Below are 55,893 nucleotides of genomic sequence, written 5' to 3'. Positions count from 1 at the left end.
GGCCCTCCTGCGCCGCGAGCGCGAGGGCCGTCCGGTCCGCGTCGGCCTCATCGGCGTCGGCCAGATGGGCACCGACATCGTCGTACAAACCACCCAGATGCCCGGCATCGAGATCGTCGCCGCGGCCGATGCCATCGTGGAGCGGGTGAGCGAAGCCTGCGCCATCGCCGGCGGCAGCGTGCGGCAGCCGAAGACGGCGACAAGCCCTGGCGAGGTTGCGGCGACCATCAGCGAGGGCCGGCTCGCGGTTGCCCCCTCCTACGAGGCCGTCTGCGCGGCCGAGGGCGTTGACGTTGTCATCGACGCCACGGGCAACCCTAATGTCGGGGCCATGGTTGCGCTCGCCACCATCGCCGCCGGCAAGCACATCGTGATGATGAATGTCGAGGCGGACATCACCATCGGCAGCTACCTGGCGTCGAAGGCCGACGAGAAGGGCGTCGTCTACACACTGGCCGCCGGCGACGAGCCCTGCTGCACGATGGAGCTCATCAACTTTGTGCGCAGCCTCGGCTATCCCGTCGTCGCCGCCGGCAAGGGCAAGAACAACCCCCTGAAGGTCGACGCCACGCCCGACGCCTACGAGGAAGAGGCGCGCCGGCGCAACATGAACCCGCGCATGCTGGTGGAGTTCGTCGACGGCTCGAAGACGATGGTGGAGATGGTCGCCATCGCCAACGCCGCCGGGCTCGTGCCGGACGTGCCCGGCATGCACGGGCCGGCCGCGCCGCGCGAGGAGCTGCACAAGGTGCTGTGCCCGAAGGAGGACGGCGGCCTGCTGTCGCGCCGTGGCGTCGTCGACTTCTCGGTGGCGCGCGGCGTTGCACCGGGCGTCTTCGTCGTCGCTGAGATGCGCCACCCCCGCATCCGCGAGCGCATGCAGGACCTGCACCTCGGCGAGGGCCCCTACTACACCTTCTACCGGCCCTATCACCTAACCAGCATCGAGGTGCCGCTCTCGGCGGCGAATGCCGTCATCTACGGCCGCAGCCTGATGCGGCCGCTGCCGGTGCCGAGCGCGGAAGTCGGCGCCGTCGCCAAGCGCGACCTCGCCGTGGGTGAGACGCTCGATGCCATCGGTGAATACTGCTACCGCGGCATCGCTCTGTCCCGGCCCGACGCGGTCGCGCTCAAGGCGCTGCCGATCGGCCTCGCCCAGGGGGCGAAGGTTACCCGGCCCATCCGCAAGGGCGAGTACCTCACCTACGAGAACTGCGCCCCCGACGAGAGCCTGATGATTGCGAAGGTGCGCAAGGAGCACGACGCTTACATCGCCCGGCTCGAGGGCAAGTGAGAGTGCCGCCGGGCGCCCCCGCGCCCACATTGCGGCGAAAGGGTCATCGGTACGGGACGCCGACATGAGCTGCGAGTTGGAAACGCGATGAAAGCTGACACCGACACCACTGCACAGCGACCCAACCAGCGGCCGGAGCTGGCGGCCATCGACGACGAGACGATGCGGGGCGTGCTGCGCAAGATGCACCTCATCCGCAAGTTCGAGGAGGCGGCCGAGGCGAGCTACATGCGCGGCCTCATCCACGGCACCATGCACCTGTCCATCGGTCAGGAGGCGAGCGCCGTCGGCTCGACGCTGCCGCTCAAGGCGGAGGACTACATCCTCTCCACCCACCGCGGTCACGGCCACTGCATCGCCAAGGGGGCGGACCCGGCGCGCATGTTCGCCGAGTTCTTCGGCAAGGAGAACGGCTACTGCAAGGGCCGCGGCGGCTCCATGCACATCGCCGACGTCGAGGGCGGCAACCTCGGGGCCAACGGCATCGTCGGCGGCGGCCTGCCGATCGCCGTCGGCGTCGGCATGAGCATCAAGGCGCAGAAGCTCGACCGGGTGGCCGTCGTCTTCTTCGGCGACGGGGCGTCCAACGAAGGCGCCTTCCACGAGGCGCTCAACATGGCCTCGATCTGGAAGCTGCCGATCCTCTTCGTCTGCGAGAACAACAAGTACGGCATGTCGATGGACGTCAGCCGCGCCATGGCGGTGCCGAATGTCGCCGATCGTGCCGTGGCCTATGCCATGCCCGGCATCATCGTGGACGGCAACGACCTGCCGGCCGTGGCGGCCGTGGCCCGCGAGGCGGCCGAGCGGGCGCGCTCGGGCGGCGGGCCGACGCTCATCGAGTGCAAGACCTACCGCCTGCGCGGCCACTCCAAGAGCGACCGCAACCTCTACCGCACCAAGGAGGAGATCGAGGAGTGGCGCAACCGCTGCCCCATCCGCCGCCTCGAGGCCGAGCTGGTGGCACACGGGCGCTTCACGCCCGAGGAGCTGATGACCATCGAGGAGGCGGCGCAGGCGGAGATCGACGCCGCCCTCGAATTCGCCAAGGCGAGCCCTGATCCGGACCCGAAGGACCTGACCCGCGATGTCTACGCTGACTGAGGCCGCCGTGGAGAGCGCGGTGCGCGAACTCACCTATGCCGAGGCCATCCGCGAGGCGCTGGCCATCGCCATGGAGGCGGACGAGCGCGTCTTCCTCTTCGGCGAGGATGTCGGCGTCTACGGCGGCGCCTTCGGCGTCTCCGGCGATCTCGTGCACCGCTTCGGCCCCGACCGCGTTATCGACACGCCCATCAGTGAGCTCGGCATCGCGGGGGCGGCCGTCGGCGCGGCGATCACCGGCATGAGGCCGGTGCTGGAGATCCAGTTCTCGGATTTCGTCACGCTCGCCATGGAGCAGATCGTCAACCAGGCGGCCAAGATCCGCTTCATGTTCGGCGGCAAGGCCAAGGTGCCGATGGTTGTGCGCCTGCCCGGCGGCTCCGGCACCGGCGCAGCGGCCCAGCACAGCCAGAGCCTTGAGGCCTGGTTCGCCCACGTGCCGGGGCTCAAGGTCATCCAGCCGTCGACCCCGCACGACGCCAAGGGCATGCTGCTGGCGGCCATCGACGACCCCAATCCCGTCCTCATCTTCGAGCACAAGCTGCTCTACAAGACGAAGGGCCATGTGCCCGAGGGCGACTATCGCGTGCCGATCGGCAAGGCGGCCGTGCGTCGCGAGGGCCGTGACCTTACCATCGTCGGCTCGTCGATCATGGCTGTGCGCGCCGTGGCGGCCGCCGAGAAGCTGGCGCAGGAGGGCATCGACGCCGAGGTCATCGACCTGCGCAGCCTGCGCCCCATTGATTTCGACACGATCGCCGCCAGCGTGCGCAAGACGCACCGCCTCTTGGTGGTGTACGAGGGCGTGAAGACCATGGGCATCGGCGCCGAGATCTCGGCCATGATCGCCGAGAGCGATGTCTTCGACTTTCTCGACGCGCCCATCATCCGCCTCGGCGGCGCAGAGGTGCCCCTGCCCTACAACCCGGTGCTGGAGAAGGCCGCCGTGCCGCAGGAGGAGAATATCCTCGAGGCGGCGCGCCGACTTGCCAGGGGAGAAGCCTGATGCCCGTCGAGGTCATCCTCCCCAAGGTCGACATGGACATGGAGACCGGCTCCATCGAGGCCTGGAAGGTCTCCGAGGGCGATTTCGTCAAGCAGGGCGACATCCTCTTCGAGATCGGCACCAACAAGGCCGTCATGGAGGTGGAGGCACCGGCGAGCGGCATCATCCGCAACCTCGTGCCCGCCTCCGGCGAGCCAATCGCGGTGGGCACGCCCGTGGCGTGGATCTTTCTGGAGGGCGAGGACGCCAGCGACACGCCGCCGCCGCCAGCGGCGGAGACGGCAGCCGCCCCGCAGGCGCAGCAACCGCCAGCCTCCCCCTCCGGCGAGGCCGCCGCCTCCACCGCGCCGGCCTCGAACGGCCATCCTGCGCGGGCCCTCGACAGCGGCGTGCGCGCGACGCCGCTTGCCCGCCGCACGGCCCGCCTCCACGGCATCGCCATCGCCGAGGTGACGGGCTCTGGCCCGCGCGGGCGCATCACGGAGGAGGACGTGCTCGCCCATCTGGCGAAGCGGCCTGCCGAGCCGGCGCCCGTCGCGGCGCGGGCGCCCGCCGAGGCGCCCACCGAAGGGGAGCTCGTGCCCTTCGGTCCCGTGCGGCGCATCATCGCGAGCCGGCTTTCGGAGAGCATGCGGGTTGCGCCGCATTTCTACATGATGGCGCAGATCGACATGGGCGCCCTGCAAGCGCTTCTGAAGCGCGTCGGCCCACGCATCGAAAAGGCGGTGGGTGTCAGGCCGAGCCTGACGGTGCTCCTTGCGCGCGTCGTCGCCGGCATCCTGCCACGCCACCCCATGCTCAACGCCAGTGTCGAGGGGGATGCCGCCCGGCTGCACCCCACCGTCAACATCGGCATCGCCATGGAACGGGACGGCGACCTGGTGGTGCCCGTGCTGCGCGGCGCGGAGGGCAAGAACCTCGCGGAACTGACGCGCGAGTTCGGCCGCCTGCGCGAGGCAGTGGCAAACCGCACCATCCAGCCGGCGGACATGCGCGGCGGCACCTTCACGATCTCGAACCTCGGCATGTACGGGGTCGACAGCTTCACCGCCATCATCAACCAGCCTGAAAGCGCCATCCTCGCCGTCGGGCGCACCGTGGACACGCCGGTCGGCCGTGACGGACAGATCGTGCTGAGGCCGATGGCCACCTTCTCCCTGTCGTCGGACCATCGAATCGTAGACGGTGTGACGGCCGCGCGCTTCATGGCCGACCTCAGGGAAGCCATCGAGTGCCCGGAGGTGCTAATCTGATCTAACTGTCGGAAAAATCACAGGATCCATCGTCACAAAAGCAAAACCACCAGACGATAGGTATGCCAGCTCCGCGCATCGTGCGCAGCCTTGGCCCACAGTGGGAGGAAAACGATGAACACGCTGACCCGCCGTACCCTTGTCGCCGCCGGCGCGCTCGCCGCGGCCCTCGCCGCGGCGCCTGCCTTTGCCCAGGCCCCGTCCGGCAAACTCGTGCTCTACACCTCGCAGCCCGAGAAGGACGCCAGCATGACGACGGAGGCCTTCAAGAAGGCCTATCCGGGCGTCGAGGTGGAAATCTTCCGCTCCGGCACGACGGAGGTGATGGGCAAGCTCGCCGCCGAGTTCACGGCCGGCGACCCGCGCCCCGACGTCCTGTTCATCGCCGACGCCGCGAGCATGGAGATCCTGAAGAAGGACGGGCGCCTCCTGCCCTATCCCGAGGCGAAGGTCGACGGCTTCGACAAGGAGACCTACGACGCCGACAAGACCTATTTCGGCTCCAAGCTCATCACGACCGGCATCGCCTACAACACTGGCGCGGCCGAGAAGCCCACGTCCTGGAAGGATCTGACCAAACCCTCCTACAAGGGGCAGATCTCCATGCCGAGCCCGCTCTATTCCGGCGCGGCCGCCATCATGCTGAGCACGATGGTGGAGCATCCCGACCTCGGCTGGTCGTTCTACGAGGGGCTCAAGGCCAACGAGGCGGTGGCCGTGCGCGGCAACGGCGCGGTGCTGAAGTCCGTCGCCAGCGGCGAGAAGGCCTACGGCGTCCTCGTTGACTTCATGGCGCTCAACGCCAAGGCCAAGGGTTCGCCGGTCGATTTCGTCTTCCCGGCCGAGGGCGTGCCGGCCGTGACCGAGCCGGTCGCCATCCTCAAGACCACGAAGAACGAGGCGGCCGCCAAGGCGTTCGTCGACTTCATCCTCTCCGACGACGGCCAGAAGCTCGCAGCCTCCATGGGCTACGTGCCCGCCAAGGCCGGCGTCGCCAAGCCCGACTGGCTGCCGGAGGGCACCGAGATCAAGCTGATGGCGACGAACATCGCCAAGGTCGTCGAGTCGACCGAGGCGGACAAGAAGCGCTTCGCCGAGATGTTCGGCAACTGAGCCGGCCGGATAGCGAAACGTCATGAGCGGCAGCGCTGCCAAGGCCATGCGCGGCGGGGATCTTACGCTCCTGTGGGGGCTCGTGGTCCTCGTCGCCGTTCTCTCCATCCTGCCGCTTGCACGGCTCGTCCTCGAGGGCATCGCGCCAGGCGGCGCGCTCTCCTCCGGCGTGATCGGCGCGGTCCTGTCCGATCCGACCACCTGGACGGCGGTGCGCAACAGCTTGGTGACGACCTTCGGAGGCACCGTCCTCGCCGTCGTCATCGGCAGCATCGTCGCCTGTTTCGTCGCCCTCACCGACATGCGGGCGCGCAACGCCTTCGTGTTTTGTTTTGTGCTGCCGCTGATGATCGCGCCGCAGGTCACGGCGCTCGCCTGGCTGCAGGTGACGGGCCCGTCAAGCGCCCTGCTGAAGACGCTGGGCCTCGCCCCGCCACTGGGCACACGCAACCCGCTCTATTCGGCCGAGGGCATCATCCTGCTGCTCGGCATCCAGTATGCGCCGCTCGTCTTCCTCACGCTGCGCGCTGGCCTGCGCGCCCTGCCGAAGGAGCTGATCGAGGCCGGGCTAGCCGCCGGTGCCGGCAAGCTCACGGTGCTGCGCACCATCATCCTGCCGCTGATGACACCGCCGCTCGTCGCCGGCATCGCCCTGTGCTTCGTCTCGAGCCTCGGCAACTTCGGCATTCCGGCCTTTCTCGGCATTCCCGCGAACTACCTCGTGCTGCCGACGCTGATCTACCAGCGCCTGTCGGGGCTCGGGCCGAGTGCCCTCTCCGAGGTGGCCGTCCTCTCGACGCTCATCGGCGTCATTGCCATGGCGGGCATCGTCGTGCAGGACCTGATGCTGCGCCGTCGCGACTTCCGCATCACCACGACATCGACGGCGGCCAGGCCTTTCGAGCTGCGCGGCTGGCGGCTGCCGAGCGAGATCCTGCTGTGGGCGCTTGTGCTCGTCATCCTCGTGGTGCCGCTCGCCGGCCTCGTCGCCACCTCGCTGGTGCCGAGCTACGGCGTGCCGCTGACCGCCGCGTCGGCGACGCTGGAGAACTATGCCTACGTGATGTTCGACCACGCGGCCTCGCGGCGCGCCTTCGCCAACAGCTTCGGGCTGTCGGCTGCTGCCGCCGTCGTGATCGTCGTGGTGTCGGTACCGCTCGCCTACTTCCTCGTCTGGCGGCGCTCGCGCATGCTGCGGCTGCTCAACCTCGCCGCCGAGCTGCCCTATGCCTTGCCGGGCGTGGTGCTGGCCATCGCGGCCATCCTCATCTTCCTCAAGCCGCTGCCGGTGTTCGGCGTCTCGCTCTACAACACCATCTGGATCATCTTCTTCTGCTACGTGGCGCGCTTCCTCGTGCTCGGGCTGCGCCCCGTCGCCAGCGGCTACCACCAGCTCGACCGGACGCTCGAAGAGGCGGCCCAGGTTGCGGGGGCTGGGCTCCTGCGCCGGCTCGTCACCATCATCCTGCCGCTCGTTGCCCCGGCGGCGACGGCGGGCGCGCTTCTCGTCTTCCTCACGGCCTTCAACGAGCTCACGGTGTCGGCCCTCCTCTGGTCGTCCGGCAACGAGACGCTCGGCGTCGTCGTCTTCTCCTTCGAACAGGGCGGCGATTCCACCTATGCGGCGGCGCTCGCGGTGCTGACGGTCATCGTCACGCTGGCGCTGATGCTCGCCACCCTTCTCTTTGCTCGCAAGCTGCCCCAGGGAGTGCTGCCGTGGCGCGACTGACCATCGACAGGGTCTCCAAGACTTTCGGCAACTACCGCGCCCTGGACGCCGTCTCCATGGAGGTGCGGGACGGGGAGTTCCTCGCCGTGCTCGGCCCCTCCGGCTGCGGCAAGACGACCCTCCTGCGGCAGATCGCCGGCTTCGACCAGATCGACGATGGCGAGATCCGCATCGGCGACACGGTGGTGTCCGACGCGCGCCGCCATGTGCCGCCGGAGCACCGGCGCGTCGGCATCGTCTTCCAGTCCTATGCGCTGTGGCCGCACATGAGCGTGTTCGACAACGTCGCCTACGGCCTCAAGGTGGCGGGGGTGAAGGACCCGGAGCGGACGCGCCGCGTCAAGGAGGCGCTCGCGCTCGTGGGGCTCGAGGCCTTCGCCGAGCGCCGGCCGGGTCTTCTCTCCGGCGGCCAGCGCCAGCGCGTCGCGCTCGCGCGCTGCCTCGTCACCGAACCCTCGCTCGTGCTGCTCGACGAGCCGCTCGCCAACCTCGACGTGCACCTGCGCGCGGCGATGGAGGACGAGTTCGCCCGCTTCCACGAGCGCACGGCGACGACGATGATCTACATCACCCACGACCAGGCGGAGGCCATGGCGCTTGCCGACCGCATCGCGGTGATGGACCGCGGCCGCCTGCTGCAGATCGCGACGCCGTCGGACCTGTTCCGCCAGCCGGCGAACGAGACCGTGGCCCGCTTCATCGGCGAGGGCATGGTGCTGCCCGCCGAGGTCGGCGCCGCCGACAGCGAGGGCCGCTGCCACGGCCGCATCTACGGGCTCGAGGTGTCGCTGCGCGCCTCGCCGCTGCAGAAAGCCGGCCACGCCAAGGTATGCCTCCGCGCCCGCGACCTCGCCATCGCCGGGCCGGGCCAGACGGGCCTTTCTGCCCACATCGTGCGCACCGTCTACCAGGGCGGCTTCTTCCGGCTCGAAGCCAGTCTCGTGCGGGCGCCCGACGTCACCGTCCACCTCGCGGTGCCGGAGCCTTTCCACCACGGTCCCGGCGACGTCGTGGACATCGTCGTGAACGACGGCTGGGTGCTGCCGGCGACGACCGAAAGCTGAAGCAGATGCGAATTCACCTCCTCGGCGGCTTCGGAGAGAAGGGCCGCACGAGCCTCGCCATCGAGAGCAAGGGCTACCGCCTCATGCTCGATGCGGGCATCAACACGAGCGTGCCCATGGATCACGCGGACTACTACCCGCGTGTCTCTCCGGCCGCGCTCGCCGCCACCGATGCGCTCATCATCACCCATGCCCATGAAGACCATGTGACGGCGCTCGGCTGGGCCCTCGCACACGGCTTTGCCGGCCGCATCCTGATGGGCGCGGAAACCGCGCGCGACGCGGATCTCGCCTGGGCGGCCTATGCCGCGCCGGACGATCGCGCGCGGGCGAAGGCCGCCGCCGTCGAGCCCCTGCCGGCCCGCGGCACTGTGACGCTCGGCCCCTTCACCGTGACCACAGGCCGCTCGGGACACATCGTCGGCGGCTCCTGGTGCGTGATCGACGACGGCGAGCGGCGCTTCGCCTATTGCGGAGACGTGGTGCCGGACAGCCCTGTGTTCATGATGGACCCGCTGCCGCCCTGCGACGCCATCGCCATCGACGCCTCCTATGGCGACGATGACGTGCCGGCGCGCGAGCGCGCGCGTCAGGTGGCCGCCTTCGTGGCGGAGCACCCCGAGGGATGCGTGCTGCCGACGCCGCTCGCCGGCCGCTCGCTGGAGCTGCTCGCCATCCTGCCCGAGCCGATTGCCCTCGCCCCCGGCATGCGCGCCTCCCTCGAGGCGCAGCTCGCTGCCGACGAATGGCTGCGGCCCGGCGTCAGCGGGAGCCTCGCCGCACGCCTCGCCGCTGCGCGCGACTGGCGGGAGGGCGAGCCGCTGCCGCAGGCCGCCCTGCTCTGCCACGACGGCATGGGCATGTCAGGCCCCGCGGCTACGATTCTGCCCCTTGCCGAGCAGCGCGGCCATCCGGTGCTGTTCACCGGCCACCTGCCCAAGGACAGCCCCGGCGACAGGATGGTACGGGCCGGTCGGGCGGCCTGGAACCGCCTGCCGACCCACCCGACGCTCGGCGAGAACCGCGCCATCGTCGCCGCCAGCGGCGCGCGCGTCGTCCTCGGCCATTCCTGCGATCCGGCGACGCTGCGCGCCCTGGCGGCGCACATCCCCCTCTTGCGCGCCGACCTTTCGACCGGCGCGAGCCTCGACATCTGAAGGGCCTCCATGCGCGTTCTCATCTCCAACGACGACGGCATCACCTCTCCGGGCCTCGCACTGCTGGCCGAGGCGGCACGGGCGCGGGGGGACGAGGTGTGGATCGTCGCGCCGGAGCGGAAGTGGACGGCGGCGAGCCACCAGCTCTCCTTCGACAGGGACATCGTGCTGACCCGGCAGGACGAGCGGACCTATGCCTGCTCCGGCGCACCGGCTGACTGTGTCGTGGCCGCCCTGTCGGTGCTGATGGCCGAGGCACGGCCCGATCTCGTCCTCTCCGGCATCAATGACGGGCGCAACGTGGGGGAGGACATGGCCTATTCCGGCACCATGGCCATCGCCCGCGAGGCGGCCATGTGGGGGCTTCCGGCGCTCGCCTTCTCCCGCACCAAGGGTGGCGCCGCAGGCGGGCGCGAGCGGGACGCGGTGCGGGCTCTCATCGACCTCCTGTGGGCGGCGCGGGGCGACTGGCACAGCGAGGGAACGTGGCTGTCCGTCAACCTGCCGAAGGAACTGCCGGCCCCGCTCGCCGGCGCGCGCATCGGCCGCGACAAGATCGCCTCGGCGATGGATGTGACGGAGCGGGACGGGGACCGCATCACCTGCCGCATCCGTCGCGGGCGGCCGCACACCCTGCTGCCGGGCGACGAGAACACGGCCATCGACTGCGGCCATGTCACCATCGTGCGGCACTGCTGGTTCGCCCATGCGCCGCTCGACGATGCAACCATAGCGGGCTGGGCCGGCATGGTGAAATAACCGGCTTACAGTAAGATGCGACATCGGCGGGGAGACGAAACACCGAGCGAGGCAGACGGATACGGCCGCCAGGCGGCAAGGGAGCGGTGAATGTCGGCGAATCTGGTGCTGATCGACCTTCTGGGCGCCGGGGCCCTGCTGCTCTGGGGCCTGCGCATGGTCAAGACCGGGGTCACCCGCGCCTTCGGCTCCAGCCTCCGGCACTGGATCGCGCTCGGCACCACCAACCGTTTCAAGGCTTTTTTCGCCGGCCTGGCGGCAACCATCGCCGTGCAGAGCAGCACGGCCACGGCCCTCATCACCGCCTCCTTTGCCAGCCGCGAGCTGATGACCACGGCCATGGCGCAGGCGATCATGATCGGCGCCAACGTGGGCACGGCGCTGGTGACGCGGCTGCTGGCGCTCGACCTGCACTGGCTGTCCCCGGTGCTGATCCTGTGCGGCGTCGCCACCTTCATGGCGACCGACAGCTCCAAGCCCAAGGCCATCGGCCGCGCCATCATCGGCCTCGGCCTCATGCTCCTGTCGCTGCAGCTTATCGGCGGGGCGACGGAGCCGATGCGCGCCTCCCCCACGCTGCAGAGCCTGCTCGCCGCACTCGGCGCAGCGCCCGTCGTCGGCCTGCTGGTGGCGGCGGTGCTTGCCTTCGTTGCCGCCTCCAGCCTTGCCATCGTGCTGCTCGTTGCCTCGCTCGCCGCCTCGAGCAACATGGACCCGGGGCTTGTCGTCGCGCTCGTCCTCGGCGCCAATCTCGGCGGGGCCGTGCCGCCGGCGCTCGCCACCGCGGGCTACGGCCCGCTGGCGCGCCGCGTGACGCTGGGCAACCTCGCCGTCCGCGGCGCCGGCTGCCTGCTGGCCCTGCCATTCATCGGCCCGGCCGAGGGCTACCTCGCCCATGCTGCGGCGCTGACGAGCACTTTCGCCGTCGACGTGCACCTGGCCTTCAACATTGCGCTCGCCGTGATCTTCCTGCCGCTCGTCGGCGTCATCGCGCGCATCGCCGAGCGGCTGCTGCCACAGCTGCCCGACACACGCATGGGGCCGCGCTATCTCGACGAGGCGTCGCTCGACACGCCTGCCGTGGCGCTGAGCTGCGCCGCCCGCGAGACGCTGCGCATCGGCGACGTGATCGAGGTGATGCTGGTCAAGAGCCTGGAGGCGCTGCGCAACAACGACGCCAAGCTCAAGAGCGAGATCGCCAAGATGGACGACGAGGTGGACGCGCTGCAGCAGGCGGTGAAGCTCTACCTCTCGCGCCTGGGCCACGAGGGGCTCGACGACGAGGATGCGCGCAAGGCCACGGAGATTATCTCCTACGCCATCAACCTCGAGCATATCGGCGACATCATCGACAAGAGCCTGCTCGACATGATCGGCAAGAAGATCAAGTACGGGCTGCGCTTCTCGCGCGAGGGCATGGCGGAGATCGAGGAGCTGCACGCGCGCACGCTGGAGAACCTGCGCATCGCCCAGAGCATCTTCATCAGCCGGGACATGGACCTCGCCCGCAAGCTCGTGGAGGTGAAGGTGAACGTGCGCCACATGGAGCGCCAGTCCGCCGAGCGGCACCTGGAACGCCTGCGCGAGGGGCGCATCGAGAGCATCCAGTCGAGCACGCTGCACCTGGACGTGCTGCGCGACCTCAAGCAGATCAACGCCCACATCACCTCGGTCGCCTACCCCATCCTCGACGAGGCGGGCGCCCTGCGCGAGAGCCGCCTGCGCAGCGACGGCACGGCCGCCATGGCCTGAAGGCAAGGCCGCAACCGGCAAAGGAGAACGGCCCGCCCCTTCCGGAGCGGGCCGTTGCCGATCGGGCAGGGGCGATGCCCTGCGTTCCGGCGGTGCGTCAGGGCATCAGCTGGCCGCCGTTGACCTCGATCACCTGGCCGGTGATGTAGCCGCTCATCGCCGGGGAGGCGAGGAAGACGTAGGCGCCGACGCACTCCTGCGGCTCGCCGATGCGCCCCATGACGATGGTCTTGCGCATGGCCTCCAGCATCTCCGGCGTAGAGAAACGCTGGTGGAACGGCGTTATGATGACGCCGGGGGCGACCGCGTTCACGCGGATGTTGTCCGCCGCATATTCCTTGGCCATGTTGCGCGTCAGGTTCGACACGAAGGCCTTGGCGCTTGCATAGAGCCCCGCGCCGGGACCTCCGCCGTTGCGCGCGGCGATGGAGCTCGTGTTGATGATGGCGCCGCCGCCGGCCTTCCTGAGGTGCGGCACGGCGGCCTTCGAGGCCATGACGACCGAGCGCACGTTGAGGTCGATCACCCGGTCGAAGAGCTCGTCCGTGATGTCGGTTACCGGCGAGCGCTGCACGAGCGCACCGGCATTGTTGATGAGCACGTCGAGTCCGCCGAGGATGCCGGCTGCCTCGTTGACGACGCGGATCGCCTCGGCCGAGACGCTGACGTCGCCCTTGAGCAGGTCGGCCTTGCCACCGGCCTTGCGGATGGTGTCGACGACGGCCCTGGCGTCGTCCTCGCTGGAGTTGTAGTGCACGACGACATGGCTGCCGAGGCGCCCGAACTCGATGGCCGTGGCCGCGCCGATGCCGGTGCTCGCGCCGGTGATGAGGACGCGCTTGCCCTTGAGATCATCCAACATGTCGGTTTCGTCTCCCTAGACTGGACCGCCGGCACCACGGCCCGTCCGCGGACGGCCAGCGATCGTTTCCCCGTTGGTTCGGCGCGAGCCGCCCCCGAAGACCGCGCGTCTCCGGCCCCGCACCTCAGGCGGCCGGCGACCAGAGCCCGCCTGGCTCGGGAAAGCTCGGCCCGTCTGCCGGCGGCCGCGCAGACTCGTCTGTTAATCGATTTATTTCCTTCATATCCCCTATGCCGCCGCACGCCAACTCCCGTTCGTCGCCAGAGAGCCTCGCGAGCGGCAAAAGGCCGGCGGCTGATGCCCGGCCCCTCCTTCAACCATAGCCGCGCGCCCTGCGCCGGCTTGCCAGATCGCGCCGCTTAAATTATCAATATCGATATTGATATTGATATCGATAACCGTGGATGCGGAAAGGACTCTGGCCGTGCGTCCGCGCGAGGCAGCCTATTCGGCGGTCAAACGCCGTATCATCCTCAACGAACTGCAGCCCGGCATCACGCTGACCGAGCTCGGCCTTGCGCGTGAGCTCGGCTGCAGCCAGGGCACCGTGCGCGAGGCACTGCTGCGCCTGCAGGAGGACGGGCTCGTCATCCGCAGCGGCCATCGCGGCACCACGGTCACGCCGCTTGCCCCGGAAGAGGCCGACGAAATTCTCGCGCTGCGGCGCCGCATCGAGAAGCGCGGCGCCGTTCGTGCCGCCGCCGCGGTGACGGATGCGGCCCTCGCGCAGCTGCGCGCCCTGCAGGACGAGATGGAGCGCGCAGCCGGCGCAGGCGACCAGTACCAGCTCATCGAGCTCGACACCGAGTTTCACCTTTTCATCTTCCGCCTCGCGGGCCTGCAGGCGCTGGAGCAGATCCTCGTGCGCTGCATCCTGCATTCGCACCGGCAGAAACTGTGGGAGCCGCGCCACCGCCGCCCCCTGCTCGAGACGGCCCGCCGGCACCGGCCCATCTACGAGCGCCTCGCCGCGCGCGACGGCAGCGGCCTCGCCGAGGCGCTCGGCCATCACATCGACACCATCGTCGACATTTCCTCGGAGCGCCAGTCGGCATGACCCCGTCTCTCGACCCGCATTTCCGGCCCATCTACGAGCGCATGCGTACCGCGCCGGCCATCGACTATCGCGCCATGCCGATCGGCGAGGCACGCAAGACCTTCGAGGCGCTGGCGCAGCCCTGGAACGAGGGTGCGCCGGCGCTTGCGGCCGTGCGGGAGTTCACGGTGCGCACCGCCGCCGGCCAGATGCGGGCGCGGCTTTACGAGCCAGCGGCGGATGCGCTCGCGAACGGCCTCGTCGTCTACGTCCACGGCGGCGGCTGGACCTTCGGCTCCGTCGACACGCACGACGGCACCATGCGCAACCTGGCGCAGGCGTCGGGCTGCGCCGTCTTGGGCATGGACTACCGGCTGGCGCCGGAGCACCCCTTTCCCGCGCCGCTCGACGACGTTCTCGCCGCCCTCGCCTTTGCGGCCGACGGCGGGCTCGGACGCCCCGTCGACATGGGGCGGATCGCCCTCGCCGGCGATTCCGCCGGGGCAAACCTCGCGCTCGCCGCCCTCCTCGCCCGGCGCGACCGGAGGCAGACGCTGCCGCCGACAGCGGCCCTCTTCTACGGCTGCTATGCGCCGATCTTCGACACGGCGAGCCACGAGCGGCTGGGCGACGGCAGCTTCTTTTTCAGCACCGCGATCATGCAGTGGTACTGGGGCAACTTCCTTGGCCCCCTCCCGGCGGATACGGCCGCGCTCGCCGCCCCGCTGCGGGCGTCGCTCCAGGGTCTGCCGCCGCTCTATCTCAATGCCGCCGGGCTCGACCCGTTGCTCGACGACACGCTGCTGCTCGCCGAGAAGCTTGCACACGCCGGCATTCCCTTCCGCCTCGACGTGTTTCCCGGCGTCGTCCACGGCTTCCTGCGCATGACGCGCGAGCTGCCAGCGGCACAGGCGGCCATCGCGGCGGCTGCGACGCACATCAGGGAGGTGTTCGGCCGCTAGCGGACGGCCAGCCACACGACACAGACGGGGGTGAACCCCGCAAGACAAAACAAGAAAACCGGAGGAGAGGACATGACCAAGGAGAACACGACCCACCGGAAGGGCCTGGGCCGGCGCAGGTTCCTTCAGCTCGCCGGCGCGGGCGCCCTCGCAGCGCCTTTCGCGGGCAGCTTTCCCGCCCCCGCCATCGCTCAGGAGGTGACGGTGCGCTGGTGGTACCACTTCGACAACCCGCAGCACTCCCCTGCCGAGCTGGTGGCGAAGTTCGAGAAGGAGAACCCCGGCATCAAGATCGTCGCCGAGAGCATCCCGTGGGGCGGCGGCAACGACTATTACACCCGCCTCTTCGCCGCGCTCGTCGCGGGCAATGCGCCCGACTGTGCGATGGTAAAGCTCAACAACCAGGCCCGTCTCGTCGAGATGGGGGCGCTCGAGCCGCTCGACGACATGCTCAAGGGCTGGGAGGCCCGCTCCGACATCGCCGAGGACATCTGGCAGCTCAACAGGGCGAGCGACGGCAAGCAGTATTACCTGCCGCTGCAGTACGTGGTGCTCTACCTCTACTACCGGCAGGATCTCTTCGATCAGGCCGGCATCGCCCCGCCGCGCAGCTTCGACGACTTCCTCAAGGCGGCGAAGGCGCTCACCAAGGACGGCGTCTACGGTTTCGGCATGCGCGGTGGCGCCGGCGGCCACGACCACTGGGGACCCTTCGTGCTCGGCGGCGGCGCCACCTTCGAGAAGGGCGGCATGGTGAGCGAGAAGGCCCTTGCCGCCAACCGCTGGTTCGTGGAACTCGGCACCAAGGAGAAGGTCTTCCCGCCCTCGGCACCGACCGACGGCTTCCGCCAGATCATTGACGGCTTCAAGGCCGGCCGCACCGCCATGACCATCCACCACGTCGGCTCGTCCAACGAGATGGTCGAGGCGCTCGGCGACAAGGTCTCGGCGGTGCCGGTACCGCGCGCGCCCGACGGTCGCGGCTGGACCTCCTTCGGCGACGAGTCGAACGCCATCTTCTCGGCGAGCCCCAACAAGGAAGCCGCCTTCAGGTGGATCTCCTTCCTGTCCACGGCCGAGAACAACGTCGCCTTCAACGGCTTCACCGGCCAGCTCACCGTCACCACATCGGGCATGGCCGACTGGAAGCTGCATCCCAAGCGCTTCGTCACAGCGAGCGAACAGTCCCTCGCCATCGCCGGCGTGCTGCCGGACAGTCCAAAGACGGCGGATTTCGTGCGCACCGTCTGGCCCACCAACATGCAGCGTGCGCTGCTGGGCCAGATCAGCCCCGACGAGATGATGCATGCCTTCGAGAAGCACTTCCACGGTTGAGGGGCGGCGGGGGCGCGGCCCCCGCGCCCCACGGGCGGAGCGCGGCCCGTGCCGCCTCCCCTGCCTTTTCCGGAGTTCAGGCCCGTGACGAGCCTTGTGACGGCGGGAGCGCGCTCGCGCGCGTTCATGACACCCTATGCCTTCCTGCTGCCGGCCCTCGTGGTCACGGCGGCCGTCATCCTCTTTCCCGTCCTGCAGACGGCGTGGATGAGCCTGCACGACTTCGTGCTCTTCCGCCCGCGGGACGTGCCCTTCATCGGCCTCGGCAACTTCGAGCGCATGTGGAACGACGAGGTCTTCTGGATTTCGCTCGGCCACTCCTTCCTGTGGATCGCGCTCGTCGTGGGCTTCCAGTTCCTGCTGGGGCTCGGCGCCGCCCTGCTGCTCAACCAGAGCTTCTGGTGGCGGGGCCTGGCGCGCTCACTGGTCGTCGTGCCGTGGGCGCTGCCGAGCGTCATCATCGGCCTGATGTGGACGTGGATGTACGACTTCAACGTCGGCGTCATCAACGACGGGCTCATCCGGCTCGGCCTCATCTCGGAGCCGGTGGCCTGGCTGGCGCGGCCCGACACCGCCTTCTACGCTGTCATCGTCGCCCTCATCTGGCAGGGCTTTCCCTTCTTCGCCGTCGTCGTCCTCGCCGGCCTGCAGACGATCCCCGCCGAGCTCTACGAGGCGGCGGAGATCGACGGGGCAAGCCGCTTCCAGAAGCTCGTCTATGTCACGCTGCCCTCGATCTCGGAGGTGATCGCCACCGCGCTCCTCCTGCGCACGATCTGGGTGGCGAACTCGCTCGACGTCATCCTCGTCATGACCGGCGGCGGGCCGGGCTATGCCACGCACACGCTGCCGCTCTACGCCTTCCTCAAGGCCTACAGCGGCATGGAATTCGGCTATGGCGCGGCGCTGGCGCTGGTGCTCACGGCGCTGCTGCTCGTCGTCGTCTTCGTCTACGTGCGCCGCGTGGCGCGGGAGATCGGCCGATGATCGAGCGCTGCTCCCGCCTCGCCCGCATTCTGCAGGTGGAGATCCCCGTTCTCGTCATCGTGCTCTTCGCGCTGGCGCCCTATGCGTGGATGGTGATCACCTCCTTCAAGCCCAACGAGGAGATTGCGCAGTGGCCGGTGGCCTACTGGCCGAGCGAGGGCACGCTGAAGCACTACCGCGACCTTCTCGCGCGCACGACCTTTGCCGGCAACCTGCTCAACAGCTTCATCGTCGCCGTCGGGGCAGTCGCGGTGGGACTCCTCGTCAGCGTGCCGGCCGCCTATGCCTTCTCGCGCTTCCGCTTTCCCGGCCGACGCTGGCTGATGGTGCAGTTCCTGGTCGTGAACATGTTCCCGATCGTGCTCATCATCATCCCGCTCTTCGTCCTGATGCGCTCGCTCGGCCTGCTCGACACCTTCATCGGCGTCATCGCGGGACACTCGACCTTCGCCATCCCATTCTCGGTCTGGATGATGACGAGCTACATGAATGCGATCCCGACCGAGCTCGACGAGGCGGCCATCATGGACGGCGCGAGCCGGCTGCAGACCATCCGCCTCGTCATCCTTCCGCTCGTCATGCCCGGCATCGTGACGACCGGCATCTACATCTTCGTCACCTCCTGGAACGAATACCTCTTCGCGATGATGCTGTCGGGCCAGAACGTGCGCACCGTCACGGTAGCCCTGCAGCTCTTCATCGGCGAGTTCACGGTGCAGTGGGGCCTGCTCACGGCGGGCGGAACGCTCGTCGCCATTCCCGTCACCATCCTCTTCCTCCTCGTGCAACGGCGGCTCGTGAGCGGTCTCACGGCCGGTGCGGTGAAGTCATGACAGTGAAAACAAACCCGATCGGCGTCATCTCGATGTTCTATGCCCGGCCTTTTGGCCGCGAGCACTTCCCCACCCTCGCCCGGGCGAAGAAGGCCGGCTGCGACTTCATCGAGCTGCTGGTGCCGGAGCCCGGCGAGCTTGACCTCGCCGAGACGAAGGCGGCGCTCGCCGACAACGGCCTTGGCGTGGTGCTGGCCGCCCGCGTCAACCTGGCCCGCGACATCTCGAGCGCCGACGAGGCCGCCCAGCAGGCGGGCATCCGCTATCTCGAGACGTGCATCGAGACGGCCACCGCGCTCGGCGCCACCATAGTCGGCGGGCCGCTCTACGGGGCGCCGATGGTGTTTGCCGGGCGCGCCCCCGCCCCCGTCACGGAGGACGAGCGCAGGCGGCGAATCGACCGTGTCGTCTCCGGCCTGAAGAAGGCGTGCCGGCGCGCCGGGAATGCGGGCGTCACCCTCGGCCTCGAGCCGCTCAACCGCTTCGAGACGGACATCGCCAACACCACGCGCCACGGCCTCGCCATCGTCGAGGCGGTCGATTCACCGGCCCTCGGCGTGATGCTCGACACCTTCCACATGAACATGGAGGATCCCTCGATCCCTGATGCCATCCGCCGTGCCGGCAAGCGGCTGGTGCACTTCCAGGCCAACGAGAACAACCGCGGCTTCGTCGGCTCCGGCCACATCAACTGGCCGGCCGTGGCGCGGGCCCTCGCCGACATCGGCTATGCGGGCCCGATCACGCTCGAACCCTTCCGCCGAGACGACGAGCGGCCGGGGGTGCCGCTCGCCCAGTGGCGCGCCCCGCAACGCGACGAGGATGGCGAGCTCGCCCGCAGCATCGCCTATCTCAAGGCGGCGCTCGCCTTTGCCGCGAGGGCCTGAGCCATGCCCCTCCGCATCGGCTGGATCGGCTGCGGCACGCATGCCAACGAAATGCTGCTGCCGCAGCTCATCCGTCACGACGTCACCATAGCCGCTCTCTGCGACACCGACGCGACGCGCCTCGCCCGGACGGCGGCGCGCTACGGCATCGCGGCCGTGGACACGACGGGCGACTGGCAGGCGGTGCTGGCGCGGCAGGACATCGACGCCATCGGCGTCGCCACCGGCCCGGCCGCGCATTTCACGATCGGCATGGCTGCAATCGCGCGCAGGCTGCCCCTTTTCATCGAGAAGCCCCCGGCCACGACGGCGGGCGATGCGCAGAAGCTGGCCGAGGCTGCGAAGGCCGCGGGCGTGCCCGTCGTGCTCGGTTTCATGAAGCGCTATTCCACGGCAAACCGCATCGCCGCAAACGTTATCGCCAGGCCCGAGTTCGGCACACCGGCGAGCTTCCTCGGCGAATACATGACGGCGCCGACATATTTCGAGAAGGATCCCGACTACACGGGCTTCTACCTGCACCACTGCGTACACTACCTCGACCTCGTGCCCTGGCTCATGGGAGAGGTCGCGCAGATCGGCGCGCGCAAGCACGAGCTCGCGCCCGGCAAGCTGCTGCTGCATGTGGACTTCCGCTTCGCGAGCGGTGGCATCGGCACGCTCGTCATGGGCACGCACCAGTCGCGCGGCACCCCCATGGAATGGTGGCAGGTGATGGCCGATCACCAGCGCGTCGAGGTGCGCAACGTGCACGAGGTGCGCTACTACCGCGCCCCACCCTTCAAGGTGAGCCGCACGGACGCGAGCCTCGTCGACGGCGAGGACACCCTCGTGTGGGAGCCGAACCTCACCGTCGCGGCCAACGAGGACCACAAGGGCTATCACGCCCTGCTGGGAGACTTCCTTGCCGTGGCGCGGGGCGAGAGACGCCACGTGCCGGACGCTGCAGCCGGCGCGCGGGCGATGCATCTGCTCGAGGCGATCATCGAGCGGTAAGGGCTACCGGGCGCCCTCCCGGCGCGACAGGGCGGCAGCCACCCAGAAGCCGAGGGCAAGCAGGCTGCCAGCCGCGATGATGCCGACGAGCACGGCATCGTAGGAACCGGCGGCGGCCCAGAGGACCGCAGCGCCCGCGGGCGCGAGCGCCTTGGCGACCGTGCCCGGCACCGAAAGTGCGCCCGTCACGGCGCCATAGGCGTCGCGCGTCACCATCTCCGGCACGGCGAGGCCGCGCACGATCGTCATGATGCCGTTGGCGCCGCCATAGGCAGCGGCGACCACGGCGATGAGCGCGAAGCTCGGTGGCAGCGCGGCCAGCATCAGCAAGGCGAACGGGAAGACGGCGACGACCGCCGAGCCGATGGCACGCACCGAGGCGCGCGCCGCGAACAGCCAGACGAGGAGGCGCCCCGCCACCTGCGCCGGGCCGATGATCGCCATGGCCGCCACCACCGCGGCGGGAGCGAAGCCCCTTTCCGTCAGCAGCGGATAGAGGTGGAAGGTGAAGGCCGAGAAGGTGGCCGCATAGGCCGTGAAGGCGAGGGCCAGCGCCCAGAAGACGGGGCGGCGCGCCGCAGCGGCGACAGCTGCGCGCCCGTCGAGCGGAGGCGTCCCGCCACCGTGATGCACTGGCGCGGTGTCGGCGCGCGGGTCGATGACCGCCGCATAGAGTCCGGTGCAGACGACGAGGTTGACGGCGCCGAGGACCATCAGCGCCCCACGCCAGCCGAGGCTGGACATGAGCAGCTCGACGAAGGGGATGAAGACGGTCGAGGCGAAGCCGCCCCACAGGCTGACGGCCGTGATGCCGGCCCGCGCGGCGCCTGCGCCGGTGCGACGGGCGACGACGGCGAAGGCCGCCTCGTAGAGCGTCGCCGCCTGGAGGGTGCCGAGACCGGCAACGGCGAGGTAGAAGACCGGCAGGCTCTCGACCTGCGACCACAAAAGGAACAGCAGCCCGGCGAGCACCGAGCCGCCGGCCATGACGGCGCGGCCCTGGCCGCGGTCGATGGCGGCACCGACGGGATAGGCCGCAAGGCCGCTGAGCAGCAGGCCGAGCGTGGCCGCGCCGTAGAGCTGTGGCTTGTCCCAGCCCAGCTCGCGCCCCATCGCCTCGGCGATCTGCGGAAAGCTGTAATAGAGCGAGCCCCAGGAACAGATCTGTCCGATGCCGAGGCCGGTGATGAAGAAGCTGCGCCCGCCGGCGGGCGTGGTGGCGGGCGCAGTTGCCGTCATCGCGGGGTCAGCGCCGCAGGCCGCTGACGTCGCGCACCGCGCCGCGGGCGGCACTGGTCGTCAGGGCCGCATAGGCCTTGAGCGCGGCCGTCACGTTGCGCTTGCGCGGCGCAGCCGGCTGCCAGGCGGCGGGGCCCTTGGCCTCCATGGCGGCGCGACGCCGGGCGATCTCCTCCTCCGGCACGGCGAGGTGGATACGCCGGTTGGGGATGTCGATCTCGATGATGTCCCCCTCCTCGACGAGACCGATGGTGCCGCCCTCCGCCGCTTCGGGCGAGACGTGGCCGATGGACAGGCCCGAAGAGCCACCGGAAAAGCGCCCGTCGGTAACGAGGGCGCACAGCTTGCCGAGGCCCTTCGACTTCAGGTAGCTCGTCGGATAGAGCATCTCCTGCATGCCCGGGCCGCCGCGCGGGCCCTCGTAGCGGATGAGCACGATCTCGCCGGGCTTGACCTTGTTGCCGAGGATGCCCTCGACTGCCGCGTCTTGGCTCTCGAAGATGCGCGCCGGGCCAGAGAAGGTCAGGATCGATTCGTCGACGCCGGCCGTCTTCACAATGCAACCGTCCTCGGCGAGGTTGCCGTAGAGCACCGCAAGGCCGCCATCCTTCGAGAAGGCATGTTCCACAGAACGGATGACGCCCTTCTCACGGTCGAGGTCGAGCTCGTCCCAGCGCCGATCCTGGCTGAAGGCCTCCTGCGTCGGCACGCCGCCGGGCGCCGCCCGGTAGAAGGTGCGCACGCTCTCGCTGTCGGTGCGCAGCACGTCCCAGCGATCCAGCGCCTCGGCCAGAGTCTTGCTGTGCACCGTCGGCACGCTGGTGTCGATGAGGCCCGCGCGGTCGAGCTCGCCGAGGATGCCCATGATGCCGCCGGCGCGGTGCACGTCCTCCACATGCACGTGGCTGACGGCAGGCGCCACCTTGCACAGCACCGGCACGCGGCGCGAGAGGCGGTCGATGTCGCTCATGGTGAAGGGCACCTCCGCCTCGTGCGCGGCGGCGAGGAGGTGGAGCACCGTGTTGGTCGAGCCGCCCATGGCGATGTCGAGCGTCATCGCGTTCTCGAACGCCTTGAAGGTGGCAATGGAGCGCGGCAGTACCGAGGCGTCGTCCTGCTCGTAGTAGCGGCGGGCGAGATCGACGATGAGATGGCCGGCCTCGACGAAAAGGCGCCTGCGGTCGGCGTGGGTTGCAAGCATCGAGCCGTTGCCCGGCAGGGCAAGGCCCAGCGCCTCCGTGAGGCAGTTCATGGAGTTGGCCGTGAACATGCCCGAGCACGAGCCGCAGGTGGGGCAGGCCGAGCGCTCGATGACCTTCACGTCCTCATCCGAGACGTTGTCGTCGGCGGCCGCGACCATGGCGTCGACGAGGTCGAGCGCCCTCTTCTTGCCGCCGAGGACAACCTTGCCGGCCTCCATCGGGCCACCGGAGACGAAGACGGTCGGGATGTTGAGGCGCAGGGCCGCCATCAGCATGCCGGGCGTGATCTTGTCGCAGTTGGAGATGCACACCATGGCGTCGGCGCAATGCGCGTTGACCATGTACTCCACGCTGTCGGCGATGATCTCGCGCGAGGGCAGGCTGTAGAGCATGCCGTCGTGGCCCATGGCGATGCCGTCATCCACAGCGATGGTGTTGAACTCCTTCGCGACACCACCCGCCGCCTCGATCTCGCGCGCGACGAGCTGGCCGAGATCCTTCAGATGCACGTGGCCCGGCACGAACTGGGTGAAGGAGTTGACGACTGCGATGATCGGCTTGCCGAAATCACTGTCCTTCATGCCGGTGGCGCGCCAGAGTCCGCGGGCACCGGCCATATTGCGGCCATGGGTCGAGGTACGCGAGCGATAGCTGGGCATCGGATCTTCCATATCCTGGCGCCTTTCGGCGCCGTCCTTGAGCGTGAGCGGGCTTTTTCTTATGGCTGTTCCAAAGAGGCAAGGGACAATGCCAGCGAACAGAAGGAAAAGCCATGCATCCGGGTGCATGGCTGGCGACTGCTGCAGTCAGGGCCACGCAGGAGCCGCCGGTGGTTGAGGTCATCGACATCGTTGATGCCGGCGATCCCCGCATCGACGCCTATCGGGACGTGCGCGAGCGCGATCTCGTCGGTCGGCAGGGACATTTCATCGCCGAGGGCGAAGTGGTGCTGCGCGTGCTGCTGACGCGCGCCGCCGCGCGCACGCGCTCGCTGCTGGTGGCGGCCAACCGCTTCGACAGTCTCAGCGACCTTCTCGCATTGGTGCCGGCGGGCGTGCCGGTCTACCGGGCGGCGCCGGCCGTCATGGACGCCATCGTCGGCTTTCACATCCACCGCGGCATCTTGGCGCTGGGCGAACGCGCGCCGTTGCCCCCCGCGGCTGACCTCCTTGCTCGGCTGCCCGCGGAGGCGCTGGTCGTCGTCGGCCTCGGCATCGCCAACCACGACAACGTCGGCGGCATCTTCCGCAACGCAGCCGCCTTCGGCGCCGCGGCCGTGCTGCTCGACGCGGTGAGCTGCGACCCGCTCTATCGCAAGGCCATCCGGGTTTCCGTCGGCGCGAGCCTCGTCGTGCCCACGGCCCGTATCGGCCGGAACGAGGACGTCGTTGCGCTTCTCGAGGAGAACGGCTTCGCGCCCTTCGCGCTCAGCCCGTCGGGAGCCACGCCGCTCGCGGAGCTTGCGCGCCCTGCCCGCGCCGCCATCCTTCTCGGCGCGGAGGGACCGGGCCTGCCGTCCGATGTCATGGCGCGCACCTCGACCGTCTCCATCCCCATGGCGAAGGGCTTCGATTCCCTCAACGTGGCGACGACGAGCGGGATCGTGCTCTACCACCTGTCGCAGGCGGCAAGGCCACTGGGCCGAGGCGAAGGCGTGCCGCTCGCCTCCTGAACCGCTTGTGTTTCGTGTCAGGGGTGCCGTCAGCTGACCCCTTCGAGGGCGCAGATCGCCACGAAGACGACGAGAGAACCGAGCACGCCGAGAAGCTGGATGGTCAACTCCATGTGTTGCCTCCCTGTGACCCCTGCATGTCATGCAGCCGCCGGCGCAAGGCATGCACCGGCGGTCGCGTCGAGAACGCCGGACGGCGGGGTGGCTACAAGCGCCCCGTCAAGGCCAGAATGAGAATGACGATGAGGATGAGGCCCAGAAGACCGCTGGGGTAGTAGCCCCAGCCTGCACTGTAGGGCCAGCTCGGCAGAGCGCCGATGAGCAACAATATCAGTATGACGATGAGTATCGTGGACATGGCGTTCCACCCCTTGACTTTGCGAGTGGTGTGGGAACGCACGACGAGGCCATTCTGTTTCAAGCAGGCTATCATTTATCGGTTCAGGCGCCTGACGTCTGATGTGGAGACAGGACGATGACAGCCCGTACCCTCACCCTTGCCCTGTTGACCGCCGCGGCCCTCGCTGCGCCGACCGGGCAGGCCCTCGCCCAGTCGCGCCCCTATGCGCCCGGGCTCTCCTGCCGTGCCCTCGCCCAGATCGTCGCCTCGCGCGGCGCCGTCGTCATCTCCACGAGCAGGACGACCTACGACCGCTATGTCGCCAACGGCAGCTTCTGCTTCCCGACTCAGGTCACGAGCCCGGCCTGGGTGCGCACGGCGGACACGCCGAACTGCTTCATCGGCTATACCTGCAAGGAATTCGACATCGACGACTGGGATTGACGGGCCCGGCGCCTCGCCGCCGTGCGCGAGCCGAAGCGCCGCGGACCGGCGAGGCAGGCGAGCGCCAGGATGAGCCCCGACACCGTCGCGATCATCCCCGCGGCGCTGACACTGTAGCTGGCGCCGAGCCACAGCGGGCCATAGCCGGCGAGCACGTAACCGGCCACCGCCGAGACGACGGCGAAAAGGACGCTCCAGGCAAGCTGCGGCACGAGCCGGTCCGTCATCAGCCGTGCGGCAGCGGGCGGGCAGATGAACATGGCGATGACGATGATGGAGCCCACGGCGTCGAACGCCGCCACAGCCGCCACCGCCACCATGACGATGAGCGCGAAGCCCACGAGCCCCGGCCGCGCGCCAATGCTCTCGGCGAACGTCGCATCGAAGGTGCCGATGACGAGCTCCTTCCAGAACACGAGCAGGAACACGACGACGGCCAGGGTGACGAGCGCGAGGCGCGGCAGCTGCGGCGGCAGCGCCGCGAGCGCCTCCGCATCGAGCAGCGCCGGCCAGCCGGCGCCGCCGGCGAGCCAGATCAGGCTCTCGAGATTGCCGTAGAGCGCGTGCTCCACGTCGAGGTGCACGGTGCTGGTGTCCGACTGCTCGAGCAGTAGCACACCCGCCGCAAAGAGCGTGGTGAAGACGACGCCCATGGCCGCTCCCGGCTCCACCCGCCCGACGCGGCGCACGACCTCGATGATGAGGACGGCGACGACGGCGGCGATGCCAGCGCCGAGCAGCATGGCCCCGGCGGCGACGGTGCCGGTAAGGACGAAGGCGCCGACGATGCCCGGCAGCACCACGTGGCTCACCGCGTCGCCGATGAGGCTCTGGCGGCGCAGGACGAGGAAGTTGCCGAGCAGCGCGCAGGATACCGAGACGAGGATGCCGATCGCGATCGGCACGAGGCTGAGAACGACGAAGTCGGCTCCCATCAGCGTGCTCCCGTGAGCGCCGGCTCGAGGCGGGCGGAAAGATCGGCCACGACATCGGGCGGCAGGGCCCTGTCGATAGGCACGAGGCCCTGGTGGTCGAGCGCCGCAGCCTCGTCGGGATGCAGGCGACGATAGAGCGCCCACAGCGCCTCCTCCCGCACGGCGGCGGCCGCGGCAGCTCGGCCCTTCAGCGTCGCGACGCCGTCGGCGCGGATGTGTCCGGCCCGGCGCAGCACCTTGATGGTGAGTGGATCATAGATGGCCTCGCCGCGGGCGAGCGCGAGCAGGCCCTGGCGCTCGTGCACCCGGCGCCGGAAGCGCAGACGCGTAACGAGGCCCGACATCAGCCCGCGCACGGGCGACAGGACAAGCGAGAGCGCGAAGAAGGCGGACGCGGTGAGCACGATCACCGCCCCCGTCGGCAGGTCGCGTCCCGAGGCGGAGATGGCAGCACCGACATAGCCCGCGGCAGCGCCGAAGGCGGCGGCGATGAGCACCATGCGCCCCGGCCGGTCGGTCCAGAAGCGGGCTGTCACCGGCGGGATGATGGTGAGCGCGACGATGAGCACGAGGCCGGCGACCTTGAGCCCGATGACTGTGACGGCGAGCAGCACGCCCATCATGGCAAGGTCGGTGAGGCGCACGTCGATGCCGCGCGTGGCGGCATAGTCCTCGTCGAAGCACACCAGCGTGAAGGGGCGGCGCAGCGCGAAGACGACCGCTCCCGTGAGCAGGGCGGCGACGGCGATGGTCTCCGCCTCCGAGCGCAGCATGCCCGCCGTCGAGCCCAGGAGATAGCCGGCGATGCCTGCCTGGCCGCCGGTCTGCAGCGACTGGATGACCGTCAGCAGCACGATGCCGAAGCCGAAGAAGACGGACAGCACCGCGCCGATGGCGGCATCCTCGGTGAGGCGTGTGCGGCGGGTGATCCAGTCGACGCAGAGCAATCCGAGGGTGGCGCTTAGGGCCGCCCCCGCCATGAGGGCGACGATGTCACGCCCGTCGCCGGTGAGCCACGCCATCACGATGAAGGCGAGTGCGAGGCCCGGCAGGGTGCCGTGGCTGACGGCATCGCTGACGAGGGAGCGCTTGCGCAGGAGGATGAAGGTGCCGATGGCCCCGGCGCTGCCGCCGAGAATGGCCGCGCCGATGGTGACGACGGCGGTGTTGTAGCCTGCGCCGAGCAGAAGAGCCGCGAGGAACGCCGTCATCGCCCTTCCCCGGCGGCCTCCCGCACCACGGCCACCTCCTCCACATGGGCGGCGGCGAGGCGCCCGCCATAGGTCGCCTGCAGGTTCTGCGAGGTGAAGGTGGTGGCCACAGGCCCGTCGGCGATCTTGCGCACGTTCACGAGCAGCACGTGGTCGAAGTACTCGGGCACGGTGGCCAGGTCGTGGTGCACGCAGACGATGGTCTTGCCGGCGCGGTTGAGCTCCTTGAGCACGGCAATGATGGCCCGCTCGGTGGCCGCATCGACGCCGGCGAAGGGCTCGTCCATCACGTAGAGGTCCGCTTCCTGCGCGAGGGCGCGGGCGAGGAAGACGCGCTGCTGCTGGCCGCCGGAGAGCTGCCCGATCTGCCTGTCGGCGAAGGCCGCCATGCCGACCCGCTCGAGGCACGCGAGGGCCTTCTCGCGGTGCCGGCGCCCGGCAAAGCGCAGGAAGCCGATCTCGCGATAAAGGCCCATCAGCACCACGTCGCGGACCGTGGCCGGAAAGTCCCAGTCGACACTGGCGCGCTGCGGCACGTAGGCGATGCGGTGACGCGCCTTCTCGTAGGGCACGCCGAAGACGGTGACCTCGCCGGCAATGCGCGGCACGATGCCGAGCGCCGCCTTGATGAGCGTGGACTTGCCGGCGCCGTTGGGGCCGACGATGGCGACCATCGCCCCCTTCGGCACGACGAAGTCGACCGAGAACAGCACCGGCTTCTCGCCGTAGCTGACCGTCAGCCCGCTGATGGCGAGCGGACTGTCGGGATGGTTCTGGCCGAGCGTGCGGCCTTGGTCGGCGATCAGGGTCGGGGCGTTCATCGTGTCATGCATCCTGGCGTCAGGCCCCTTCAGTCGGCCGGGGCGAGCCTGCCCTGAAAGCCGCGGGACGGCGCATCGCCGCCGAGGGCCCTGGCGATGGTCGTGAGGTTGTGGTCGATCATGCCGATGTAGGTACCCTCGTAGGTGCCGGGCCGGCCCATGGCGTCCGAGAAAAGCTCGCCACCGATGACCACCTTGTGGCCGCGCGCCGCCGCACCCTCGATGAGGGCCTTGACGTTTCGGTCCGGCACCGAGGTCTCGACGAAGATCGCACCGATCTTGCGCTCGACCAGGATGCCGACGAGGTCCTCGATGTGCTTGAGCCCGGCCTCGCTCTCGGTGGAGATGCCCTGGATGCCGAGCACCTCGAAGCCATAGGCGCGGCCAAAGTAGCGGAAGGCATCGTGCGCCGTGACGAGGACGCGCGAGGCGACCGGCACGCTCGCCATGACGCTGTCTCCATAATCGGCGAGCCTGTCGATCTCCTCAAGATGGGCGGACGCATTGCGCCGGTAGGTCTCCTCGCCGGCCGGATCGAGCGAAATCAGCGCGTCGCGCGCGGCCAGGACGACGCCCTTCCACAGGCGCGGCGCCATCCAGACGTGCGGATCATAACGGCCCTCGTAATCCTCGTGCGCCAGCAGCTCGGCCTTGGGCAGGCTCTCGGCGAGGGCGAAAACCTTCTTGTGCCTGGAAAGATCGGCGAAGAAGGACTCGAGCTGCGCCTCGAGGTAGAGGCCATGCCACATGACGGCATCAGCCTGCGTCATGGCCACGATATCCGAACGGGTCTGGCGATAGGTGTGCGGGTCCACGCCGGGGCCCATCAGGGCCTTTACCTCGGCCCGGTCGCCCGCCACCTGGCGCACGGCGTCGGCAATCATGCCAGTGGTGGCAACGATGGTGAGCCTGCCGTCCGGCGGCGACTGCGCCCCGGCAGGACCCGCTGCGGCGGCGAAAGTGAGCAAAGCCGCAGCAGCTCCGGCGATGAGGCCGCGTCGCGTGGCACCGGTCATGAAGCATCACCTCCTGTTGCGAATGAATTGCAATTGCAGGTATAGACAACCCGCCTCCGTCGCGCAAGTGCAAATGAGTTGCATTTTCGACAACGGCAGCCGCGGCCTGCGGTTCCGCGCCTTGCGGCCGTCCGGGGCGGGCACTTTGCCGCATCGGAAAGGCTGGAAAAGCGCGCGCCGGAGCGAAGGCGCCCTCGCGTTATTTGATCCACGTCAAACAACCGGGGCTCGCCTCGTCCTATGGGCTGATGGGACGGGTGGGATTGTGCGCCCGTCCGAGGGACCCAGGAGCGGAGCGGGAGCAACGCCACCATGATATCCGAATTGACGAGGGGCGAGAGGCGGCTGGCCCTTGCCGTGCTGACGGCCGTGGCGATCCTCGGCCTTGCCCTGGCCGTCGCCGGCCGGGGAGACATTCTGGCCGTGCACGGCGGGCTCATCATGGCCTCTGCCGTCGTCCTGATGTTCTTCGTCATCTCCGGCTACTACGCGCCGGAACCGGGCGAGGAGCGCTTTGCCCAGTATTACGACACACCCACCAAGGCCGGTGTCGTGCTGGCCATGATCTGGGCCGTGATCGGCATGGGCGTGGGCGACTGGGTCGCCTGGCTGCTCGTCTATCCGGAAATGACCTTCGACGCCGCGTGGGCGAGCTTCGGGCGCCTGCGGCCGGTGCACACCTCGGGCGTCATCTTCGGCTTCGGCGGCAATGCGCTGATCGCCACCTCGTTCCACGTCCTGCAGCGCACGTCGCGGGCCCGCCTGCCCGACCAGTTCAGCCCGTGGTTTGTGCTGATCGGCTACAACCTCTTCTGCCTGCTCGCGGCCAGTGGCTACCTTCTCGGCATCACGCAGTCGAAGGAATACGCCGAGCCCGAGTGGTATGCCGACCTGTGGCTCGTGGTGGTGTGGGTCGTTTACTTCTCGATCTACCTGCGCACGCTGATGCGCCGGCAGGAGCCGCACATCTACGTCGCCAACTGGTACTATATGGCCTTCATCCTCGTGGTGGCCATCCTGCACATCGTCAACAACCTCGCGGTGCCGATCTCCTTCGGCAGCGCCAAGAGCTACTCGGCCTTCGCCGGCGTGCAGGATGCGATGACGCAGTGGTGGTACGGCCACAACGCGGTGGCCTTCTTCCTCACCGCCGGCTTCCTGGGGATGATGTACTACTACCTTCCCAAGCGCGCGGGCCGGCCGGTGTTCTCCTACCGCATGGGCATCCTCGGCTTCTGGGGCATAACGTTCATGTACATGTGGGCGGGCTCGCACCACCTGCACTACACGGCCCTGCCGCAGTGGGTGCAGACGCTCGGCATGACCTTCTCGGTCATGCTGATCGTGCCCTCGTGGCTGGCGGCGGCCAATGCGCTGCTCACCCTCAACGGCGCCTGGGACAAGGTGCGCGACGACGCCACGCTGCGCTTCATGATGCTGGCGGTCGTCTTCTACGGCCTCTCGACCTTCGAAGGCTCGTTCATGTCGATCCGCGCCGTCAACTCGCTGTCGCACTACACCGACTGGACGGTCGGCCACGTGCATGCCGGTGCACTCGGCTGGGTGGCGCTCATCACCTTCGGCTCCATCTACGCCGTCGTGCCGTGGATCTGGAAGCAGCCTTCCATGTACTCCAACAAGCTGGTGGAGGCCCACTTCTGGCTCTCGCTGGCCGGCACGCTGATCTACGTCTTCGCGATGTGGAACTCCGGCATCATCCAGGGCCTGATGTGGCGCACCTATAGCGAGGGCGGCACGCTTGCCTATTCCTTCATCGACTCGCTCGTGGCGATGCGGCCCTACTACATCGCCCGTGCCATCGGCGGTGGCTTCTTCGCCGTCGGCGCGGTCATCGGCCTCTACAACGTCTGGATGACGATCCGCCAGGCTTCCGCCGAGCGTGCCGAAGCTCCCGACGCCCCCGTTGTCCCGGCCCTCGCCCGGTCGCTGCAAGCCGGAGAATGAGTGAGATGTTCGGCATCCATCAAAAGCTCGAGCGCAATGCCATCGGCTTCGTCATCGCCATCATCGTGGTGTCGAGCATCGGCGGCTTCATGGAGATCGCCCCGCTCTTCACCATCCACGAGACGGTCGAGGAAGCACCGGACATGCGCCTCTACACGCCGCTCGAGGTTGCAGGGCGCAACATTTACATCCGCGAGGGCTGCTATGCCTGCCATTCGCAGATGATCCGCACCCTGCGCGACGACGTGGAGCGCTACGGGCCCTATTCGCTGGCGGTGGAATCCAAGTACGACCACCCGATGCTCTGGGGCTCCAAGCGCACGGGGCCTGATCTCGCCCGCGTCGGCGGCAAGTATTCCGACGCCTGGCACGTCGCCCACCTGATCAACCCGCGCGACGTGGTGCCGGAGTCGATCATGCCGGGCTACCGCTGGCTGGCCGAGACGCCGCTCAAGGTAGACGACCTCTCGCTGCACCTCGCCGCGCAGCGCAAGGTCGGGGTGCCCTACACGGACGAGATGATCGCCAACGCGGCCGCCGACGCCTATGGCCAGGCGATGCCGGACAGCCCCTTCGCGGCCGGCGTCACAGCCCGCTACGGCGATGCCACCAACGTGCGGGCCTTCGACGGCCAGCCCGACCGGCTGACGGAGATGGACGCCCTCGTGGCCTACCTGCAGGTGCTCGGCCGCCTGACTGACGCTCCCTACCAGCAGACCGCATCGACCGAAGGGGCCAAGCCATGATCGACCACGACACGCTCGTCGCATTCTCCAAGTCCTACGGCCTCTTCTACCTCATGGCGATGGCCCTCACCGTCGTCGCCTACACCTTCTGGCCCTCCAACAAGGAGCGGTTCGACGAAGCGGCCAAGAGCATCATCGACGACGAGGACACGCCATGTCGGTAGGCGATTACGATCCCTATACCGGTCAGCGCCTGACCGGCCACGAGTGGAACGGCATCAAGGAGCTGAACACTCCGGTGCCGAAGGTGGTGTGGTTCTTCCTCGGCGTCACTGCCCTGTTCGCCTTCGTCTACTGGGTGCTGATGCCGGCCTGGCCGCTGGGCGTGACCTACACGAAGGGTCTGCTCGGCCTCGACGAGCGCGAGATCGTGCGCGAGAAGGTGGTCGAGGCCGCGCGCCAGCGCACCTGGACGCAGCGCATCGCACAGGAGGACTATGCCGCCATCCAGGCGGACGCGGAGCTGATGCAGAAGGTGCGTCAGGCCGGCCGTACGCTCTTCGGCGACAACTGCGCCGTCTGCCACGGCACCTCGGGCAAGGGCGGACCGGGCTATCCCAACCTCGCGGACAAGGCCTGGCTGTGGGGCGGCACGCCGGAGGCTGTGGCCGAGACGATCCGCGTCGGCATCAACAGCGACCACCCGCAGACCCGCACCTCTCAGATGCTCGCCTTCGGCCGCGACCAGATGCTGGACCGTACGGCCGTGCTCAACGTCGTCGCCTACGTGCAGTCGCTGAGCAATCCCGCCCTCGCCAATGGGCCGGAGAAGGACGCCATCACCGCCGGCAAGGCGGTGTTCGAGGCGAACTGCGTCTCGTGCCACGGCCCGGACGGTAAGGGCAGTACCGAGGTGGGCGCGCCTGACTTGACGGACGGCTTCTGGATCTACGGCGGCGACCGTCAGTCGATCTTCGACACCGTGTGGGGCGGCCGCCAGGGCTACATGCCGGCGTGGGAGAAGAGGCTCTCGGACGTCGACCGCAAGATCCTCACGCTCTACGTGCTCGATCTCGGAGGCAAGTGAGCCATGACAACGGCCATGCAAGGCGGAAACCCGGCCACGAACCGGAGCCGCAGGCCCTGGTCGCGCGGGCGCGTCGCCGCGCTCCTCATCGTCGCGGTCGCGGCGGCGGTCATCATCGGGGCGAACGCGCATCTCGTCATCGTGGCGTTGTCCTCGCAGCCGGACTGCGTCACCCATCTCAAGACGCCAGGCGGAAGCGAAGGCGCCTTCCGCGCGGCCAAGTCGTCCTGCTGAGCGGAGCGAGCGAGGGAAAAGGACATGAGCACAGTTGCGCACGAAGCGCCGGTCAAGCCCGCCCGCGTCAATCTCGACCGGGGACTGCCGGCATCGGAGGCCTTCACCTGGCTCAGGAAGGGCTGGCGGGACTTCACGGTGCAGCCGGGGGCGAGCCTCGCCTACGGCTTCCTCGTCTTCGCCGTGTCGGTTGTCATCATCTGGGGGCTGTTCGCCTTCGGCTATGACTACATCCTCTTTCCGGCTCTCGCCGGGTTCATGGTGGTCGGCCCCGTGCTCGCCATCGGCCTCTATGAGAAGAGCCGGCGCCTCGCCGAGGGACGGCGGGTGAGCCTCCTCGGCATGATCTTCGTCCGGGCAGCCTCGAAGGGGCAGATCCTTTTCGCCGGCGCACTCCTGATGATGCTGATGCTCGTGTGGATGCGGGCGGCCGTCATCATCTACGCGCTCTTCTTCGGCTGGCAGCCCTTCGTGCCCGGCCTCGGCCCCATCGCAGCGATGCTGTTCGGCACCCCCCTCGGCCTCGCCATGCTGCTCGTCGGCAGCCTCGTCGGGGCGCTGTTCGCCGCCTTCTCCTTCGCCATCAGCGCCTTCTCCATCCCGATGCTGCTCGACCGCCGCGTTGATGCCTTCACGGCCATGGGCAAGAGCATGGCGCTGGTGTGGAGCAACCTGCCGGTGATGCTGGTCTGGGGCGCGATCACCCTCGCGCTGTTCCTCGTCAGCCTCGCGACGGGGCTCCTTGGCCTTATCGTCACGTTCCCGGTGCTCGGCCACGGCACCTGGCACGCCTACAAGGCCATCGTGCAGGAGGAATGACCCGATGAGCTGCTGCGGGCAGGCTTCGCTCGCTCTCGCCGCCGCGCCCGCGGGCGCGGAAGCGGGCCCCTCGCGCGAGGAGATCCTGCTCGCCAGCCATCGCATCGGCGAGGGCCTCTGGCAGACGGACCTGTCCGTGCCGGCCGTGCACTGCGGCGCCTGCATGCGCGCCATCGAGAGCACCCTCGGCCGCCTGGAAGGGGTCGAGGGTGCCCGCGTCAATCTCTCCACGCGGCGGGTCTCGGTGCGCTGGCGGGAGTCGGCGAACCCGTGCGCCTTCATCCCGACGCTGGCGTCGATCGGCTATCCTGCACATCTCGACGACCCTGCCGCCGACGAGCGGGACGAGACACTCGCCCGCCTCGTGCGCGCCCTGGCCGTGGCAGGCTTTGGCGCGATGAACATCATGCTGATGTCGGTTGCCGTGTGGGCGGGCGCCGAGGCGGGCACACGGGACCTCTTCCACCTCATCTCCGCCGCCATCGCGCTGCCGACCATCGGCTATTCTGGCCGCATCTTCTTCAGCTCTGCCTGGAACGCGCTGCGCCACCGGCGTACGAACATGGATGTGCCGATCTCCATCGGCATCCTCATTGCCTTTGGCATGAGCCTCTATGACACGCTCAACAGCGGCGCCCATGCCTATTTCGACGCGGCCGTATCGCTCATCTTCTTCCTGCTCGTCGGCCGCACGCTCGACCACGTGATGCGGGAGCGGGCGCGCACCGCCGTCAAGGGTCTCGCGCGCTTCGCAGCGCGCGGCGCCCATGTCGTCCATCCTGACGGACGGCAGGAATATCTGCCGCTCGCGGAAATCGAGCCCGGCATGACGCTGATGGTGGCCGCGGGCGAGCGCATCCCGGTCGACGGCGAGATTCTCTCCGGCCGGTCCGACATCGACTGCTCGCTCGTCAACGGCGAGAGCCTGCCGCGCGAGGTCGGCCCGGGTGCCACGGTCGAGGCCGGCACGCTCAACCTCACCGGGCCGGTGACCATGCGGGCGCGGGCCGCGGCCAAGGATTCCTTCCTCGCCGAGATGGTACGCCTCATGGAGGCGGCCGAGAGCGGACGCTCGCGCTACCGCCGCCTCGCCGACCGCGCAGCCTCGCTCTATGCCCCCGTCGTCCATACGGCCGCCTTCGTCACCTTCGTCGGCTGGATGCTTGCCGGCGGTGGCTGGCACGAGTCGCTCTCCATCGCCGTTGCCGTGCTCATCATCACCTGCCCCTGCGCCCTGGCGCTGGCCGTACCGATGGTGCAGGTGGTCGCCGCCCGCCGCCTCTTCGAGGTCGGCATCATGGTGAAGGACGGCGGCGCGCTGGAACGCATCACCGAGGTCGACACGGTCGTCTTTGACAAGACGGGGACTCTGACGCTCGGCACCCTGGTGCTCACCAACGGAGACGATATTGCCCCGGCTGATCTCGCCGTCGCCGCGGGCATCTGCGCCCATTCGCGCCATCCCCACTCGCGCGCCATCGTCGCAGCGGCGCAGGACAGGGTGCCGCTCGCTCCCGTCTTCGACGAGGTCCGCGAACATCCCGGCCTCGGCCTCGAGGCGAAGCTCGGCAGCGACGTCCACCGCCTCGGCCGCGCGGCGTGGGCGCTGCGGGATGCCGGCAGCATCACGGGCACGGTGCTGTCGTGCAATGGCCGTCCCGTCGCCCGCTTCGCCTTTGCCGACCGGCTGCGGCCGGGCGCCCGGCAGGCGGTGCAGACGCTGAAGGACGAGGGGCTGAGGATCGTCCTGCTCTCCGGCGACCGCAGCGATGAGGTGCAGCGCCTCGCCGGCGCACTCGGCATCGACGAATATGCGGGGGATCTCGTGCCCGGCGACAAGGTGGTGAGGCTCGCGACGCTCGCCGCGGAGGGCCGCAAGGTGCTGATGGTGGGCGACGGCCTCAACGACGCGCCTGCGCTCGCCGCCGCCCATGCCTCGATGGCGCCCTCCACCGCCGCCGATATCGGCCGCAACGCCGCCGACTTCGTCTTCCTGCGCGAGGGGCTGGAGGCCGTGCCCGCCGTGCTCCGCCTCTCCCGGGCCGCGCACGCGCTGACGCGACAGAACCTCGCCCTCGCGCTCATCTACAATGCCATCGCCATGCCCTTCGCGGTGCTTGGCTACGTGACGCCGCTCGTCGCCGCCATCGCCATGTCGTCTTCGTCGATCATCGTGGTGGCGAATGCGCTGCGTCTCGGCCGCGCCGAGGGCGGAGCGCGCGAGCAGGGCCGGCTGGCCGCCGCCCGGCTCTCGGAGGCCCACGCATGAGCGACTTCTTCTATCTCATTCCGCTGTCCCTCGGCCTCGGCTGCATCGGTCTTGCCGTCTTCCTCTGGTCGCTGCGCGGCGGCCAGTACGAGGACCTCGACGGCGCTGCCGAGCGGGTGATCACCGACGAGGACGTGCCGATCCTGCCGCAGCGGCACTCCGCTTCCCGCCAGGGCTGACGACAGCATTATCACGGCGCATCGGGCGCTGGCGGGGTGTGACCCGCCGGCACCATCATGCGTGGCGCGCAGGGCTGCCACGCAATCCGCAGCATAGATATAATAACCCTGCTTATTATATGTCGACCTGACGAGCGGCGCCCCATCGCCGACCGGAGCGCCGGCATGACCTGCAACGACACCTTTCTCAGCGAGATTTTCGACGTGGCCCGCCTGATCCGGGCCCATGCCGACAGGCGCGCCCGCGAGCACGGCATGAGCCGCGCGCAGTGGATCATCCTGTTGAAGCTCGACCAGCAGCCGGGCCTGTCGCAGCAGGAGCTCGCCGACCTGATCGAGGTGGAACCCATCTCCATCGGCCGCCTCGTCGACCGGCTGGCCGACCGCGGGCTTGTCGAGCGGCGTCGCGACCCGAAGGACCGCCGCGTCTGGCGGCTTCACCTCCTGCCCGCTGCCGAGCCCATCCTGCGGACGGTCCTCGCCTACAGAAAAGCCCTCCTCGAAACTGTGACCGAGGGCATTCCGGAAGAGGCCCTGGCCGATCTCTCGCGCACACTTCTCACGATCAAGAACAACCTCGCGGCCGACATGCCCCGCATGCGCCGAACCGCGGACGAAGGATGACCGCCATGTCGCAGTCCATATCGATGCAATCCGCTTCGCCATCCGTCGCCCGTGACCGGACCGGGACGGACGAGGTCGCCGAGGCCGCGCCCGCAGAGGCGCGGCGCGCGGGGGCCGCGCCTGCGGCGCCACCTGCCCAGCGCCCGCCAAAGGCGCGCCAGCGGCTCGCCCGTCCGGTCCTGATGCTCGGCGGCATCGCGGTGGTCGTCGTCGGTTCCCTGCTCGCCTGGCTCAACGGCGGGCGCTATGTGTCCGTGGACGACGCCTACGTCGGGGCGGCCAAGCTCCTCGTCTCGACGGACATGTCCGGCATCGTCGAACGTGTCGGGGTGCGCGAGGGCCAGGCCGTGAAGGCGGGCGACGTGCTCTTCCGGCTCGACCCGCGCCAGTTCCGCATCGCGCTCGACAAGGCCGAGGCGAAACTGGCGGAAACGCGCCTCGCGCTCGAGGCCATGCGCCAGGACTACAGGCGCATCGAGCGCGACATCGCCGCCCAGCAGGCCGTGGTCGACCAGGCGCGGGCGCAGTTCGACCGCTATTCCGCCCTGGTGCGCACCAACAATGTCTCCGCCGCCGCCTATGACGAGGCACGGTTCACGCTCGAGGCGGCCGAAAGCAAGCTCGCCTCCCTGCGTCAGGAAGCGGCGGTGCAGCTCGCCAGACTCGGCGGCCGGGCGGATGCGGACATCGAGCAGCATCCCCAGTTCCTCCAGGCCGAGGCGGAGGTCGCGGAGGCACGCCGCCAGCTCGACCATACGGTGGTGCGCGCGCCGTTCGACGGCATCGTCACCCAGGTCGACCAGCTCCAGCCCGGCCAGTATCTCGCCGCCAACACCGCCGCCTTCGGCCTCATCGGCGACGACAGGGTGTGGGTCGACGCCAACGCCAAGGAAACGGACCTCACCTACGTCAAGCCCGGCGACCCCGTCTCCATCGCCGTGGATACCTATCCCGGCCACGTCTGGACGGGCCGTGTCGAAAGCATCAGCCCGGCGAGCGGCGCCACCTTCTCGGTGCTGCCGGCCCAGAACGCCAGCGGAAACTGGGTCAAGGTGGTGCAGCGCATCCCAGTGCGCATCGCTGTTGAGCGGCGGCCCGACGATCCGCCCCTGCGCGTCGGCATGAGCGTCGTCGCCGACATCGACACCGGCCACCGGCGCAGCCTCGGCGACCTCTTCTGAAGGCCGCCGGTGGAGGAGGACCAGCCATGAGCGCACCGCCCGCCCATACGGCTCCGGCCGAGGATCTCGGCCGGCATCGCGGCATCATCACCCTGTGCGCGATGATTGCGACGCTCATGCAGGCGCTCGACTCGACCATCGCCAACGTCGCCCTGCCCTACATGCAGGGTTCGCTGTCGACGACGACCGACCAGGTCACCTGGGTGTTGACCTCCTACATCGTCGCGGCAGCCATCATGACCTCGCCCGTCGGCTGGCTGGCGAGCCGCTTCGGGCGCAAGCGCTTCTTCATCGTCTGCCTCGTCGGCTTCACGGTCGCCTCGATGCTGTGCGGGCTCGCCGAATCCCTCACGCAGATGGTCATCTTCCGCCTGCTGCAGGGGGTCTTCGGTGCCGCGCTCGTGCCGCTGTCGCAGGCCACGATGCTCGACATCTACCCGGTGGAGCAGCGCGGCTCGGCCATGGCCATCTGGGGCATGGGCGTGATGGTCGGCCCCATCCTCGGGCCGACGCTCGGCGGCTATCTCACCGATGCCTACAACTGGCGCTGGGTGTTCTACGTCAACGTGCCCTTCGGCATCGTGGCCGTGGCTGGGCTTGTGTTCTTCCTTAGGGATACCGAGCGCAACACATCGCTGCGCTTCGACTGGCTGGGCTTCGCCGTCCTCAGCCTCGGCATCGGCGCCCTCCAGCTCATGCTTGACCGCGGCGAGCAGAAGGACTGGTTCAGCTCCACGGAGATCGTCGTCGAGGCGGTGCTCGCCGGGCTCGGCATCTACCTCTTCGTCGTCCATCTCTTCACGGCGAAGAAGCCCTTCATCCCGCCGCGCATCTTCTACGACCGCAACTTCCTGTCCGGCCTCCTGCTGATGTTCGGCATCGGCATGATCCTGCTCGCCAGCTCCGCCCTGCTGGCTCCGTACCTCCAGACGCTTGGCGGCTATCCCGTCGCCACCGCAGGCCTGCTGATGGCGCCGCGCGGCATCGGCACCATGGTCGCCATGATGGTCGCAGGTCGCCTCTCGTCGCGCCTCGACCCGCGCCTCATCATGATGCTGGGCATCCTGATGCTGGCCTACTCGCTCTGGGACATGACCTACTGGACGCCCGACGTCTCCGTCGCGACGCTCACCATAACCACGGTGCTGCAGGGCTTCGGGCTCGGCTTCGTGTTCATTCCGCTGCAGGTCGTGGCCTATGCTACGCTGGCGCCCGAGCTGCGCACGGACGCGGCGGCCCTCTTCAGCCTGGTGCGCAACATCGGCAGCGCCATCGGCATCTCGGTGATGGCCTTCCTCCTGTCGCAGAACACCCAGATCATGCACGCGACGCTGGCCGAGCACGTCACGCCCTTCAACCGGCTGCTCCAGTCGGGCGCCGCGCGCGAGTACTGGAACATCGGCACGACGCAGGGGCTCAGCCTGCTCGACCAGGTCATCAACCGGCAGGCGGCGATCATCGCCTATGCCAACGACTTCAAGCTGATGCTGCTCATCACCCTGCCGACGATGCTGCTGCTCCTGATGATGCGCCGGCCAGGCACCGGCACGCGCAAGAGCGAGCCCGACCACGCCGTGCTCGACTGACGGGCTCAGCCCCTCTCGGAGGCGCCAGCGCGCAACCTCTCGCGCACGGCCGCGAGCGAGCGGCGACCGGCCTCGACCTCGTCCGGCGACATGCCGGTCGCCTCCAGGATCTTCTGCGGCAGGCAGGCCGCCTCCTCGGCGAGCCTGCGGCCGGCCTGCGTCAGGCACACGCGCACCACACGCTCGTCGTCCGGGTCGCGGTGCCGCGTCACGAAGCCGGCTGCCTCGAGCCGCTTGATGAGCGGGGTCAGGGTGTTCGACTCGAGAAAGAGCCCCTCGCCGATGGAGCCGACCGTCTGGTCGTCCTGCTGCGCGAGCGACATGATCACGAGGAACTGCGAATAGGTGAGGCCCAGCCGGTCGAGCAGCGGCTTGTAGACGCGGTTGAACGCCAGGCCGGTGGAATAGACCATGAAGCAGAGAAAATCGTCGAGGCGCCCAGGCCTCTGATCCTTGGCGGCGGTCATCGCAGGCCTTCCTTTCCCCCGCCCAATATAATCGTGCGCGATTTGATCGCAACACGGACACGACTCGTCGCCTGCCCCATCTGCCACCGCGGGGCCAGGTTGTGGCCACGGCCCTTGCCGGCGCCACATTGCCCGCCGAGGATACGGCCAGCGCATCTCCCCCGCCTCGCCGGCGCCGCACCGCGGGCCCGCCGGAAGCAGCCAGAGAGAACGACCATGCAGACCGAGCCTCAACTGAAGCGTCCCGACCTCTTCCGCTCCGCCATCCTCATCGGTGGGGAATGGGTCAAGGACAGCTCCGCCGGCGAGCCCATCGCCGTGGTGGACCCGGCGACAGGCCGGCTCCTCGGCACCGTACCCAATGCCGGCAGGGCCGAGACCGCCCGCGCCATCGAGGCCGCGGACGCTGCCTTCCCCGCCTGGCGTGAGAAGACCGCGGCCGAGCGGGCTGACCACCTTCGCCGCCTCGCCCAGCTCATCACCGACAACAAGGAGGATCTCGCCCGCATCCTCACCGCCGAGCAGGGCAAGCCGCTCGCCGAGGCGCGCGGCGAGGTCGGCATGTCGGCTGCCTATGTGCAGTGGTTCGCCGAGGAGGGGCGGCGCATCTACGGCGATGTCATCCCCTCGCCATGGCAGAACCGGCGCATCCTCATCACCAAGGATCCTGTGGGCGTCGTCGGCGCCATCACGCCGTGGAACTTCCCCTCATCCATGATCGCGCGCAAGCTCGGCGCCGCGCTCGCAGCCGGCTGCACCATCGTCATCAAGCCGGCCTCACAGACTCCCTATTCGGCCCTCGCCTGGGGCGTGCTGTGCGAGGAAGCCGGCATTCCCGCCGGCGTCGTCAACATCCTCACTGGCGCGGCGCGGCAGATCGGGGCGGAACTGACGTCGAACCCGCTGGTCAAGAAGATCACGTTCACCGGCTCGACGGAGGTCGGCAAGCAGCTCGCGGAGCAGGCGGCGCGCACGATGAAGAAAGTGTCGATGGAGCTGGGCGGTAACGCCCCCTTCATCGTCTTCGACGACGCGGACCTCGACCGGGCCGTCGAGGGGGCTATGGTCGCCAAGTACCGCAACGCCGGCCAGACCTGCGTCTGCACCAACCGGTTCCTCGTCCAGGAGGGCATCTACGATGCCTTTGCCGAGCGCCTCGCCCGGGCATCCGCGGCCATGAAGGTCGGCAACGGCTTCGAGGAAGGGGTCGTGCAGGGCCCGCTCATCGACGAACGGGCCGTCGCCAAGGTGGAGGAGCATATCGCTGACGCCCTCGCCAAGGGCGGGCGCCTGCTCACCGGCGGCCGGCGCCACCAGGGGCTAGGCGGCAACTTCTTCGAGCCGACAGTGATTGCGGATGCGACTCCCGCCATGGCTGTCGCCCGCGAGGAGACCTTCGGGCCGCTGGCGCCGCTCTTCCGCTTTAGGGACGAGGCGGAGGCCGTGCGACTCGCCAACGATACCGAATACGGTCTTGCCTGCTACTTCTACACGCGCGACCTCGGCCGCGCCTTCCGGGTTTCAGAGGCGCTGGAATACGGCCTCGTCGGCATCAACGAAGGGCTCATCACTACCGAGGTTGCACCCTTCGGCGGCGTCAAGGAATCCGGCGTCGGCCGCGAGGGCTCGAAATATGGGATCGACGACTACCTGAACATCAAGTACGTCTGCGTCGGGGGCCTGTGAGGCCGACGCCGGCGGTCCTCACCGGTCGGCCTCGGCAAGGGCGAGAACATATCGACCGTAGTCGCTGTTGCCCAACGCCTCGCCGAGGGCGCGCAAGTGCTCGCGGTTGATGAAGCCCATGGCGAAGGCGATCTCCTCCGGGCAGGCGATGCGGAATCCCTGTCGCTTCTCCAGCGTTCGGACGAATTCCGCCGCCTCCAGGAGGCTGTCGGGCGTGCCGGTGTCGAGCCAGGCGTAGCCGCGCCCCATCGGCAGGACGGAGAGCTTGCCGCGCTCCAGATACGCGCGGTTGACGTCGGTGATCTCCAGCTCGCCCCGGGCGGAGGGCTTGAGGCCACGGGCGATCTCCACCACGTCCGCGTCGTAGAAATAGAGCCCAGTCACCGCCCAGTTGGAGCGCGGCCGGGCCGGCTTCTCCTCGATGGTGAGGGCCTGCCCGTCCTTGCCGAACTCGACGATGCCGTACCGCTGCGGATCCTTGACGTGATAGGCGAAGACGGTGGCCCCGCCGGCCAGCGCCTGGCTGCGCGCCTGCTGCAGAAGGCTGGTCAGGCCGTGGCCGAAATAGAGGTTGTCGCCCAGGATGAGGGCGGAGGGGCCACCCGCCACGAAATCGGCCGCGATGTGATAGGCCTGCGCCAGCCCCTCGGGGCGGGGCTGCTCCGCATAATGGAGGGAGAGGCCCCATTGCTGGCCGGTGCCAAGCAGCTGGCGGAAGCGCGGCAGGTCGGCCGGCGTGGAGATGACCATGATCTCGCGGATGCCGGCGAGCATCAGCGTCGTCAGGGGGTAGTAGATCATGGGCTTGTCGTAGACCGGCAATAGCTGCTTCGAGACGACGTGCGTCATTGGATGCAGCCGCGTGCCGCTGCCGCCGGCCAGGATGATGCCCTTCATGGCGTTCTCCCTTCCTCTTCTTTGCCCGCGAGGCAGCGCGCCACCACCTCGGGCAGCGAGACGCGCCAGTGCGGCAGGGCGACGCCGTGCACAGCCGCGAGCCGGTTGCAGTCGAGCCGCGTGTCCGGCGCGCGCACGGCGGGCGTCGGATAATCGACCGTTCCGATGCGTTCGACGCGGGCGGAAGGGCCACCCAGCCTCGCACTCTCGGCAAACACCGCCTCGGCGAGGTCCGCCCAGGTGGCCTCCCCGGCGCCGGTCATGTGGAACAGGCCACGCAGCGCCGCCTCGTCCGGCCGCGCCACGAGATTGCGCGCCACGGCGATGACGCCGTCCGCGATGGCCAGGGCGGAAGTCGGGGCACCGTGCTGGTCGGACACGACCCGCACCGCGTTGCGGGTTGCTGCCAGCGCCAGCATGGTGCGGACGAAATTGCGGCCGAAGGGGCTGTAGACCCAGGCGACGCGCAGGATGGCATGGTCCGGCGCCGCAGCGGCGACCGCAGCCTCTCCCGCGAGCTTGGTGCGGCCGTAGACGTTGACCGGCGCGGGCGCGTCGTCCTCCCGGTGCGGCCGGCCGATGCGCCCGTCGAAGACGTAGTCCGTCGAGAGATGCACCACCGGCACACCAAGCCGTGCCGCCGCGGCGGCAACTGCACCGGCGCCTTCCACATTCACGGCATGGGCCAGATCCGGCTCGCCCTCGGCCCTGTCGACGGCGGTATAGGCGGCCGCATGGACAACCACCTGCGGCGCCGCGGCGGCGAGCGCCGGCAGGATCGTGGCGGGCGCGGTGAGGTCGAGCGCCGGACGCCCGACGCAGACGACCTCTGCCCCGAGGGCCGGGCCACGTTCTGCAAGCGCCCGCGCAACCTGGCCCTCGCGGCCCGTGACGGCGATGCGCAGCGGCGTCGCGCTCATGCAAAATACTCCGGCAGCTCGCAAAGGCGCGGGTGCATGCGGTCCTTGTCCGAGAGGACGGCCGTCGCGCGGGACACCGGCCAGTCGATGCCAAGGTCGGGATCGTCGAAGGCGACGCCGTGGTCGTGCTCGGGGGAGTAGTAGGCGCTGACCTTGTAGACGACCTCCGTATCAGGCTCGAGGGTGCAGAACCCGTGCGCGAAGCCGACCGGCACCAGCAGCTGGCGGCCGTTCTCAGCCGACAGCTCCACGGCCACGTGCCGGCCATAGGTGGGCGAGGAGCGGCGCAGGTCGACCGCCACGTCGAGGATGCGGCCGCGCACGACGCGTACGAGCTTGTCCTGCGCGTGGGGCGGGCTCTGGAAGTGCAGCCCGCGCACGGTGCCGGCCGGGCGGGACAGCGAGTGGTTGTCCTGCACGAAGTCGAGATCGATGCCCGCGTCAGCAAAGCGGCGGCGGTTCCAGGTCTCCGTGAAGAAGCCCCGCTCGTCCCCGAAGCGCCGGGAGGTGATGATCTTCACCGCCGGGATGGCGGTCTCCTCGATGGTCAGCATCCCTGGTCGATCCGTCTTTCGCTTCAGGCCCCCATGCCCAACCGCTCGCCGCGATAGACCCCGTTGCGCACGCGTTGCCACCAGTCGCGGTTGTCGAGATACCAGCGCACCGTCTTGGCGAGGCCGCTCTCGAAGGTCTCGGTCGGCCGCCAGCCGAGCTCGGCGGCGATCTTCCCCGCGTCGATGGCATAGCGCCGGTCGTGGCCCGGCCGGTCGACAACGAAGGTGATGAGCCGCTCACGCGGGCCGATCGTGGCGTCGGGGGCCATCTCGTCGAGAAGGGCGCAGATGGCGCGCACAACGTCGATGTTCCGGCGCTCGTTGTGGCCGCCGATGCAGTAGGTAGCGCCGACGTTCCCCTCCTCAGCCGCGAGAATGAGCGCCCGCGCATGGTCGTCCACATAGAGCCAGTCGCGCACGTTCTCTCCCGTGCCGTAGACCGGCAGCGGCTTGCCCTCGAGCCCGTTGAGGATCATCAGCGGGATGAGCTTCTCGGGAAAGTGGTAGGGCCCGTAGTTATTGGAGCAGTTCGTCACCACCACCGGCAGGCCGTAGGTGTGGTGGAAGGCGCGCACGAAATGGTCGCTCGCCGCCTTCGAGGCGGAATAGGGCGAACGTGGATCGTAGGGGCTTGTCTCGGTGAAGAAGCCTTCAGGGCCGAGGGAGCCGAAGACCTCGTCGGTCGAGACGTGATGGAAGCGAAAGTCCCGGCGCCGCCCCTCTGGAAGGGAGCGCCAGTGGGCGAGCGCCGCCTCGAGGAGCGTGGTCGTGCCCACGACATTGGTGGTGACGAAGGCAGCGGGCCCGTCGATGGAACGGTCGACGTGGCTCTCGGCGGCAAGATGCATGACAATGTCGGGCGAAAAATCGGCCATCGCCGCGGCGACGGCCGGCCCGTCGCAGATATCCGCTTTGAGGAAGTGGAAACGGTTGCTGCCCGCCACGGGCGCGAGCGAGTCGAGGTTGCCCGCGTAGGTCAGCTTGTCGAGCACGAGCACCTCGTGCTCTGTCTGCGAAATGAGCCGCCGCACGACCGCCGAGCCGATGAAGCCGGCCCCGCCCGTCACCAGAAACCGTCGTGCCATCGATCCTCCCGAAACGGCTTGGGCGCTCGCGCAACGGGCGCTCCGCAAGGCTCACACAGGGGTTTCAGAACTGCGCGGACAGCGGGCGGATACGCGTTCCCTACGCGGCGCGGGTTTTTCTGGCATCTCGCCGCCATCCGGGCAAGCCCTCAGCCGCGGATCAGCCGTCCACCTCCCACTGCCGCCGGATGTCGCGCGACAGGTTGGGGTTGTAGAACGGGTCGGCGTCGAGCTCCGCCCCCCAGCGGCGCCGCATCTCGGCCACGTCCCTGCGGAACTGCGCCCTGCGCGCGGCGGAATCGTGCGGGCCGAAGGTCAGGGACTCGTGATGGTAGAGCTCGGCCTGTGGCGTCCACAGGATGCGCCGGCCGGCACGCCGGATGCGCAGACACAGGTCCACGTCGTTGAAGGCGCAGGGCAACGCCTCGTCGAAGCCGCCGAGCGCCTCGAAAAGCGGCCGCGGCATCACCATCGCCGCGGCGGTGACGCAGGACAGGTCCTGATCGAGCTCCGCGCGGCCGAAGTAGCCGGGGCTGCCCCGCCGCAGGTGCCGGTGGGCATGGTCCGCCACGCCACCGACGCCGAGGATGACGCCGGCATGCTGGACGGTGTCGTTGGGGTAATAGAGCATCGCGCCAACCGCGCCGACACCAGGCAGGCGCGCGCGCACCACCATCTCCTCCAGCCAGTCAGAGGTGATCGGGGTCACGTCGTCATTGAGGAAGCAGAGGTAGTCCCCCTGCGCCTGGCGCGCAGCGTGGTTGTTGACCCAGGAATAGTTGAAGGGCGTGTGCTCGTAGGTGACGAGGCGCAGGCGCGCATCGCCGCGGTGTGCGGCGAGATAGGCGGCGGCGTCGGGCCGGGCGGCATCCTCCTGCGACACGGCGAGGAGCAGCTCAAGGCGGGGATAGGTGGAGCCGGCGAGCAGCGCGCTGAGCGAGCGGCGGGCAACCTCGCCGAGCCGGCTCGGCACGACGAGGGAGACGAGCGGCCACTCCTCTGGCCGGGCGTAGCGCACGCGGTAGTAGCCGCCGACGCCGGGCTCGACCTCCGCCGCGATACCCTGCCGGGCGAGATGCTCGAGGATCGCGCGTCGCCCCGCCTGCCAGGCGTAGGGCTTGACCTGCGGCGCGGTGGCCGTCGACTGCGGCAGGGCGCGCCAGTGATAGAGGATGCGCGGCACGTGGCGGATGCGCGACGGTTCCGTCAGCTCGGCGCAGCGCAGGGCAAGGTCGTGGTCCTGCGCGCCCTCGAAGCCCTCACGAAACCCGCCGGCGGCCTCGACGAGCGAGCGACGGAAGACGCCGAGGTGCGAGAAAGCGTTCTGGCCCAGCATCAGCGCCGGGTTCCAGTCACCCTTGAAATAGGGGGAGAAGCGCCGCCCCTCCGCGTCGATCTTGTCCTCGTCGGAAAAGATCATGTCCACGTCCGGATGCGCCACGATCTCGCGGGCGACCCAGTAGAGTGCATCCGGCGGCAGCTCGTCGTCCGCATCGACCAGCGCGACGAAATCGCCGCTGGCCATGGCGAGCGCCGTGTTGGTGTTGGCGCTGATGTGGCCGCGCTCGGCGCGCAGGTGCAGCCTGATGCGTGCATCCTCCGCCGCGGCAGCGGTCAGCGTGGCGCGCACGTCGGCACGCGTCGAGGCATCGTCGGACAGGCACAGTTCCCAGTGCGGATAGAGCTGGTCACGGACCGACCGGATGGCGGCGCTGAGCCAACGCGGGTCCGTCTCGTAGACAGGCATCAGCACCGAGATAAGCGGCGGCGAGGACATGGCGGCGATGTCGGCCGCGATGCGCGCCCTCTCCTGCGGTCCCAGGCTGTGGCGCGCCACCCAGGCGGCATAGCGGGTCTCGGCACCCCAGCGGCGCGCGACGAGCGCATCGAGCCGGCGCTTGGCCGTGACGGCGAAAGGAATGGACTTGGCGGCCCGGCGCAGCAGGTCGACAACGCGCCCGCGGCCGGGCAGTGGAGGAAATTGCAGCAAGCTCCGCCCCGCGATTCATATCGGACGAGCGACCTCGCTCGAGGCTGCCCGGCCGAATCACCGCACCCGTACGCTTGTCACTTTCTGCCGAGGTACGCCGGGCCGCTGCACCGGGCAAGCCGCAACGTTGCGCAGGACGACTGCGGGCAAGAAGGCCGGCATGCGGGGCTCGCGTGGCTGAGCGTGGCCGCCGATGGACAGCGGGCGCGATTGCCGTATTCCTGTTGCCGATCGAGCTGCAACGAGGGTGGGACGGAACGATGCCGGGCATTGCGCAGGGGCCTTCCGTGGCCGTCGTCATCCCCCTGTTCAACGGCGCGGCGCACATCGAGGAAGCCCTGGAGAGCATCTGTGCCCAGAGCGCGCCGCCGCGAGAGGTCATCGTCGTCGACGACGGCTCGACCGACGACGGGCCGGACCGCGTGCAGCGCTTCGCCGGGCGGCTGCCACTGAAGCTCCTGCGGAGGATCAACGGCGGGCAGTCCGCAGCCCGCAATGCCGGCGTGGCGGAAGCCCGCAGTGACTGGATCGCCTTTCTCGACCAGGACGACCGGTGGCAGCCGCAGCACCTAGCCGCGCTGCTAACGGCGGTCGGGAACGGCACGGAGCGAACCGGCTGGGCCTATTGCGACGTCTCCGTCACCGATGCTGCCGGGCGGCTGGTCGAGCCGTCCCTCCTGCGGCGCCGGCCGGGCAGGCACCCGAAGCGAACCATCGAAGAATGCCTTGCGCACGACATGTTCGTGCTTCCCTCGGCCTCGCTCGTGTCCCGCCAGACCTTCCTGTCGATCGGCGGTTTCGACGAGCGCCTCAGCGGCTACGAGGACGACGACCTGTTCCTGCGGCTCATGTGCGCCGGCTTCCACGGGCTGCACGTCGCGGAGGCCAACGTCCTGCGCCGCAGCCATCCCGGCGGCGCATCGCACTCCCTGCGCATGGACCTGTCCCTGATGATCTATGCGCGAAAGCTCCTCGCCGGCTTTCCCGACAGGCCCGAGGAAGGGCAGTTCCCCTCGCGCGACCTCATTGCCCCCCGCTTCTGCCGCACTCTCCTTGCTCGCTGGGCCATGGCGGAACGGGCGGGCGACCGGGAGGCGGCCGCCCACGCGCAGGAGGGCCTGCGGGAACTCCTGCCGTATCTTCCCCCGCACCTGCGCCGGATCGGCGCCGCCATCCTGCGCGCTGCAGCCCTGCCGGTCCTCGGCGGGGCGTGCCTGCGCGTCGCCCATGGCCTGCATCGCCGCATACGGCGCGGAGGCATCCGCCTCCCGCGGCCCGGCGTGCGGAGCTGACGCAACCGGCAAGCGGAAAGGGGCTGGCGAGAATGTTCATGCTGGGCCGTCCTCGCCACGCAGGACAAGGCCTTCGGTCAGGATGCTGTTGACATGGCGAGGCGCATCGGCGCGAAGACCACCGAAGTCGAGGCGAGCCATGCAGTCTTCATGACGCGGCCGAAGGTGGTCGCCCGTCATCGACGCGGCGGCCCGCAGCGCCGGAGGCACCGCACGCTGACCGGTCCTCGCTCGCGGCGGACAGGCGGCGCCTTCCGGCGCCGCCCGGTCTTTTCTGCAAGCCTCAGGACGAGGGCGTGCCGGCAGCATCGCCGGCGCCGTCCTCCGGCGCGGGCGCGCTCCCCCGCCGGCGCATGACGGCGCGGGACGGCACGTTGGGGTTCTCCTCCGCCCGTTCGCGATGGAGGGCCGCGCGGGCGAGCAGCATGAGCGTGACCGGCGTCGTCACCGTGATGAAGACGCCGATGAGGACCTCGTGCACCACGAGCCGCGTGCCGAGGGAGGAAAAGAAGACGATGGAGGCGAGCGCGATGGCACCCGTGCCCCAGCTCGTTCCCAGCGTGGGCGCGTGCACCCGCTCGAAAAAGCTGCGGAACTGCAGGACGCCAACGGCCCCGAGCAGTGTCAGGCCGGCGCCGACCAAGAGCAGCAGGGAGGTAAGGAGCGCCGCCCAGACGGGCAGCTCGGCGGCATGGCTCATTCGATCACCTCGCCGCGCATGAGGAACTTGGCGAGCGCGACGCTGGAGGCAAAACCCAGCACCGCGATGATGAGCGCCGCCTCGAAATAGATGGCGCTGCCGGTGCGGATGCCCATCGTCAGGATGAGCAGCATCGCGATGACATACATGGCGTCGAGGCAGAGCACCCTGTCCTGCGCGCGGGGGCCGCGGATCAGCCTGTAGGCGTTGCAGCCCATGGCGATGACGAGCATCGCCTGCGCGATCGAGACGCTCCAGAGCAGGATGGCGGCCGTCATTCGAAGATCTCCAGCAGCAGCGCCTCGTAGCGGTACTTGATGGTGTCGATCCACTCCTTCTCCTCGACCAGGTCGAGGACGTGAAGGAGGAGTACACCAGAGTCGGGATCGTACTCGATCCAAGCCGTGCCGGGCGTGCTTGTGACGATGCAGGCGAGGATGGCGAGGCCCGTCCGGTCGCGCAGCTCGAGCGGGATCGGCACGAAACCGGACTTCCGCTCGCGACGCCCGAGCCCCAGCACGATGCTGGAGACCGCGATGTTGGAGCGAACGATATCGAGCGTGACCCTTCCGAAGAGCAGTGGAATGAGCTGCCAGCGCCTCAGGCGCGGCTTCGAGGGATGCAGGGCCGCCATGGCGCGCGCCGCGGCCACGGCGATGCCGCCCCCGAGCAGGACCTGCCCGGGCGAGAAGGATGTCAGCGACAGCCACATCACCAGGAGCGCAAGCGCCAGAAGCGGATACGGAAGCACGCGGCTCATCGGACGCCCCCGCTCGTCTCACCGCCGCCCAGCACGCCCCCGATATAGGTGGCCGGGTCGTGCAGCGCACGGGCGGTCGCATCCGTATAGGACACGACGGTGCCGGCAGCGGCGGTCAGGACCAGGCACAGGCCGATGAGCGCGAGGATGGGCGCCACCTCCACCACGAGGACACGTGGCAGCACCGGCTGGACCGGCGCCCAGAACGTGCGCATGCCCGTGCGCATCATGGCGACGAGGATCGCGAAACCGGACAGGATGACAAGCGCGACCAGCACCCAGACCGGAGCCGGGATCTCGCCCGGCTGGCCGAGCCCTCCGGGGTTCAGCATGCCGGTGAGGATGGCGAACTTGGCCACGAAGCCCGACAGCGGCGGCAGCCCCGCCAGCAGCAGGGCGACGCAGCCGAAGGCGATGCCGAGGACGGCGAGCGCGCCGGGCATGACGACGCCGACCGCCTCGTCTTCGCGCTCCTCCTCTTCCTCGCCCTCCTCGCCGCCATAGGCCTCGATGGTGACGGCAAGAAGGTCGGCACCCGGCTCGCGCGCACGCTCGACGAGCTCGATGAGCATGAAGAGGGCCGCGGTGCTGAGGGTGGAGCTGACGAGATAGAACAGGGCGCCAGACACGACGGAGGCGTCCCCGAGGCCGACGGCGGCGAGCAAGGTTCCCGACGAGATGAGGACGGCGTAGCCGGCGAGCCGGCCCATGGCCTGGGAGGCGAGCACGCCAGATGTGGCGAAGATAAGCGTGGCGATGCCGCCCCACAGCAGCGCCACGCCGCCGAAGCCCGTGAGCTCCCCGGCCGGACTGCCGAAAAGCAGCAGCGTCAGGCGCAGCAGGATGTAGACGCCCACCTTGGTGAGGACGACGAAGACCGCACCGACCGGCGCGGCCGCCGCCATGTAGGCCGGTGCGAGCCAGAAGCCGAGCGGCCACATGCCCGCCTTTACCAGAAAGGCAACGCCGAGGATGGCTGCCCCCGCCTGCAGCAGCATGCGGTCATGCTCGCGCACCACCGGCAGGCGCACCGCGAGATCCGCCATGTTGAGCGAGCCGGTGACGCCGTAGATCAGGCTGACACCGATAAGAAAGAGCAGCGAGGCCGCCAGGTTGATCGAGATGTAGTGCAGGCCCGAGCGCACGCGGAAGGCGCCGCCCCCATGCAGCAGAAGGCCGTACGAGGCCGCCAGCGTGATCTCGAAGAACACGAAGAGGTTAAACAGGTCGCCGGTCAGAAAGGCGCCTCCCAGCCCCATGAGCAGGAACTGGAAGATGCTGTGGAAGTGCGGGCCGGCCCGGTGCCAGCGCGCCAGGGAGAAGATCAGCGAGGCGAGCGCCAGCACCGCCACGAGCACCAGCATCAGTGATGCCAGCCGGTCGAGGACGAGAACGATGGTGAAGCGCGCTGGCCAGTCGCCAATGGCATAGGACAACGCCAGCGCCCCGCCACCGTCGGGCACGCTCGCCGCCATGTGCATCAGCACGAGGCCCGCGACGAGCAACAGCACTGTCGAGGCGAGGTTGATGAACGCCTTGAGCGTATGGCGCGTCTCGTCGATGAGAAGCAGCGCCGCGCCCGTGACGAGCGGCAGCAGGATCGGAACGATCAGCAGATGCCTCGTCCAGTCCATCAGCGCGATTCCCGACCATCAACATGGTCGCTGCCCGTCAGGCCACGCGACACGAGCAGAACCACCAGCAAGAGCGCCGTCGTGGCGAAACCGATCACGATGGCGGTGAGCACCAGCGCCTGCGGCACGGGATCGGCATAGTCGGCCGGATTCGTCACACCGTCGGCGAGCACGGGCGCCGCGCCGACGCGCAGGCGACCCATGGCGAAGATAAAGAGGTTCACCGCGTAGGACAGCAGGGAGAGGCCGATGACGAGCTGATAGGTGCGAGGGCGCAGGATGAGCCAGACGCCCGAGCCCGTCAGAACCCCGATGGCGATGGCAAGCGTCAGCTCCATTGCTGCTTCTCCTCGAGCTGGCGCGCTTCCTCGAGGCGCGCGGCGCGCAGGCGGCGGATGGACTGGTGGGCGATGGCGATGAGCATGAGCACGGTTGCGCCGACCACGAGACTGAAGACGCCGAGGTCGAAGACGGTCGCGCTCGCCAGGGGAATCTTCCCCAGCACCGGCACATCGGCATACTGGAAATAGGACGTCAGGAAAGGATCGCCGAGGAGGATCGAGGCAACCCCGGTCAGTGCCGCGAGCAGCAGGCCGACGCCCATCCACACCACGGGCAGGATGCGCAGCCTGTCCTCCACCCAGACGGTGCCCGCCGCCATGTATTGCAGGATGAAGCCTGCGGCCAGGGCCACGCCGGCGACAAACCCGCCACCCGGCGCATCGTGCCCGCGCAGGAACAGGTAGGCGGCGAGCACGATGACGACCGGGAACATCCACTGCATGATCACCGAAGGCACGTAGAGATATTCGGTGGCAGTGGCGCCGGCCTTCCTGTCGGGTTCGGCCTCATCATAGGACTGCTGGATCCGCTGCTGCTCCGGCCGCTCGATGGTGTCCGGTGCCGGCCGGAAACGGCGCAGCAGGGCGAAGACCGTGAGCGCGACGATCCCGAGCACGGTGATCTCGCCGAGCGTGTCGAAGCCGCGGAAGTCGACGAGAATGACGTTGACGACGTTGCGTCCGCCGCCCTCGGTGTAGGCATTCTCGATGAAGAAGTCGGCGATCGAATCCGGGCTCGTGCGCGTCAGCACGGCCAGGGAAACCACCGTCATCCCCGAACCGGCCATGACGGCGAGGCTCAGATCGCGCAGACGCCGCAGGCGGTCGGACACCCCGATCGGCTCCTCCGCCGTTCGCCACCGCTTTGGCAGCCAGCGCAGGCCGAGCAGGATGAGAACGGTTGTGACGATCTCGACAGCGAGCTGCGTGGCAGCAAGGTCCGGCGCCGACAGCCAGACGAACGTCACGCAGGTGACCAGCCCCGCCCCCCCGAGGAGGGCAAGGGCAGCCAGACGATGGAACTTGGCCAGATAGGCGGCCGCGACCGCACAGACCATCCCGATGCACCACAGGCCAGTAAAGGCGATGTCGATGCCGTTGCCGACAGGCCCGAAGTCGAGCCCCGCCGACAGGATGGGAATGGCCCCAGCCGCGATGGCGACGGCGACGAGCAGGCGCACCTGCGGCTGCAGGCGGCGCGTGCCGAGCACCTCCTCGATCGACCGCGCCCACCGCCAGGAGATGGCGACCATCGTGCGCTCGAACAGGCGCTGCCCCTGGATCCGGCCGAAGACGGGCGGGCTGTCGGTGTGTTCGAGATAATTGCCGGCTACAAGATAGAGCATCGTGCCGCAGACGAGGGCGATCACGCTCATGCCGAACGCGATGGTGAAGCCGTGCCAGATCGCCAGGCTGTACGCCGGCGTCGCCTCCCCGAGCACGGAGGTGACGGCAATGCGCAGGAAGGGGCCGATGGTGAGCCCCGGAATGATGCCGACCACGAGACAGGTGACCACGAGGCACATGACGGGGAACCGCATCCAGAACGGCGGCTCGTGCGGCTCGCGGGGGAAGCTCTCGGGCGGCGGCGCGCCGAGGAAGATCGAGTGGATCAGCCGGATGGAATAGGTGACGGCCAGCGTGCTGCCGAGGACCGCCGCATAGGGGGCGATCGTGTCCACCCACGAGTTGGCGTGGGTCTCGACCGCCTCGGCGAAGAACATCTCCTTCGACAGGAAGCCGTTCAGCAGCGGCACGCCCGCCATGGCGGCGCTCGCCACCGTGGCCAGCGTGCCGGTGATCGGCATGTAGCGGAAGAGACCGGAGAGCTGCCGCAGGTCGCGGGTGCCGGCCTCGTGGTCAATGATGCCGGCGGCCATGAACAGCGACGCCTTGAACGTCGCGTGGTTGAGCATGTGGAAGATGGCCGCAACGGCAGCGAGCGGGCTGCCGAGGCTGAGCAGGAGCGTGATGAGCCCCAGGTGGCTGATGGTGGAATAGGCCAGCAGCCCCTTCAGGTCCTGCTGGAACATGGCGAGATAGGCGCCAAGAACGAAGGACGCCATCCCGGCAAGCCCGAGGATGGTGAACCACTCGGGCGTGCCCGCCAGCACGGGCCACAGCCGCGCCATGAGGAAGACGCCCCCCTTCACCAGCGTCGCCGAGTGCAGGAAGGCCGATACGGGCGTCGGCGCCGCCATGGCGTTGGGCAGCCAGAAGTGAAAGGGAAACTGCGCGCTCTTGGTCAGGACGCCGAGCAGGAACAGCAGCAGCGCCGGGACGTACAGGTGATGCTCGCGGATAGCGTTGCCCGAAGCCAGGACGGCGTCGAGATCGTAGCTGCCGACGATGTGACCGATGACGAGGATGCCCGCGAGCAGCGAAAGCCCACCGACGGACGTGATCGTCAGCGCCATGCGCGCGCCGTCACGCGCCGCCTGCTTGTGGTGCCAGTAGCCGATGAGCAGGAAGGAGAAGAGGCTCGTCAGCTCCCAGAACACGACGAGGAGGATGAGATTGCCCGACAGGACGATGCCGAGCATCGACCCCATGAAGCCAAGAAAGAGCAGGTAAAAGCGCCGGACAGGATCTTCACGCGAGATGTAATAGCGCGTGTAGATGACGACGAGGAGCGCCATCGCGCTGACGAGCGAGGCAAACACCCAGGCAAAGCCGTCCATCCGCAGGGTGAAGCCGAGACCGAGCTGGGGAATCCAGTCGATCTGGTAACGAACGACATGTCCGCTGCTGACCGCGGGATAGAACGAAAAGGTCAACGCCAGGCAGGTAGCCGCCGTCAGCCCCGCCAGCCAGGTCACAGGCGTGCGCGAATCCGACGGGAGCAGGGCCGCAGCCAAGCCCGCCACGAAAGGCAACGCTATGATCAGAGCCAGCGCGAAAAAGTCCATCGTCATCCTTGCGAACAGCGGCCTCTACCGGTCTTTAAGCCATCGGCGCCAATTCGCAAATGACGGGAACTATCGCCTTCGGATAACTGGCTCGAACTGCAAGATCTCCTGCTGCCGCGTGGCCTGCTGCGACAGCCTCGGGCTGTCGTGGCCCGGCGGGACGCGAGCCGCCGTCGGTCTCGCAACAGCCCGCGCAAGGCGCCCGTCGTGGGCGCGATGATCGAGGTTTTTGCGCACGGCCGCATTCTGTCGTCCGGATGATTCAGGAAACCGCGTCCTGCCTTGTGGGAGCCTGCGGTCCTGCCGGCGACGCAGCGGTGGGACAACACTATACGATCATGGATTGTCCCAGGATTGCGCACCGGCGCAATATGAAGCCGCTCGCGGGGTGGCATCGGCAGAGAATAGGTTTTCATTCCTCTCGTTCCGATGTCCTTGAGGCGGCGAAGGCCGTGGTCTTCACTGCAATGCTTGCGCCACCGCAACGGTCAGGGGCGCGCTGCCCGCAGCGCAAGGCATGCGCAGCCCGCTTCGCGGCGCAGGACAACGACTGCAGCCCGCCGGCAAAGCCCACCGGCGGATGGAGGCGACTGTATTCATTCAACATTCCAAAAACGTGGGATGATGACGGCGGAACGTCAAGCGCGACAGCGCGCCGAAATGCAGTAGCGCCTGCACGATGGCGACGGGATCGAGCGCCCGCAGGCAGTGGGCTAGCGCAAAGTGCTCTCCGAGAGAAAATCCCTATGAGCCAAGGCATGGTATCCGCCTCGAAGCCGGAGAGCCGGCCGCTCAGCGGAAAAGGCTCATGCATGCGCTGTCTGCCTCGGCCTCGAACTCGTCATCAGGCCGCGCAGCACGGCACACAGCACTGTCGAGCACATAATCTGGTGGCGAGACAGAAAAAACGGATGCGCCTCGCCAGATGATGTCCCGGGGCGTGGTGTAGCAGGATAGCGGCGGTCACCAGTGTTTTTCCGGTAGGGTCGGGTTGTTCAAGCTCAACCTGATGGAAAGTC

Annotated in this window: 52 protein-coding genes (1 of these 52 only partly in view); 32 read left to right on the top strand and 20 right to left on the bottom strand. The window is 68.7% G+C overall.

Going from position 1 to position 55,893, the window contains the following annotated elements:
- The 10 genes from HNQ73_RS15890 to HNQ73_RS15845 all read left to right on the top strand — a co-directional run.
- Nucleotides 1-1,294, top strand: partial view of an NAD(P)H-dependent oxidoreductase gene (locus HNQ73_RS15890; protein WP_244650255.1) — the 3' portion only. Its footprint begins 50 nt before the window's first position; 1,294 of the gene's 1,344 nt are visible here — the last part of the coding sequence; the start codon falls outside the window, past its left edge; the stop codon is at nt 1,292-1,294.
- A gap of 87 nt (nt 1,295-1,381) precedes the next feature.
- A complete protein-coding gene (locus tag HNQ73_RS15885) occupies nt 1,382-2,398 on the top strand; it encodes a thiamine pyrophosphate-dependent dehydrogenase E1 component subunit alpha (protein WP_183336065.1) in 1,017 nt (338 codons plus the stop codon).
- A gap of 7 nt (nt 2,399-2,405) precedes the next feature.
- On the top strand, nt 2,406-3,404 hold the full coding sequence (locus HNQ73_RS15880) for an alpha-ketoacid dehydrogenase subunit beta (protein WP_276513686.1): 999 nt from the start codon (nt 2,406-2,408) through the stop codon (nt 3,402-3,404).
- Nucleotides 3,404-4,657, top strand: a complete 1,254-nt coding sequence (locus HNQ73_RS15875) for a dihydrolipoamide acetyltransferase family protein (protein ID WP_183336061.1) — start codon at nt 3,404-3,406, stop codon at nt 4,655-4,657. Before HNQ73_RS15880 ends, HNQ73_RS15875 begins: the two co-directional genes overlap by 1 nt.
- 114 nt (nt 4,658-4,771) lie before the next feature.
- Nucleotides 4,772-5,770, top strand: coding sequence for an ABC transporter substrate-binding protein (locus tag HNQ73_RS15870; RefSeq protein WP_183336059.1), 999 nt, complete (start codon nt 4,772-4,774; stop codon nt 5,768-5,770).
- A 22-nt stretch (nt 5,771-5,792) separates the two neighbouring features.
- Nucleotides 5,793-7,499, top strand: coding sequence for an ABC transporter permease (locus HNQ73_RS15865; protein WP_183336057.1), 1,707 nt, complete (start codon nt 5,793-5,795; stop codon nt 7,497-7,499).
- Nucleotides 7,487-8,563: an ABC transporter ATP-binding protein gene (locus tag HNQ73_RS15860; RefSeq protein WP_183336055.1), complete on the top strand. Its 1,077-nt coding sequence runs from the start codon at nt 7,487-7,489 to the stop codon at nt 8,561-8,563. The genes HNQ73_RS15865 and HNQ73_RS15860 overlap by 13 nt, the downstream gene beginning before the upstream one ends.
- Nucleotides 8,564-8,568: 5 nt before the next feature.
- Nucleotides 8,569-9,720 (top strand): MBL fold metallo-hydrolase, encoded by a 1,152-nt coding sequence (locus HNQ73_RS15855; protein WP_183336053.1) that lies wholly within the window; start codon nt 8,569-8,571, stop codon nt 9,718-9,720.
- 9 nt (nt 9,721-9,729) lie between these two features.
- On the top strand, nt 9,730-10,479 hold the full coding sequence (locus HNQ73_RS15850) for a 5'/3'-nucleotidase SurE (protein ID WP_183336051.1): 750 nt from the start codon (nt 9,730-9,732) through the stop codon (nt 10,477-10,479).
- A 90-nt stretch (nt 10,480-10,569) separates the two neighbouring features.
- Nucleotides 10,570-12,231 (top strand): Na/Pi cotransporter family protein, encoded by a 1,662-nt coding sequence (locus tag HNQ73_RS15845; protein ID WP_183336049.1) that lies wholly within the window; start codon nt 10,570-10,572, stop codon nt 12,229-12,231.
- A gap of 97 nt (nt 12,232-12,328) precedes the next feature.
- On the opposite strand, the gene HNQ73_RS15840 is transcribed toward HNQ73_RS15845, so the two are convergent.
- Nucleotides 12,329-13,093 (bottom strand): SDR family NAD(P)-dependent oxidoreductase, encoded by a 765-nt coding sequence (locus tag HNQ73_RS15840; protein ID WP_183336047.1) that lies wholly within the window; start codon nt 13,091-13,093, stop codon nt 12,329-12,331.
- A gap of 424 nt (nt 13,094-13,517) precedes the next feature.
- Between HNQ73_RS15840 and HNQ73_RS15835 the strand changes: the two genes are divergently transcribed.
- The 7 genes from HNQ73_RS15835 (at nt 13,518) to HNQ73_RS15805 (ending at nt 20,129) form a co-directional block, all read left to right on the top strand.
- Entirely contained in the window at nt 13,518-14,150 is a 633-nt protein-coding gene (locus HNQ73_RS15835; RefSeq protein WP_183336045.1) for a GntR family transcriptional regulator, read from the top strand.
- Complete coding sequence (locus HNQ73_RS15830) at nt 14,147-15,091, top strand: alpha/beta hydrolase (protein WP_183336044.1); 945 nt, start codon at nt 14,147-14,149, stop codon at nt 15,089-15,091. Before HNQ73_RS15835 ends, HNQ73_RS15830 begins: the two co-directional genes overlap by 4 nt.
- Before the next feature lie 72 nt (nt 15,092-15,163).
- Complete coding sequence (locus HNQ73_RS15825) at nt 15,164-16,426, top strand: ABC transporter substrate-binding protein (protein WP_183336042.1); 1,263 nt, start codon at nt 15,164-15,166, stop codon at nt 16,424-16,426.
- Between the two features lie 84 nt (nt 16,427-16,510).
- Complete coding sequence (locus HNQ73_RS15820; protein ID WP_183336040.1) at nt 16,511-17,413, top strand: carbohydrate ABC transporter permease; 903 nt, start codon at nt 16,511-16,513, stop codon at nt 17,411-17,413.
- Nucleotides 17,410-18,246 carry a carbohydrate ABC transporter permease gene (locus HNQ73_RS15815; RefSeq protein ID WP_183336038.1) on the top strand — a complete coding sequence of 279 codons (837 nt, stop codon included), beginning with the start codon at nt 17,410-17,412 and terminating at the stop codon, nt 18,244-18,246. Before HNQ73_RS15820 ends, HNQ73_RS15815 begins: the two co-directional genes overlap by 4 nt.
- On the top strand, nt 18,243-19,133 hold the full coding sequence (locus HNQ73_RS15810; RefSeq protein ID WP_183336036.1) for a sugar phosphate isomerase/epimerase family protein: 891 nt from the start codon (nt 18,243-18,245) through the stop codon (nt 19,131-19,133). Before HNQ73_RS15815 ends, HNQ73_RS15810 begins: the two co-directional genes overlap by 4 nt.
- Nucleotides 19,134-19,136: 3 nt before the next feature.
- Nucleotides 19,137-20,129, top strand: a complete 993-nt coding sequence (locus HNQ73_RS15805; RefSeq protein ID WP_183336035.1) for a Gfo/Idh/MocA family protein — start codon at nt 19,137-19,139, stop codon at nt 20,127-20,129.
- Between the two features lie 3 nt (nt 20,130-20,132).
- Here the strand turns inward: HNQ73_RS15805 and HNQ73_RS15800 are convergent, their stop codons facing one another.
- Nucleotides 20,133-21,368 (bottom strand): MFS transporter, encoded by a 1,236-nt coding sequence (locus HNQ73_RS15800; RefSeq protein ID WP_183336033.1) that lies wholly within the window; start codon nt 21,366-21,368, stop codon nt 20,133-20,135.
- A 7-nt stretch (nt 21,369-21,375) separates the two neighbouring features.
- Nucleotides 21,376-23,229 (bottom strand): dihydroxy-acid dehydratase, encoded by a 1,854-nt coding sequence (ilvD, locus tag HNQ73_RS15795; protein WP_183336031.1) that lies wholly within the window; start codon nt 23,227-23,229, stop codon nt 21,376-21,378.
- 113 nt (nt 23,230-23,342) lie between these two features.
- On the opposite strand from ilvD, the gene HNQ73_RS15790 reads away from it, so the two are divergent.
- The gene (locus tag HNQ73_RS15790) at nt 23,343-24,242 is read left to right on the top strand and encodes a TrmH family RNA methyltransferase (protein ID WP_183336029.1); all 900 of its coding nucleotides are present in this window, start codon (nt 23,343-23,345) and stop codon (nt 24,240-24,242) included.
- A 205-nt stretch (nt 24,243-24,447) separates the two neighbouring features.
- On the opposite strand, the gene HNQ73_RS15785 is transcribed toward HNQ73_RS15790, so the two are convergent.
- The gene (locus tag HNQ73_RS15785) at nt 24,448-24,600 is read right to left on the bottom strand and encodes a DUF3309 family protein (protein ID WP_183336027.1); all 153 of its coding nucleotides are present in this window, start codon (nt 24,598-24,600) and stop codon (nt 24,448-24,450) included.
- Nucleotides 24,601-24,717: 117 nt separating this feature from the next.
- On the opposite strand from HNQ73_RS15785, the gene HNQ73_RS15780 reads away from it, so the two are divergent.
- On the top strand, nt 24,718-25,026 hold the full coding sequence (locus HNQ73_RS15780) for a hypothetical protein (protein WP_183336026.1): 309 nt from the start codon (nt 24,718-24,720) through the stop codon (nt 25,024-25,026).
- On the opposite strand, the gene HNQ73_RS15775 is transcribed toward HNQ73_RS15780, so the two are convergent.
- From HNQ73_RS15775 to HNQ73_RS15760, 4 genes are read right to left on the bottom strand one after another with little or no spacing between them, the layout of a single operon-like run.
- Nucleotides 24,987-25,961, bottom strand: coding sequence for a metal ABC transporter permease (locus HNQ73_RS15775; RefSeq protein WP_210305331.1), 975 nt, complete (start codon nt 25,959-25,961; stop codon nt 24,987-24,989). The two genes, HNQ73_RS15780 and HNQ73_RS15775, sit on opposite strands and share 40 nt — an antisense overlap.
- Nucleotides 25,961-27,172, bottom strand: a complete 1,212-nt coding sequence (locus HNQ73_RS15770) for a metal ABC transporter permease (RefSeq protein WP_183336024.1) — start codon at nt 27,170-27,172, stop codon at nt 25,961-25,963. The genes HNQ73_RS15775 and HNQ73_RS15770 overlap by 1 nt, the downstream gene beginning before the upstream one ends.
- A complete protein-coding gene (locus HNQ73_RS15765; RefSeq protein ID WP_183336022.1) occupies nt 27,169-27,993 on the bottom strand; it encodes a metal ABC transporter ATP-binding protein in 825 nt (274 codons plus the stop codon). The genes HNQ73_RS15770 and HNQ73_RS15765 overlap by 4 nt, the downstream gene beginning before the upstream one ends.
- A 29-nt stretch (nt 27,994-28,022) precedes the next feature.
- Nucleotides 28,023-29,009, bottom strand: coding sequence for a metal ABC transporter solute-binding protein, Zn/Mn family (locus HNQ73_RS15760; protein ID WP_183336020.1), 987 nt, complete (start codon nt 29,007-29,009; stop codon nt 28,023-28,025).
- A gap of 312 nt (nt 29,010-29,321) precedes the next feature.
- Between HNQ73_RS15760 and ccoN the strand changes: the two genes are divergently transcribed.
- The 11 genes from ccoN (at nt 29,322) to HNQ73_RS15705 (ending at nt 39,639) form a co-directional block, all read left to right on the top strand.
- Nucleotides 29,322-30,974: a cytochrome-c oxidase, cbb3-type subunit I gene (gene ccoN, locus HNQ73_RS15755; RefSeq protein ID WP_183336012.1), complete on the top strand. Its 1,653-nt coding sequence runs from the start codon at nt 29,322-29,324 to the stop codon at nt 30,972-30,974.
- Nucleotides 30,975-30,979: 5 nt separating this feature from the next.
- On the top strand, nt 30,980-31,720 hold the full coding sequence (gene ccoO, locus HNQ73_RS15750) for a cytochrome-c oxidase, cbb3-type subunit II (RefSeq protein ID WP_373284926.1): 741 nt from the start codon (nt 30,980-30,982) through the stop codon (nt 31,718-31,720).
- Nucleotides 31,717-31,884 carry a cbb3-type cytochrome oxidase subunit 3 gene (locus tag HNQ73_RS15745; RefSeq protein WP_183336008.1) on the top strand — a complete coding sequence of 56 codons (168 nt, stop codon included), beginning with the start codon at nt 31,717-31,719 and terminating at the stop codon, nt 31,882-31,884. Before ccoO ends, HNQ73_RS15745 begins: the two co-directional genes overlap by 4 nt.
- The gene (gene ccoP, locus HNQ73_RS15740; protein ID WP_183336006.1) at nt 31,875-32,747 is read left to right on the top strand and encodes a cytochrome-c oxidase, cbb3-type subunit III; all 873 of its coding nucleotides are present in this window, start codon (nt 31,875-31,877) and stop codon (nt 32,745-32,747) included. The genes HNQ73_RS15745 and ccoP overlap by 10 nt, the downstream gene beginning before the upstream one ends.
- Nucleotides 32,748-32,750: 3 nt before the next feature.
- Complete coding sequence (locus HNQ73_RS15735) at nt 32,751-32,981, top strand: hypothetical protein (RefSeq protein ID WP_183336151.1); 231 nt, start codon at nt 32,751-32,753, stop codon at nt 32,979-32,981.
- Between the two features lie 24 nt (nt 32,982-33,005).
- Nucleotides 33,006-33,800, top strand: a complete 795-nt coding sequence (locus HNQ73_RS15730; protein WP_183336004.1) for a DUF2189 domain-containing protein — start codon at nt 33,006-33,008, stop codon at nt 33,798-33,800.
- A gap of 4 nt (nt 33,801-33,804) precedes the next feature.
- Nucleotides 33,805-36,069, top strand: coding sequence for a heavy metal translocating P-type ATPase (locus HNQ73_RS15725; RefSeq protein ID WP_183336003.1), 2,265 nt, complete (start codon nt 33,805-33,807; stop codon nt 36,067-36,069).
- Nucleotides 36,066-36,248 carry a cbb3-type cytochrome oxidase assembly protein CcoS gene (ccoS, locus tag HNQ73_RS15720; RefSeq protein WP_183336001.1) on the top strand — a complete coding sequence of 61 codons (183 nt, stop codon included), beginning with the start codon at nt 36,066-36,068 and terminating at the stop codon, nt 36,246-36,248. The genes HNQ73_RS15725 and ccoS overlap by 4 nt, the downstream gene beginning before the upstream one ends.
- 165 nt (nt 36,249-36,413) lie before the next feature.
- Complete coding sequence (locus HNQ73_RS15715; RefSeq protein WP_183335999.1) at nt 36,414-36,872, top strand: MarR family winged helix-turn-helix transcriptional regulator; 459 nt, start codon at nt 36,414-36,416, stop codon at nt 36,870-36,872.
- Nucleotides 36,873-36,877: 5 nt separating this feature from the next.
- Nucleotides 36,878-38,053, top strand: coding sequence for an HlyD family secretion protein (locus HNQ73_RS15710; RefSeq protein WP_244650253.1), 1,176 nt, complete (start codon nt 36,878-36,880; stop codon nt 38,051-38,053).
- A gap of 26 nt (nt 38,054-38,079) precedes the next feature.
- On the top strand, nt 38,080-39,639 hold the full coding sequence (locus tag HNQ73_RS15705; RefSeq protein ID WP_183335994.1) for a DHA2 family efflux MFS transporter permease subunit: 1,560 nt from the start codon (nt 38,080-38,082) through the stop codon (nt 39,637-39,639).
- A gap of 5 nt (nt 39,640-39,644) precedes the next feature.
- Here HNQ73_RS15705 and HNQ73_RS15700 read toward each other — a convergent pair whose 3' ends face one another.
- On the bottom strand, nt 39,645-40,106 hold the full coding sequence (locus HNQ73_RS15700) for a MarR family winged helix-turn-helix transcriptional regulator (protein ID WP_183335992.1): 462 nt from the start codon (nt 40,104-40,106) through the stop codon (nt 39,645-39,647).
- Nucleotides 40,107-40,322: 216 nt separating this feature from the next.
- On the opposite strand from HNQ73_RS15700, the gene HNQ73_RS15695 reads away from it, so the two are divergent.
- Nucleotides 40,323-41,792: an NAD-dependent succinate-semialdehyde dehydrogenase gene (locus tag HNQ73_RS15695; protein ID WP_183335990.1), complete on the top strand. Its 1,470-nt coding sequence runs from the start codon at nt 40,323-40,325 to the stop codon at nt 41,790-41,792.
- An 18-nt stretch (nt 41,793-41,810) separates the two neighbouring features.
- On the opposite strand, the gene rfbA is transcribed toward HNQ73_RS15695, so the two are convergent.
- The 5 genes from rfbA to HNQ73_RS15670 all read right to left on the bottom strand — a co-directional run bounded on the left by rfbA (nt 41,811) and on the right by HNQ73_RS15670 (nt 47,238).
- Complete coding sequence (gene rfbA / locus HNQ73_RS15690; RefSeq protein WP_183335988.1) at nt 41,811-42,689, bottom strand: glucose-1-phosphate thymidylyltransferase RfbA; 879 nt, start codon at nt 42,687-42,689, stop codon at nt 41,811-41,813.
- Nucleotides 42,686-43,594, bottom strand: a complete 909-nt coding sequence (gene rfbD / locus HNQ73_RS15685; RefSeq protein WP_183336141.1) for a dTDP-4-dehydrorhamnose reductase — start codon at nt 43,592-43,594, stop codon at nt 42,686-42,688. The genes rfbA and rfbD overlap by 4 nt, the downstream gene beginning before the upstream one ends.
- Nucleotides 43,595-43,605: 11 nt before the next feature.
- The gene (gene rfbC / locus HNQ73_RS15680; RefSeq protein ID WP_183335986.1) at nt 43,606-44,163 is read right to left on the bottom strand and encodes a dTDP-4-dehydrorhamnose 3,5-epimerase; all 558 of its coding nucleotides are present in this window, start codon (nt 44,161-44,163) and stop codon (nt 43,606-43,608) included.
- Nucleotides 44,164-44,186: 23 nt separating this feature from the next.
- Nucleotides 44,187-45,248, bottom strand: a complete 1,062-nt coding sequence (rfbB, locus tag HNQ73_RS15675; RefSeq protein WP_183335984.1) for a dTDP-glucose 4,6-dehydratase — start codon at nt 45,246-45,248, stop codon at nt 44,187-44,189.
- Between the two features lie 160 nt (nt 45,249-45,408).
- Entirely contained in the window at nt 45,409-47,238 is a 1,830-nt protein-coding gene (locus tag HNQ73_RS15670; RefSeq protein ID WP_183335982.1) for a glycosyltransferase family 2 protein, read from the bottom strand.
- Between the two features lie 260 nt (nt 47,239-47,498).
- Between HNQ73_RS15670 and HNQ73_RS15665 the strand changes: the two genes are divergently transcribed.
- Nucleotides 47,499-48,530: a glycosyltransferase family 2 protein gene (locus HNQ73_RS15665; RefSeq protein ID WP_183335980.1), complete on the top strand. Its 1,032-nt coding sequence runs from the start codon at nt 47,499-47,501 to the stop codon at nt 48,528-48,530.
- 283 nt (nt 48,531-48,813) lie between these two features.
- Here the strand turns inward: HNQ73_RS15665 and mnhG are convergent, their stop codons facing one another.
- From mnhG to HNQ73_RS15635, 6 genes are read right to left on the bottom strand one after another with little or no spacing between them, the layout of a single operon-like run.
- Nucleotides 48,814-49,230 (bottom strand): monovalent cation/H(+) antiporter subunit G, encoded by a 417-nt coding sequence (mnhG, locus tag HNQ73_RS15660; protein ID WP_183335978.1) that lies wholly within the window; start codon nt 49,228-49,230, stop codon nt 48,814-48,816.
- Nucleotides 49,227-49,508, bottom strand: a complete 282-nt coding sequence (locus tag HNQ73_RS15655; protein ID WP_183335977.1) for a K+/H+ antiporter subunit F — start codon at nt 49,506-49,508, stop codon at nt 49,227-49,229. Before HNQ73_RS15655 ends, mnhG begins: the two co-directional genes overlap by 4 nt.
- On the bottom strand, nt 49,505-49,990 hold the full coding sequence (locus tag HNQ73_RS15650; RefSeq protein ID WP_183335975.1) for a Na+/H+ antiporter subunit E: 486 nt from the start codon (nt 49,988-49,990) through the stop codon (nt 49,505-49,507). Before HNQ73_RS15650 ends, HNQ73_RS15655 begins: the two co-directional genes overlap by 4 nt.
- Nucleotides 49,987-51,624: a monovalent cation/H+ antiporter subunit D gene (locus HNQ73_RS15645; RefSeq protein WP_183335973.1), complete on the bottom strand. Its 1,638-nt coding sequence runs from the start codon at nt 51,622-51,624 to the stop codon at nt 49,987-49,989. Before HNQ73_RS15645 ends, HNQ73_RS15650 begins: the two co-directional genes overlap by 4 nt.
- The gene (locus HNQ73_RS15640; protein ID WP_183335971.1) at nt 51,624-51,962 is read right to left on the bottom strand and encodes a Na+/H+ antiporter subunit C; all 339 of its coding nucleotides are present in this window, start codon (nt 51,960-51,962) and stop codon (nt 51,624-51,626) included. Before HNQ73_RS15640 ends, HNQ73_RS15645 begins: the two co-directional genes overlap by 1 nt.
- Entirely contained in the window at nt 51,953-54,880 is a 2,928-nt protein-coding gene (locus tag HNQ73_RS15635) for a monovalent cation/H+ antiporter subunit A (protein WP_183335969.1), read from the bottom strand. Before HNQ73_RS15635 ends, HNQ73_RS15640 begins: the two co-directional genes overlap by 10 nt.
- Nucleotides 54,881-55,893 lie beyond the last annotated feature (1,013 nt).

The organism is Chelatococcus composti (assembly GCF_014201415.1).
Lineage (GTDB): Bacteria > Pseudomonadota > Alphaproteobacteria > Rhizobiales > Beijerinckiaceae > Chelatococcus_A > Chelatococcus_A composti.
The sequence above is the reverse complement of the archived record's forward strand: the minus strand, read 5'-3'. Positions and strand labels throughout refer to the sequence as shown.

What these genes read in the sequence shown, in the direction of transcription:
- HNQ73_RS15885 (WP_183336065.1), top strand. Translation starts at nt 1,382, where the DNA reads ATGAAAGCTGACACCGACACCACTGCACAGCGACCCAACCAGCGGCCG.
- HNQ73_RS15875 (WP_183336061.1), top strand. Translation starts at nt 3,404, where the DNA reads ATGCCCGTCGAGGTCATCCTCCCCAAGGTCGACATGGACATGGAGACC.
- HNQ73_RS15870 (WP_183336059.1), top strand. Translation starts at nt 4,772, where the DNA reads ATGAACACGCTGACCCGCCGTACCCTTGTCGCCGCCGGCGCGCTCGCC.
- HNQ73_RS15865 (WP_183336057.1), top strand. Translation starts at nt 5,793, where the DNA reads ATGAGCGGCAGCGCTGCCAAGGCCATGCGCGGCGGGGATCTTACGCTC.
- HNQ73_RS15855 (WP_183336053.1), top strand. Translation starts at nt 8,569, where the DNA reads ATGCGAATTCACCTCCTCGGCGGCTTCGGAGAGAAGGGCCGCACGAGC.
- HNQ73_RS15850 (WP_183336051.1), top strand. Translation starts at nt 9,730, where the DNA reads ATGCGCGTTCTCATCTCCAACGACGACGGCATCACCTCTCCGGGCCTC.
- HNQ73_RS15845 (WP_183336049.1), top strand. Translation starts at nt 10,570, where the DNA reads ATGTCGGCGAATCTGGTGCTGATCGACCTTCTGGGCGCCGGGGCCCTG.
- HNQ73_RS15840 (WP_183336047.1), bottom strand. Translation starts at nt 13,093, where the DNA reads ATGTTGGATGATCTCAAGGGCAAGCGCGTCCTCATCACCGGCGCGAGC.
- HNQ73_RS15830 (WP_183336044.1), top strand. Translation starts at nt 14,147, where the DNA reads ATGACCCCGTCTCTCGACCCGCATTTCCGGCCCATCTACGAGCGCATG.
- HNQ73_RS15825 (WP_183336042.1), top strand. Translation starts at nt 15,164, where the DNA reads ATGACCAAGGAGAACACGACCCACCGGAAGGGCCTGGGCCGGCGCAGG.
- HNQ73_RS15815 (WP_183336038.1), top strand. Translation starts at nt 17,410, where the DNA reads ATGATCGAGCGCTGCTCCCGCCTCGCCCGCATTCTGCAGGTGGAGATC.
- HNQ73_RS15810 (WP_183336036.1), top strand. Translation starts at nt 18,243, where the DNA reads ATGACAGTGAAAACAAACCCGATCGGCGTCATCTCGATGTTCTATGCC.
- HNQ73_RS15805 (WP_183336035.1), top strand. Translation starts at nt 19,137, where the DNA reads ATGCCCCTCCGCATCGGCTGGATCGGCTGCGGCACGCATGCCAACGAA.
- HNQ73_RS15800 (WP_183336033.1), bottom strand. Translation starts at nt 21,368, where the DNA reads ATGACGGCAACTGCGCCCGCCACCACGCCCGCCGGCGGGCGCAGCTTC.
- ilvD (WP_183336031.1), bottom strand. Translation starts at nt 23,229, where the DNA reads ATGCCCAGCTATCGCTCGCGTACCTCGACCCATGGCCGCAATATGGCC.
- HNQ73_RS15790 (WP_183336029.1), top strand. Translation starts at nt 23,343, where the DNA reads ATGCATCCGGGTGCATGGCTGGCGACTGCTGCAGTCAGGGCCACGCAG.
- HNQ73_RS15785 (WP_183336027.1), bottom strand. Translation starts at nt 24,600, where the DNA reads ATGTCCACGATACTCATCGTCATACTGATATTGTTGCTCATCGGCGCT.
- HNQ73_RS15780 (WP_183336026.1), top strand. Translation starts at nt 24,718, where the DNA reads ATGACAGCCCGTACCCTCACCCTTGCCCTGTTGACCGCCGCGGCCCTC.
- HNQ73_RS15775 (WP_210305331.1), bottom strand. Translation starts at nt 25,961, where the DNA reads ATGGGAGCCGACTTCGTCGTTCTCAGCCTCGTGCCGATCGCGATCGGC.
- HNQ73_RS15770 (WP_183336024.1), bottom strand. Translation starts at nt 27,172, where the DNA reads ATGACGGCGTTCCTCGCGGCTCTTCTGCTCGGCGCAGGCTACAACACC.
- HNQ73_RS15765 (WP_183336022.1), bottom strand. Translation starts at nt 27,993, where the DNA reads ATGAACGCCCCGACCCTGATCGCCGACCAAGGCCGCACGCTCGGCCAG.
- HNQ73_RS15760 (WP_183336020.1), bottom strand. Translation starts at nt 29,009, where the DNA reads ATGACCGGTGCCACGCGACGCGGCCTCATCGCCGGAGCTGCTGCGGCT.
- ccoN (WP_183336012.1), top strand. Translation starts at nt 29,322, where the DNA reads ATGATATCCGAATTGACGAGGGGCGAGAGGCGGCTGGCCCTTGCCGTG.
- ccoO (WP_373284926.1), top strand. Translation starts at nt 30,980, where the DNA reads ATGTTCGGCATCCATCAAAAGCTCGAGCGCAATGCCATCGGCTTCGTC.
- HNQ73_RS15745 (WP_183336008.1), top strand. Translation starts at nt 31,717, where the DNA reads ATGATCGACCACGACACGCTCGTCGCATTCTCCAAGTCCTACGGCCTC.
- ccoP (WP_183336006.1), top strand. Translation starts at nt 31,875, where the DNA reads ATGTCGGTAGGCGATTACGATCCCTATACCGGTCAGCGCCTGACCGGC.
- HNQ73_RS15735 (WP_183336151.1), top strand. Translation starts at nt 32,751, where the DNA reads ATGACAACGGCCATGCAAGGCGGAAACCCGGCCACGAACCGGAGCCGC.
- HNQ73_RS15730 (WP_183336004.1), top strand. Translation starts at nt 33,006, where the DNA reads ATGAGCACAGTTGCGCACGAAGCGCCGGTCAAGCCCGCCCGCGTCAAT.
- HNQ73_RS15725 (WP_183336003.1), top strand. Translation starts at nt 33,805, where the DNA reads ATGAGCTGCTGCGGGCAGGCTTCGCTCGCTCTCGCCGCCGCGCCCGCG.
- ccoS (WP_183336001.1), top strand. Translation starts at nt 36,066, where the DNA reads ATGAGCGACTTCTTCTATCTCATTCCGCTGTCCCTCGGCCTCGGCTGC.
- HNQ73_RS15715 (WP_183335999.1), top strand. Translation starts at nt 36,414, where the DNA reads ATGACCTGCAACGACACCTTTCTCAGCGAGATTTTCGACGTGGCCCGC.
- HNQ73_RS15710 (WP_244650253.1), top strand. Translation starts at nt 36,878, where the DNA reads ATGTCGCAGTCCATATCGATGCAATCCGCTTCGCCATCCGTCGCCCGT.
- HNQ73_RS15705 (WP_183335994.1), top strand. Translation starts at nt 38,080, where the DNA reads ATGAGCGCACCGCCCGCCCATACGGCTCCGGCCGAGGATCTCGGCCGG.
- HNQ73_RS15700 (WP_183335992.1), bottom strand. Translation starts at nt 40,106, where the DNA reads ATGACCGCCGCCAAGGATCAGAGGCCTGGGCGCCTCGACGATTTTCTC.
- HNQ73_RS15695 (WP_183335990.1), top strand. Translation starts at nt 40,323, where the DNA reads ATGCAGACCGAGCCTCAACTGAAGCGTCCCGACCTCTTCCGCTCCGCC.
- rfbA (WP_183335988.1), bottom strand. Translation starts at nt 42,689, where the DNA reads ATGAAGGGCATCATCCTGGCCGGCGGCAGCGGCACGCGGCTGCATCCA.
- rfbC (WP_183335986.1), bottom strand. Translation starts at nt 44,163, where the DNA reads ATGCTGACCATCGAGGAGACCGCCATCCCGGCGGTGAAGATCATCACC.
- rfbB (WP_183335984.1), bottom strand. Translation starts at nt 45,248, where the DNA reads ATGGCACGACGGTTTCTGGTGACGGGCGGGGCCGGCTTCATCGGCTCG.
- HNQ73_RS15665 (WP_183335980.1), top strand. Translation starts at nt 47,499, where the DNA reads ATGCCGGGCATTGCGCAGGGGCCTTCCGTGGCCGTCGTCATCCCCCTG.
- mnhG (WP_183335978.1), bottom strand. Translation starts at nt 49,230, where the DNA reads ATGAGCCATGCCGCCGAGCTGCCCGTCTGGGCGGCGCTCCTTACCTCC.
- HNQ73_RS15655 (WP_183335977.1), bottom strand. Translation starts at nt 49,508, where the DNA reads ATGACGGCCGCCATCCTGCTCTGGAGCGTCTCGATCGCGCAGGCGATG.
- HNQ73_RS15650 (WP_183335975.1), bottom strand. Translation starts at nt 49,990, where the DNA reads ATGAGCCGCGTGCTTCCGTATCCGCTTCTGGCGCTTGCGCTCCTGGTG.
- HNQ73_RS15645 (WP_183335973.1), bottom strand. Translation starts at nt 51,624, where the DNA reads ATGGACTGGACGAGGCATCTGCTGATCGTTCCGATCCTGCTGCCGCTC.
- HNQ73_RS15640 (WP_183335971.1), bottom strand. Translation starts at nt 51,962, where the DNA reads ATGGAGCTGACGCTTGCCATCGCCATCGGGGTTCTGACGGGCTCGGGC.
- HNQ73_RS15635 (WP_183335969.1), bottom strand. Translation starts at nt 54,880, where the DNA reads ATGACGATGGACTTTTTCGCGCTGGCTCTGATCATAGCGTTGCCTTTC.